Source organism: Agriterribacter sp. (assembly GCF_035497235.1).
Classification (GTDB): domain Bacteria; phylum Bacteroidota; class Bacteroidia; order Chitinophagales; family Chitinophagaceae; genus Agriterribacter.
On the sequence record NZ_DATJEB010000033.1, the window covers coordinates 115,344 to 173,014 of the forward strand.

A 57,671-nucleotide genomic window follows, 5' to 3' on the forward strand; every position below is an offset into this window, starting at 1 on the left:
ATAACCACATTAAAGTATGATAAGGCTTACTACATTGGCCCTGGCTTGCCTTTTTTTCAGCAATAGTATTGGCGCGCAATCCCGCCAGGAATGGACCGCTGTTTTTAAAAATATAAATGATGAAGTGTTGCAACGTTCCGCAGCTTATAACAACCTGCAAGCAGCTACCCAAAACATAGGACACAGGCTTACCGGCTCTGCCCGGGGTTCCAGGGCTGAAACCTACGCTTACGGGCTTTTAACAGCTTATGGATTAACTGTACACTATGCTCCCTTTGAAGCGGAAAGCTGGAGCAGGGGCACGCTCGCTGTTACCATCAACAACAAAAAATACAAATCGGTTTCGCTGGCGCATTCTCCTGTAAAGGCAAATGTTTCAGGCAGCATTGCCGATATGGGTAATGGGTTGGAAGCAGATTATCTCAATCATCCCGGCGCGGCGAAAGATAAAATTGTACTGGCTTCACTGGGCATACTGCCGGGATCAGTAAACGGGTTACGGAATTTGCACCGGTCGGAAAAAGCGGCTTTGGCTATCCGCTATGGCGCCAAAGGGATCATACTCATTAATTCCGCACCAGGTGATATTTTACTTACCGGCACCGCATCGGTAACCGGTAAGCTCATCAGTATCCCTGCTATTTGCATAGGTAATGAAGACGGCATGCAATTAAAAAAGCAACTGCAAACAGCGCCTGCCGCTGCCAGCATTGCTATGACTAATTTCTCGGGTACAATAAAAGCCCGGAATGTAATTGCAACGATCAGGGGTAAAACAAAACCCGGTGAAAAGATTGTGATTGGCGGGCACCTGGATAGCTGGGATTTGGCTACAGGCGCTATTGACAATGGCATTGGCGCTTTTTCGGTAATGGATATTGCCCGCACCTTTACAGCATTGAACCTGCAACCCGAACGTACGGTGGAATTTGTTTTGTTTATGGGAGAGGAGCAGGGGCTGCTGGGGTCAAAAGCGTATATGAACAATGTATTGCAGGATGGAACCGCGGAACAAATAAAATATATGCTCAACCTCGACATGTCGAACAACCCCAAAGGATATTCTGCTACTACCGGTGAAGATGAACCGCTTTTCCGGGCAATAGGCGGCATAGCAAAAACCATTGACACTTCTTTCTCAAATACATTCCACTCCGGCTTCGGCTTGCACAGCGACCATCAGCCCTTTATGCTCCAGGGTATTCCTGCCGGCAGCGTAGCCGGCAGCCTTAGCCGGGAAGCACTGAATTGTTACCATGCCGATTGCGATGCTTTTGACCTCGTGAATGAGCCGGAATTGAAGAATACCATACGGTTTAGCGCCATGTTGCTGTATGGACTGGCAGATGCGCCTGCGATACAGGCTAAACGCTTAACAGATGATGCGTTAAAAGCCGCGTTATTGCAAAGTCATCTCAAAGAAGCTTTACAGATATCAGGCGAATGGCGGTGGGAAGATTAAAAAGGGGCTGTCTCAAAAAAGCCGGTATAGAAGATATGCCACTAAGACACAAGCCTGCCGGCAGGCGGGGGCACAAAGTCCTGATCTTCAGGTTTTATTTTCTTCGTATTTTCTTGCCTGCACGTCCGGCTCAGGCGGGCCTTCGTGGCAAAATATTACTTTTGAGACAGCCCCTTCATGCTGCTATTTTAAACTATCGTACCTGAATATCGGATCAACCCTGCTGCCGGCTTTTAATTCCATAACAGGATTCAACAGCCCGTCTTTCAGTCCGTATACCCATCCGTGAAGATCGGGAGCTTTCTGTTCTTTCCATGCGTTTTGGATAATGGTTGTTTCCGATAATCTTACTACCTGTTCCATCACATTGAGCTCAGCCAGCCTGTCGCTCCTGGCATCTGTATCTTCAATGGCATCTAACGCTTCCCTGTTGTGGCGGTACACATCCTTAAGACCACGGAGCCACATATTTAATAATGCTTTATAGTCGTTATTAGTGATAGCCGCTTTTACCCCGCCGCAACCATAATGACCGCAAACCACTATATGTTTTACTTTTAAAAAATTCACCGCGTAATCCAGCACGCTCAACAGGTTTATATCCGTATGAATAACCATATTCGCTATATTTCGATGCACAAATATTTCGCCGGGCTGGGTGCCGGTAATTTCGTTGGCAGGCACGCGGCTGTCACTGCAGCCGATCCATAAAAATTCCGGTGTCTGAACTTCAGACAACCTGTTGAAATAATCGGGGTCCATTGTTTTTTTCTCGCTCGCCCATGCTTTATTTTCAAGCAATAATTTTTCATTCGCTTTCATTGTAATTTTTTTTAAGTGAATAATGCAGAGGAATTGCCCGGCATATTATCACGATGTCATTTCCGCTTTTTTGTTTTGGGAATGGTTTAAAAATTCAATATCAAATCCGTATGCACCGGCATTACCGGTTTTAAATTCCACTTTAATATTTTTTTTGTGCGACTCCCGGGTAAAAGCGCCTATCATTTCTACAATATCCCTGTCAATATAATCGGCGCGGGTTGCATCAATTAATACGCTTGAATGTTCAGGAACGGCATCCAGCTTGCTTTTTATACCCCTCTTATTTAAAATGGAAACATCTTTCCGCAAACGGATAAGGTAATTATTGTTATCGCTTACGATAAATACCGCTGTTTTAAAATTGCTGCGGGCAGAGAAAAATAATCCTATGGCTAAACCTGCCAGCACCCCCACGAGCAAATCGGTAAATAAAATAATAACAATGGTAGCCACAAACGGTAAAAACTGATCCCATCCTTTACGGTAAAAAGATTGGAAAAGCGAAGGTTTGGCTAACTTAAAACCGGTGTAAATAAGTATAGCTGCCAATGCCGATAAAGGAATGATGCCCAATATGCGTGGTATGAAAGCCACACTGAGCAGAATGAAAAATCCATGATAAATAGCAGACATCTTGGTTTTGGCGCCGGCATGTACATTTGCCGAAGAGCGAACAATGACGCTGGTTAACGGCAGTCCGCCTATCAGTCCGGATACAATATTGCCCACACCCTGCGCCTTTAATTCCCTGTTGGCAGGTGTTATTCTTTTTTGCGGATCTAGATTGTCTGTAGCTTCTATACCCAGCAGGGTTTCCAGGCTGGCAACCAGGGCCAGTGTAACACCGGTAATCCATACCTGTTTGTTGAATACAGTACTCCAGTCGGGAGAAGTAAAAAAAGAGAGAAACTCCTTAGCCGAAGATGCAACAGGAATATTAACCATTTGCTCCTGCCCCAGGGCATACATTGCGTTTTGCCACTTTATGAATTCATTAATACTTATGCCCAGCAATACTACCAGCAACGGAGCGGGAACGAGTTTTATCCAGCCACCTTTCTTTTCTGCCAGGCCGCCCCACAAAAACTGGAACACAAGGCAAACTATACCAATCAATACGGCTGCAGGTGTTATGGCGTTTAACGAATACCAGATTCCTGTGAAGGTATTTTCACCGTTGGGTTGCAAAAAAGCCTGGTCTCCTTCAAAATTATGGTCATATCCAATAAGGTGTGGTAGCTGCTTCAGTATTAAAATAATTCCAATAGCTGCCAGCATACCTTTTATCACGCTTTTTGGAATATAATCTCCTATAACGCCGGATTTGGCATACCCTAATATTAATTGAAAAGCGCCGCAAATAACTACCGACAGCAGGAATGCTTCAAATGAAGGAAGCATCACAATGGCTCCGGCCACAATAGCTGTAAGTCCGGCTGCAGGACCGCTCACACTTAACTGCGAACCGCTGAGTGCGCCTATTATAATACCTCCGGTAATACCCGCAATAATGCCACTGAATAAAGGCGCATTTGAGCCTAAGGCAATTCCCAGGCAAAGCGGCAAAGCCACTAAAAATACTACTATGGAAGCGCCCAGGTCGCCCGGAATGCTTCTTGTATATGTTGTAAAACGATTTTTCATAATTTATAACAATTAAATAACAGAAATCCAAACAGGATATTCCCGCGCTGCAACAAATGGTTTTGTTTTACCTGCAGGGGCCATGTTAACATCAGTGAACGCCCGCTTAATCGCGGAGTTAATGAAATAAAATACCAGCGGGCTTATCTTTCAATGGGTAGCATTATAAAATAATGCGGCAGTTAAAGACAAGCTTATGGTTGTAAGATTATAGAAATGAAAGGGGAAGCTTATGCCTCCGGAGGTGGGGAAATGAGTTCTCCGTAATAAGTAATATATATAACGGAACCAGCGTGGTTGCTGTGTTCAAGACCAGGTGTACGGATTTCAGCAAGGGTTAAAGCTTCATGCAAATATTCTGAAAAAGTATTCGAATTGCATTTTTCTTCATTGAGGCCCGAAAATGGGTTTGTATTTTCTTCTGCTGTTTGGTTAACAGCGCCGGATGATTTGCTGTTTAACTGTTGCTGAAAGTCCAGAATAAGCGGAGCGCTCACGGTAAGCCACAACAGCGTAAAGATCATAAGAACCGCTGATGCACGATGTTTTAGCTTATATGTTTTATTTGCAGGCATGAAGCCGCCAAAGATAATTGAAAGCATTAAAACTGTGCAATTATTTAAAAAACGTTAACGATTTGATACAATACCGTGGTATAAATTAAATTTGTTTTTTACCGGAGGCGTTTTATTGTAAAATGATCAGGCTGGCTGCCCTGTTTGAAGTGTTCGGAAAATCAGCTTTTTCCTGTAGGTTTGCGCTTAAACTATTGATAGTGAAATTTAAATCCGTTGTTTTTCTCACGTTAGCTATACTTGTAATTGACCAGGGATTTAAGATTTGGATAAAAACTAACTTTCATCTGGGCGAGGAGAAGTTTATTCTGGGTTCATGGTTCCGGCTCCATTTTATTGAAAACGAAGGCATGGCTTATGGCTGGAAGCTGGGAGGAGAATGGGGCAAGATTATCCTTACTTTATTCAGGCTTTTTGCAGTGGTTTTCGGCACTTATTATATCCGGCATATTATTAAAGAAGGGTATCACAAAGGCTTTATCATTTGTGCAACCTTAATTTATGCCGGCGCTATCGGCAACCTGATAGACAGCATGTTTTATGGGCTGATATTTGAAAACAGCGGAGATATATTTAACCCCTACCTCTCAGCAATTTTTCCTGAAAAAGGGTATGCCGGCTTCCTGCACGGAAGGGTTGTGGATATGTTGTATTTTCCCATTATTACCAATGCGCATTTCCCGCAATGGGTACCCTTTTGGGGAGGTGAAGATTTTGAATTCTTCAGGCCCGTTTTTAATATTGCCGATGCTTCCATTTCCACCGGCGTTATAACCATCCTGTTGTTCCAGAAACGCTTTTTTGAGCAAAAAAAGAAGGAGCTGCACCCAACGGTAGAAACCAAAACCACCGTAAATGATGAAGTGCAGGTATCGTAATACCTGTAAGCTGAATCAACCATATGCGGATACTCCAACTGTGTACTATTGTGGCGCTTTATATTTTTTTTGCATCCTGCAAAAAAGAATTGAGCCGGGAAAATACACCCGGGGGTATTCCTTCCCCGGGTAACGATTGTTCCATCGCCACTGTTACACCCTATGATTCATCTTCAGGCCGGGGATACGGCTCCTTTCATATTACAACCGGCGCTAATAATCTTACCAATAAAATAGAATGGTACGACAGTACTTCAGGAACGGTAAGTTATCATGCAGATTTTACCTATGTTAATGACACCATGCGGATTAATGAAAATGAATTTTTTATACTTGATGCTTCCGGGCGGATAAAGGAATTGAATACACTGGAAAATCCCCTGGATACAGGTTCTGAACGCTACAGGTATACTTATGCATATGATGCAGACGGACACCTGTACAGCAAGCAATTGTTTCTTACGGCACACAACCCCAACGTTCCATTTTTTACATACCAATATGAATGGGTGAATGAAAACCTTGTTAGACTGGAAGTTAAAGAAGGATCGGGCAGTAAGCGACTGGCATTAAGCGCTGAGCTTACCTATAATGATGCTAAAACGGTGAAGGATTTTTTATACTTTTTTCCAGATGCACATGAGCTGGCGCGCTATATATTTTCAGTAAATGCCGGTAAAAAATCAACAAAAATGCTGGAAAAAATCGTGGTAAAAATATACGATTCAGATGGTAATGAAATAAAAGCATATCATACGGTGTACAGGGATTATAAATTTTCTTCTGATGATTATGTTACGGAACTGTATGCCTCCGGTGATATTGTAGATGGATTACCTTTAGTGGAGGGACGTACAAAGTTTGAATATCATTGTAAATAACAAGGGTTACCGGATTATACTTTTATAAAAAAGCCCCCCTTTTGCAGGAGGGCTTTTTTGTTACAAAGTTGCCGGGAGGTTGTGAAATCAATCGGCAGGCTTTGTTATGGGTATGGATTAAGCGGCCGTGGAATTAACACAGCCATAGGGTACAATTAAGATGCAGGTTTTATAAAATCCTGCAGGTGATGATGGGTTAGGGAATAAGAATATAAACCTGTTTGTGATTGTCATACCTGAGCTACTTAAACGGAGCGCAGATCAAAATATTCTTTACCTTTTTTCTTTTCATTTCTTATTTTTTAATAAAAAAGATTGCGGTTCATTAAATGCTTCATTATGTTAATCTTGCAATCTGTTTTTACTTCCGGCAAGGCGCTTATCAAATGGTAATTTAATTTTTCTCCTTATTGCCACTTCACACAAAACAGCAGGGTATTGTGCGATTATAATTTACATCTATTATTTCCGGTATGTAAATACTAATCTTATCTAAAGTCCGTTTTAGGAATACTAACGGCTTCAAAAAATATTTAACACCGTCTTTTTTCTCATGTTGTAGTTGGTTTAAGCAAAAGGCATCCCCCATGTGGTGAGATGCCTTCTTGCTATAGCGGAAAGTAGTGAGTGGTGAGTGATTAGCCTGTTACCCCTTATTAATCATACCCACCATTTCGGCGGGTTGTACCCATTCGTCAAATTGTTCGGGTGTAACATAGCCCAGTTTAACCGCCATAGCTTTTAATGTAGCACCTTCTTTATGTGCTTTTTGCGCAATTTCGGCGGCTTTATAATAACCTATTTTTGTGTTTAACGCTGTTACCAGCATCAGTGAATTTTCTACATGTCTTTTTATATTAGCTTCAATAGGTTCAATGCCTGCGGCGCATCTGTCATTAAAGCTTACGCATCCGTCGCCGATCAGCCTGGCACTGTGTAAAAAATTATAGATCATTACCGGCTTAAAAACGTTCAGCTCAAAATGTCCCGTTGCGCCGCCTATACTAATGGCCACATCATTGCCCATTACCTGGGCCGCAATCATAGTTAAGGCCTCGCATTGCGTAGGGTTAACCTTACCGGGCATAATGGAAGAACCCGGTTCGTTATCGGGTATTAAAATTTCGCCTATACCACTCCGTGGCCCTGAAGAAAGCATACGGATATCATTGGCTATTTTCATTAAGCTTACCGCTACGGTTTTTAAAGCGCCGTGTGATTCTACAATAGCATCATGCGCGGCCAATGCTTCAAACTTATTTTCCGCGGTTATAAAGGGGTGTCCGGTTAAAGCCGCTATATGTTTGGCTACGTTTTCCGCATAGCCTTCCGGGGTATTTATTCCGGTTCCCACAGCGGTACCGCCAAGCGCCAGTTCGCTTAAATGCGGCAAGGTATTTTTTATGGCTTTCAATCCATGATCCAGTTGCGACACATACCCGCTGAATTCCTGCCCGAGTGTTAAGGGAGTGGCATCCATAAAATGCGTGCGGCCTATTTTTACCACCTGCATAAAGGCCCTGCTTTTTGCTGCCAGCGTATCCCTGAGTTTTTGTATTCCGGGAATAGTAATTCCGGTGAGCATTTTGTAAGCGGCAATATGCATTGCCGTTGGGAAGGTGTCGTTACTCGACTGTGATTTATTGACATCGTCATTAGGGTGTAATGTTTTTTCCTTGTCTTCCAGCTTACCGCCATTCAATACATGCCCCCGGTAGGCAATTACTTCATTAACATTCATGTTGCTTTGCGTGCCACTGCCGGTTTGCCATACCACCAGCGGAAAATAATCATCCAATTTTCCGGCTAATATTTCATCACATACCTTACCAATAAGCGTTGCTTTTTCCTGCGGCAGAACACCCGCTTCAAAGTTAGTAATAGCAGCGGCTTTTTTCAGGTAGGCAAATGCGCCAATGATTTCCTTCGGCATGCGGTTAATGTCCTGCGCGATCTTAAAATTGTCAATGCTTCTTTGTGTTTGTGCCCCATAATATGCGTGAGCGGGAACTTTCACTTCTCCCATTGTGTCTTTTTCTATCCTGTAATCCATAATAATGTATAGCTATTTTAAAGGAATTAAAAAATCGGTTATAGCGCGGTTCCGTTGGCCCGGATGCTGCAAAGCTACAAGTTTACGTTTTATTGATCCCGCTGCATTATTTTAGCGCTATAGTTTCTTTGGAAATTGTTGCAGAGTTAAAATCCCTTAAATACCGGCTGCCTTTTTTCAAGAAAAGCGGCAGCGCCTTCTTTCGCATCGGCGGTATCAAACAGCTCCCCGAAAATATTTATTTCCGTTTCGTAGCCATTTTTACTTTCGTCAAAAACCGCGTTGGCCGCTTTTATGCATCCTGCTATTGCCAATGGCGCTTTGGTATTGATGAGTTCGGCAACAGACAAGGCTTTATTCATCAGCTCTTCGGGAGGCACTACATAGTTTACCAGTCCATATTGCAGTGCGGTAGGGGCGTCAATCATACTGCCTGTCATCAGCAATTCCATAGCCCTTCCTTTACCGATGAGTAGTGTTAGCCGCTGGGTGCCACCGTAGCCCGGTATTAGCCCAAGGTTTACTTCGGGCTGGCCGAATTGGGCATTATTACCGGCAATACGAAAATGACAGGCCATAGCCAATTCGCAACCGCCACCTAAAGCAAACCCGTTTACGGCAGCTATAACAGGTTTAACGCAATGTTCTATTTTATTAAATACCTGCATCTGCCCTTTTTCGGCCATTGCTTTTCCGCCGTTGGCGTCAAGCGCGGCAAATTCACTAATGTCTGCGCCCGCAACAAAAGCCCTGGGGCCGCTTCCGGTAATGATCACAGATTTTATTTCCGTATTGTTGTATACATCATCCATTACGCTACTCAGCTCTTCTATCACTTTTTTGTTGAGCGCATTGAGCTTATCCGGACGGTTGATGGTGATGACAAGCGTATGATTGTGAAAAGATAAGGATAGCGTTTGCATAAACATTTATTTTAGCGGGTTATCAATTCTACGCAGGTAAAGGTAGGATGCTTTATTGGCAATCAGCGATCAGTAAGCAGGCGTCAGATGCATGTAACCACTACAACGCCTGAACGTCCCATCTTTTGTACTGTTCATGGCTTGATGCTGATTGCTGAAAGCCCCGTTGGATTACGCATTTCAATTTTACACCTTTCGTCTTTAATGAATCCTTTATAGAAATAACATTACAACAGGCCCGGCAACAGGTTGATGACTGGATAAAAGCAACAGGGGTGCGCTATTTTGGCGAACTCACCAACCTGGGCAGCTTGATGGAGGAAATAGGCGAACTATCCCGGTTGATGGTGCGTTTATACGGGGTGCAGTCGCTTAAAGAAAGCAATAAGGGCAAGGATCTGGGTAATGAGATGGCCGATGTATTATGGGTGCTGCTTTGCCTGGCCAACCAAACAGGAGCAGATTTAACCGCAGCCCTGAAAAAAATTTAGGAAAGAAAACGATCTGCGATGCACAAACACATCAACAAAATGACAAGCTGAAAGACAGAGGTTAATTAATATTCTGATGTACTACGTACGAAAATAATTGATTATAAGAATGTAAGCCTGTCTGCCCATCGTAACTCCGGAATCTATTCCGGTAATAAAGAATACTACATTGAGTTTTTTCTGTAACTTACGTGTAAGCAGCATATATACCGCGTATCTTGTCCATTAAGATATCATTATTACTTTGTCATATGTTGCTTAATTCAGAGGGTTGCTTTTATGGATAATGGTAGTGATATTGCAAGTGCATCTGCAAAGTTAATGCATCAGATCGCTGCCGGCAACGAGCAGTCATTTAGAGCATTATATGATTGCTATTATAATAAGCTATATCATTTTGCTTTCGCTATGGTAAAAACCAGGGAAGCGGCGGAAGAAATTGTAGAAGATGTTTTCATTAAAATATGGAATATACGGCACAGCCTGCCCGGTGTGCATAATATCAAAGTGTATTTGTATACGGCAACCAAAAATACTTCACTCAACTTCCTGGCTAAAAAAGTCAAAGAAAATCTTACACAGCCCTTTGATTGTATTCATATTGAGCTGGCGGAAACCAATTCCCCTGAAGAATTGATGATTACATCCGAGTTATATAAAAAAATTCAGCAAGCCATTGGTGCGCTCCCTCCCCGCTGCAAAATTATTTTTAAACTGGTACGGGAGGATAAGCTGAAATATAAAGAAGTAGCTGAGGTGCTTAATATTTCGGTAAATACGATTGACGCGCAAATGGCTATAGCAGTAAAAAAAATAATGTCTGCCCTTCGTTCAGATATGGATTATCCCCTCGTTCCGGCACGGGGGCTGAAATCTAAAGAATAGCTTCACCGGGAGCGCTTTTTCCTCTGCTCCCAGGGAATTTCTTTTCTTCAGTTAGTAGATATCTTTCTTTTGCCTGTCTTAATTACTAACAACAGATCATTTTCATGCAGCAGGATAACCGGTTATACCTATTAGTGGCCCGTAAATTGGCGGGAGAAGCGACAGATGAAGAATTGCGCGACCTGCAGGAATTGATGGGGGCAGACTTTGATAAGGAATACCTGTATGAAATGCTGTCCGCTTACTGGAAACGGGAACCAGATGCCTTATCCGCGGATGACGACAATGCGCAGGAGGTTTTTAATCGTATCATCCGTTCTGCTGTTCATACACAGGAAGGCATACCAGAAGCGCAGATACAACAGGAATATGATACTCCGGCCTTATTTATCCCGGTACAGCGTAAATCGTGGAAGCAATGGATGTATGCCGCCGCTGCGGTAATAATAGGGGGCGCTTTATGGATGTATGCCATCCCGGAAAAACATACTGCCGGCCTGAATGAACCCGTAGGGCAGCAGGTAAGCGAAGTGAGATCCCAGAAGGGCAGCAGGTCAACCCTGATCCTGCCGGACGGCTCAAAAGTATGGCTGAACGCCGATAGCAGGCTTACCTATCACAACAGTTTTAACAACAGTAAAAGGGAAGTGGAGCTTGAAGGGGAAGCTTTTTTTGACGTGGTGAAAGATGCCAGCCGGCCATTTATCGTGCATACCTCCGGAATTGATGTTAAGGTGCTGGGAACTTCCTTTAATGTAAAGTCCTATCCCGGCGATGGCACTATTGAAGCAACCCTCATCAGGGGTATGATCGAAGTGGTTCGTAAAAATAACCCTTCAGCGCCAAAGACGATCCTTCGTCCGCATGAAAAGCTGGTATTCAATAAAGAATTAAGTACTGGTAGCCGGCCTGCCATTGCCGGTAACGGAAGGGGAAAAAGAACCTATGCCGCGGAGCGGGATATAGCAATAGCTGCGTTGCCCAAAGGCAAGGCAGATAGCCTGATATCCGAAACTTCATGGAGGTATAACAAGCTCATTTTTGAGGGTGATACCTTCAGGCAACTGGCCGACAAGCTGGAAAGATGGTATGATGTAAAGATCAGTATCCGCGATGAAAAGTTATTGCACTACCGCTTCAAAGGAATTTTTGAAAATGAAACTATACAACAGGCGTTGCTTGCTTTGCAGCTTACCAATCATTTCAGGTATAAAATTAATGACAATGAAATAGAAATATTCAAATAAAAACTTTTAAACGAAGAACGGGAAATGCGCTAACATTCCCCGCCCGGTAATACAGAAACGCTTATACGCACTGGCATGTGGTAAGGTTTCTTATTTATTAACCTTAAAGTATAAATGTATGAAAAAAAACAGAGCTCCGCAAAGGGGTGCGGTTGTTCCTTACCTTATTAAATTCCTGATTGTTATGAAACTGTGTTTTTTGCTGATCATACTGAGTTTCGGCCATTTGCAGGCAAAAGTATACAGCCAGGGAAATATTACCCTTACACTTCAAAAAACAGAGATCGCCAGGGTAATTCACAAAATTGAAAAAGACAGCCGGTTCAGGTTCTTATATAATTATGACCTGGCAGACCTGAAGAAAAAGATTGATATTAAAGTCATTAATGCTCCCCTGCCGGAAGCATTGAGCGCATTATTTTCTAATACAGACCTTACTTACAAACTGTTGGATAATAACCTGGTAGTGGTATTGTCGGCCAGCATGCAAAACCAGGCTATACGGATCACCGGTAAGGTAACAGGAGCCAGTGGCGAAGCGTTGGCCGGGGTTACCGTGCAGGTTAAAAATACAACCACCGGAACGGCTACGGATAATAATGGCACCTATTCCATTACTGCCGAAGAAAATGCCGTATTGGTATTCTCGTATATAGGATATAATGATTTGGAAATGGAAATAAAGGGCAGGAATGTAGTAAATGTACAATTAACGCCATCGGAAAAACAATTAGACCAGATTATAGTGATAGGATATGGCAGCCAGAGCAGGAAAAATATAACAGGGGCGGTTTCTACGGTGTCTGCCAAAGATATTGCCGACCGTCCGGTTATAAATGCTGCCCAGGCCATACAGGGAAAAGCCGCGGGCGTGCAGGTGGTGCAGCCTTCAGGTAAACCCGGCGTGGGTATGACAGTTCGTATACGCGGCGCCAATTCTATTAGTGCCGGAAATGACCCGCTGTATGTAGTGGATGGTGTGCCTACTACGGATATCAGTTCCATCAACCCTACGGATATTGAAACGATGTCTATTTTGAAAGATGCTTCTTCCGCAGCTATATACGGTGCCAGGGCCGCAAACGGCGTGGTATTGATTACTACAAAAAAAGGGAGTGGTAAAAAAATGAAACTGGGATTGAATGCGTATGCTGGCTTTTCCAAACCTACTAATACATTGAACGTATTGAACGGAAAACAATACCAGGCACTGATCAATGAAGCGTATAACGATAATGTAATTACCGATGAAGTGGTGGCCGCAAATAACGTGAATTGGCCTGATGAAGTTTTTCGTACGGGCGTGGAACAAAACTATCAGCTATCTCTTTCAGGAGGCACAGATAAGTTCAGGCAATATTTTTCACTTGGTTATATGGATCAAACCGGTATGATCAAACCGGCGTATTTTAAACGTTTCACCGGGCGTGCTAATTTAACACACAAAACAACTTCGTGGTTAACGCTTTCCACCAACCTTAGTTTTTCCAACGCGGTAAGCAGGGATGTAACGGATAATGCCAGTTCATCACGGGGCGGAGTGGTATTATCAGCGCTTACCACGCCATTCACTGTTCCCAAATATGCTCCGGATGGTACCATCGGCATTAATCCTAATTCGGGTTGGGAAAACCCCCTCGGCACTATCGAAGGTTCGGAATCACGTGCCAGGAACAATCGCTTTCTCGGTAATTTCAGCGCCGAAATAAGGCTGATGCCGGGGCTTGTATTCAAATCATTGCTCGGGCTGGATTATACAGACGGATATAATTATAACATCCTTGATCCGTTCCTTACCATTTACGGCCGCCAGCAGGAAGGTACAGCCGGCCGTACCAAATCGAAGGAAACGGCATGGTTAACCGAGCAAACGCTTACCTATACCAAACGTGCAGGGGCGCATCATTTTTCGGCATTGGCCGGCTTTACCACCCAAACCTCCCGCTATGACCCTACCAGTATTAATACCGGCAAATTTGGCCGCGACACAGCAGCCAAAGGCATTGATTATATTTTATCGCATTCCCGCAACAAGCCCGATACTACAGGGTATGCAACAGAATGGGGATTGGTTTCGGGGATAGCGCGTATAACCTACGATTACAACAGCCGCTATCTTTTTACCGGTAATCTCCGTGCGGATGCTTCTTCAAAATTTCCCAAAGATAAAAGAACAGGGATATTCCCGTCATTCTCTGCCGGCTGGCGTATTTCTTCCGAGCATTTTTTTGAAAACATAAGCAATATCCAGGAGTTAAAATTACGTGCGGGATGGGGTATGAATGGTAACCAGGAAGGCATTGGTAATTACGATTACATGAAACGGTATTATAAGAACCCGGTTACCGGCGATCTTACCCTCGTTAATTTTGCTAATCCCAGCCTTACCTGGGAAAAAACCACTTCCGTAAATATAGGACTGGACATAACATTCTTAGATTCCCGTATAGCGGTTACAGCAGACTGGTACCAGAAGAAAACCAAAGACGTGCTGGTGCGGATGCCTATACCCAATACTTCAGGGCTGGATTATATTTCACTGAACGTGGGCGATATGGAGAATAAAGGGTTTGAGTTCAATATTTCTACCCAAAACATAAAAAGTAACGACTGGAACTGGAATACAGACTTTAATATGGGCTTTAACCGTAATAAGGTGCTGAACCTGGGTGATGATCCGAACGTACAAATACCCTCGGGTAATATTTATCAGCGGGGTAATGCTTCTTTAGTGAAAGCAGGTTACCCGTTAGGATCTTTCTACGGGTATGTGGCAAAGGGTATTGATCCGCAAACAGGCAATGTGATGTATGAAGACCGGGATAAGAATGAAGAGATAAACCCGGGCGACCGTACTTTTATCGGTAATGCGCAACCTGATTTTATTTATGGCATGACCAATACGGTAACTTTCAAGAATTTTGATCTTTCTGTTTTCTTCCAGGGATCACAGGGCAACCAGATATTCAATGGCGCAAGAATAGAAACGGAGGGCATGTACGATTCCCGCAATCAAACCACTACCGTATTAAACAGGTGGAAAAACCCCGGCGACATTACAGCTGTTCCTAAAGCCATCCGTAATGATGTTGCTAACACGTATATCTCCAGCCGGTTCTTAGAAGATGGATCTTACCTGCGGCTGAAAGCCATTACGTTTTCTTATCATTTCAACAGCAACTTTCTGAGCCGGATGGCGATCAGCAATGCCGCTTTATATGTAACAGGCCAGAATGTTTTGACTTTCACCAAATACACCGGCTTTGATCCTGAAGTAAGCACTTATGGAAATGATGGCAACAGCAATGTAAAAAATATTGCACAGGGTATTGATTATGGTGCATATCCGCAGTCTAAGGCGTTTATTATCGGACTGAATGTAACATTTTAGAATCGTGATCCTATTCTCTAATAATAATTGTTCGCAGCAATTATTTAAAAAAATAACGATGAAAAAGAAATTAATAAATTGTAGCTGCCTGCTGGTGATAATCACTTTGTCCATTGCCGGTTGCAGTAAAGTACTTGATAAAAAACCTATTGGCGAAATTGACGCCGCTACTATTGATGATCCTAATGCAGGAGAAAGCATTACCGCCACAGAAGCGGAGCAGTTGTTAAGCGGAGCGTACAATGATATGTACTGGGACGGTGAAGAATACTGGGCCTTTGACCGCACAACCAACGGGGATGCTATGGCTGATAATTGCTACGCAGGCAGCGATAATCCTGCTAATCATGCAATAGACTTGTTTACTACCAATTCTTTAAATGGTAATGTGGAAAGAAACTGGTCGCGGCTTTACACTTCCATAGGAAAAATAAATGAAACAATAGATAAGGTTTCAAAAGCAACTGACCCGGCGTTAACGGCGGAAAGAAAAAACCGGATATTGGGAGAAGCCCGTGCGTTAAGAGCCGCCAACTACTTTGAACTGGTACGTTTGTGGGGCGATGTTCCTTTAATACTGCAGCCTATTGTTACCACCGATACCAAAACTATCTTTGAGTCCGTAGCCGTGCCGCGCAGCGCTGCTGCGGCAGTATATGACAGCATTATTGCTGACCTTGAATTTGCGGTAGCCAATGTACGCACAGCAAGCCAGGCTGCTTCCAAGCAAATCATGAATACCGGAATTGTAAATACCATGCTGGCTAAAGTATATGCCACCGTGGAACCGCACGACTGGAATAAAGTGAATCAGTATTGCGATGCGGTAATTGCGGATGGCTATACCTTACTGCCTGATTATGATTTTTTATTTGATGGACAGCATAAAAGTTCGTCAGAATCAATATGGGAAATTACGTATGAAGGATGGGGAAGCGGAACGTATGGTTTATGGATCAGGGATATGTATATCGGTGGTGGCTGGCCGAAGTTCAACACGCCTTCACACGACCTCGTGCGTGCTTTTGAAGCCGAAGGTGATAATGTGCGGCTTAACAGTTCTATACAGTGGGTAGATTATTCGGGGCAATGGGTTGACCCTTATTGGCCAATGAATAACCTTCCATTGATCAATAAGGTACGTGGCGGGGATGTAAGCAGTTTTATTATTTACCGTTTTGCCGACATCCTTTTACTGAAAGCGGAGGCATTAACCGAACTCAACCAGTTGGATGATGGTTCCGGCGCGCAATTTTACCTGAATAAAATCAGGAACAGGGTGGGGTTAGCCAATACAACTGCCACTACGCAGGCAGCACTCCGGCTGGCCATTGAAAAGGAGCGGCAATTAGAGCTGGCATTTGAGGGATACCGCTGGTTTGATCTGCAACGCACCGGCCGCACGCTTGAAGTAATGCGAAACGCGAAAAAAGCAAATAATGAGCCGCTCAATTACCCGATTCAGGAATTCCGGTTGTTATTCCCTGTACCCCAGAACGAAATGGACCGTAATCCCAGGCTTACACAAAACCCCGGCTACTAACCTGCCAGGTCTGCAGCAAGGCCCGCACCTGGCAGACCTGCCAGGTTTTAAAATGGCAAATGGTATAAGGTTCATTTAAAATCTAAAGGCTGCTTAAAAGATACACACATGTTCAAACCTCTTCCGTCTTGTTTGTTGTTATTACTAATGGCTTCAGGCTGTAAAACAAATCCCAAAGAGCACAACAGGGATAATGGAGATTCGGTAAAGAATAAAGCGGCTGTATGGCTTACCGACCCGGATGGGGGCATTCTTTTTAAAGAACCGCCAACGCCTTTGGCATTTGCAGATGCCGCATCGGATATAAGTGCGGTTATTAATGTGGATGAGTCTCAAATCTTTCAAACCATTGACGGTTTCGGTTATACCTTAACAGGAGGAAGCGCCATGCATCTCCATAATATGGATGCTACAAGCCGGGCTGCCTTATTAAAGGAGTTATTTGCTACTGACGGAAACCATATTGGCGTTAGTTACCTGCGTGTAAGCATTGGTGCTTCCGATTTAGATGACAGGGTATTTTCCTATAATGACCTGCCCGCAGGACAAACGGATGAACAGATGGAGAAATTCAGCATAGCGCCAGACAAAGTGCATCTCATCCCGGTATTAAAAGAAATACTGGCAATTAATCCTGCTGTTAAAATATTGGGTTCTCCCTGGTCGCCACCCGTATGGATGAAAACCAATAATAGTTCTGTTGGCGGGAGCCTGAAACCGGCGTATTATAATGCCTACGCAAAATATTTTGTGAAATATATAGAGGCAATGAAGGCAGAGGGTATAACCATTGATGCTGTTACGGTGCAGAACGAGCCGTTGCATCCGGGTAATAACCCCAGTTTACTGATGCAGGCAGAAGAGCAGGCTGCTTTTATAAAACAAAGCCTTGGCCCTGCATTTAAAGCGGCTCATATTAATGCCAAAATCATTGTGTACGACCACAATGCCGACAGGCCCGGTTACCCGGTTACTATTTATAAGGATGCAGATGCTGCGCAATATGTGGATGGCGCCGCCTTTCATTTGTATGGAGGCAATATTGATACTTTAGCGCAGTTGCATAATACGTACCCGGATAAGCACCTTTACTTTACGGAACAGTGGATAGGCGCGCCCGGTAATTTAAAAGGCGACCTCAACTGGCATATTAAGAATGTAATTATCGGTTCCATGCGCAATTGGTGCAGGGTGGCGCTGGAATGGAACCTGGCTGCCGATACTAATCTTGAACCACACACACCCGGCGGTTGTACCCAGTGTTTGGGAGCACTTACCATAGAAGGCAATACCGTTACGCGCAATCCTGCTTATTATATTATTGCGCATACGTCAAAATTTGTTCGCCCGGGCGCTGTACGTATCGCTTCCAATAATCTTATTGCATTGCCTAACGTAGCTTTCAAAAATGCAGACGGGAAAATAGTGCTGATTGTATTGAATGAAGCAGACCAGCCTCAATCGTTTGCTATAAAATACAATAACAAACACAAACGGATTTCTGCTACACTAAACGGCGGCGCGGTGGCAACGTACGTTTGGTAACATTCGTTAAGCGGTTTGCTACTGTATAAAAAATGGCTGTCTAAAAAGTTAGACAGCCATTTTTTTTGATTAGCCAAATATAAAATTAAAAATTCGGACCACCGGTATCCCACCACAAACGGGTAGCGATATCATCTTTAGCTCCAGGTCCCATTTTAGTTACCGCATCAGCAATGGCGGCAGCGTTACCGGTTCTTTCACCATTAACGAAAGGCATCCTTTTGATCCACTGATTTACAGGAATAACACCCCAGTCATCATTGCTGTCGTTTTTAGCAACATGGGGTATTTTAGGATAACCTGTTCTCCTGAAATCTACCCATGCTTCCAGCGTTTGAGTAAACGCAGCAAGATATTTTTGCGTAAGGATCTTTTCCAGCTTCAACTCATTGTTATCGGCGTTGTTCCAGGCTACCGTAATGGTGGAAACAGCCGTAAAGCTATTACGGGAGTCAATAGGGTCTACATAATTAATAGGCTTGCCTGTACTGTTCGCCAGGTAAGCATCTACACCACCGGCACCCCAGTCAGCAAAGGATTGCTTTATTCCATTCTCATAATTTTCCTGGGGGTCGCCGGCACCGGCCCAACCTCTTAAACCGGCTTCAGCCTTAAGAAACAACACTTCTGCAGCCGTAATGTCCCTCCTGGTCTGAACCTTGTTAAAATCATCAGACACTTTGGAGAAAGGAACATGATCCGCTTTTGCGTTAATGTAAGCACCATTGCGGACCCCTTTATAAGGGACCAGCGGATGATCAGTAACCAACGAAGCATCGGTTACGGGAGCATAGTATTTTGATATCCTGCCATCACCTAAACCAACCATAAACGATTCCATCACTCCCCCCATACGGGTATCATCCCACTGGTAGCAGATCTGGGCTACCGGCATAATCTGCCCTAAAAGTGAATTCGTAAAGTTGTCTCCATTACTCTCTATTAAACCAGCAGGGTCACTCAAGGCCTTTTCGCCTTCTGTTTTTGCCATATCAGGATCTACTTTTGATATCCGCATAGCCAGCCTTAACCTAAGCGAATTAACCACCTTCATCCATTTAGGGATGCTTCCCGCATATAAGGTAGGATCAAATTTTTTAAAACCCGGGTAATCCTGGTTAGCTGCAAAATCGGTTTGTATAGTATCTAATTGCTTAAAGAGCAAAGGATACAGGTCTGATTCTTTATCGTAAAGAATAGAAGCCGCTGTGCTACCATAGTTAGTATAAATGACCGGGCCGTGAATGGCTGTCAGCTTAGATATCCCCAGAATACGGACAAGGTTAGCCCATGTTGCAAAAAGCGGCAGATTATTCTCGTTTGCCAGTTGAATAACCTGTTTTGCAGGTGACATGATGCTGCCATATATACGCCCCCAATAGGAGTTCCATCGTATATAATAAGTAGTATTATTCACATTACCCACAAAATCCGTAGGGGTGCCCATAAAACCCATCCAGTTATCATAACACAGGTCTTCTTCAATCTGGTGACCGTTCAGGTTGAAGATCATTCCCGAAAAAGGAGACCCTACCAGGTTGAAATCCTGTTTCAGGAATTCATCTGATATTTGGTTCGGGTTCTGATTGATGCTTTCAAAATTTTTAGTACACGAACTGAATGTAATCAGGCATGCTATTCCAATAACTAAATATTTCATATTGATTAGTTTAACCATTTTAAAATGTAAATTTCACATTAAAACCAAGCTGTCTCGTTGCGGGCAAACTAAATACATCATTTGATTGCATAGAGTTGTTTGTACTCATAGCCTGCTCAGGATCATACGGAGCCTTTTTATAGAAGAAAAACAAATTTCTTCCGATCAAAGAAACAGAAGCGTCTTTGAAAACAGGGTTGGCATTTTTAGACCGGAAGGTATAGCCCAATACCAATTGACCTAAGCGCACATTCGTTCTTGAATATATGTAAGGCTCCATAATTTTATTTCTGTCGCCAATAGCAGAATAATATGTTGCCGGATCAAGTTTTGTTACTGCGGTTGATCCCATAACAGCCTGGATGGGTATATACCCCATATCTCTTGCCCCCGCGCTTCTTTCGCTTACACCGTAAGAGTCGAAAAATGCTTCTGTTTTAGAGAAAGCGACTCCGCCAAATTTTCCATTGATCAATACGCTGGCAAAGAAATTATGGAATGTAAAATTGTTGTTCCATCCCAGCAGGAAATCAGGGTTTACATTACCCACTTTTTCCTGTTTAGCGGCTTTTGTTGGAACTGGGGCTGCGTCCTCCTTATCGGTCAGTATAATCCGACCTTTATCATCTCTTGCAAATTTGTAAATGTACACATCGTTGAATGAACCACCGGCTTTGATAATAGACGCAAAGCCTTCGTCATCGCCACCTACCTGGTAATCGGGGTTAGAAGCGATCAGCTCAACGATTTTATTCTTATTTTTTGAGCTGTTGACAGAAGTGTTCCAACTGAAATGTGTTCCGCGAACGGGTTCCGCGTTCACCGAAAGTTCAAATCCACGATTGACGATCTTTCCTGCATTGATATAATAGATTGTGTACCCTGAGCCTGAAGGTGCTGCCAACGTCAGGAACTGGTTGGTGCTGACATCCTTATAAAGCGTAAAATCCAATCCGAGCCTGTTATTCAGGAAGCGTATTTCGGTACCATATTCGCTACCTACAATTTTTTCAGGTTTCAGGTTGGTAAAAGGCACCTGCGTATTCCTGTTGATACTTCCTACGCCGGTTGACAGATTGCCTGTTCCACCAATTGAATTCCAGGGATTTACCACGTTAAAAGGTACTTCATTCGCTGTCTGGCTAAGGGAAGCCCGCACTTTAAAGAAAGAGACCGCTTTGGGTAGATTAACCATCTGGCTGATTATAGCGCTCGCTCCTATAGAAGGATACAGGTAGGATTCATTACCGGTAAGCGCCAGCGTAGAAGCCCAATCGTTGCGGGCGGCAAGGTCAAGAAATACAAAATCTTTAAACCCTATAGTTGCGTTTGCGAATGCACCCTGTTTGGTTGTCCGACTGATCGTTTTATTAAACATAACATTATTGGGAATGTTGGCAAACGTGAAAAAGTTGGGATATTGTAATGGGTTTGTACCATTACCCACATTCATACCATTATTGAATGTGTTCTTCTGGTAAGCTAAGCCTGCTAATGCGACAAGGCTGATGTTGCCGAAGTTTTTATTATAGGTCAGGATACCATCGGTATAAATAGACTGGTCTGTATATTTGGTATAAGACCAGGTGCCATTAGGACTTACACTTACCGAGTTGCCGGCTGCGGCGTAGCGGTAATCTCTTTCAATAGCATTGTAATCAATGTTTCCCCTGACTTCAAACTTAAGATCATCAGCGATTTGATAGGATAGCTTCAGGCTGGCAATAGCACGTTTGGAAGTAGCAACTTTGGGGTCATTATTGAGCTCCCAAAAGGGGTTGTTTTGTTTTTCTTCGGTAGAATACCAGTTCATTTTATACAGGTTCCTGGTACTGTCAAATACCTGGTAGTTGTTTTTGTAGTAGTTGAAGTCCCGGTCTCTTCCAAATAAGAACAAGCCGGTAAGTGGATTGTTATAATACCCTGCACCCGGGCGATTCTTTGATTTTTCTGAAGAGAGCATTACGTTTGAACTTATGACCAGCTTATCGTTCAATAATTTTGTGCTTTGATTAAACGCAAAATTATTCTTCATATAAGTATTTGTTGGCATTACACCGGCTGCTGCGGTATTGGCATACGAGAAATATACTGTTGTTTTATCAGTGCCACCGTGTATAGCTACTGAATTGGTATAGGTGCCGCCCACCCGGAAGAAATCATTAATATAGTCCTTTTGATAACTATTTGATGTAATATTTTGAACCGGCGATTTTGACATATTGATCAGATCTGTATTAACGAATCCAGGTTCGGTGGCAGTTTTCATTTTTGGATACACCCAGCTATAGTCCCCGCCTGTTGTTCCATAACGAAATTGAAAGTCGGGAAGGTTTGCTACTTTATCGAAAATAGTGCTGGAGTTAAAGTCTACCGATACCTTTCCTGCCTTCCCCTTTTTTGTTGTGATCAGGATTACACCATTGGCGCCCAGGCTGCCGTAAAGGATAGCGGCATTGGCGCCACGTAATATGCTGATGCTTTCAATGTCTGCCGGGTTGACTGCAGAAAGACCATCACCACCATCAGTGCCGCCATAAGAACCGGGCTGGTCAGTTTTATTGTTGACCATGGGAATACCGTCAATTACATAAAGCGCTTCACTTAAGCCGAGCAGAGATTTGTTTCCTCTCAGCACGGCTTTGGTAGAACCTCCGGGTCCTGAAGTATTGATCTTAATATCAAGACCTGCCGCCTTGCCGCTAAGGGCATCTACAAAGTTTGTATTAGCTGCCTTTCGCAGTTCATCACCATCAACTGTTTGTGCCGCATAGGTCAGTGCTTTTTTCTCCCGCCTGATACCCAATGCTGTTACTACTACTTCTTCCAATCCGCCAACAGCTTGCTTTAAGCTGATATTTACAACAGAGCCATTACCTGTTGCCTGCTCGGCCGTTTCATAGCCAATAGAGCTGAATACCAAAATGGCATTGGATTTGGTAAGCGTAATGGAGAAGTTTCCTTCCTCATTGGTAAGCACAACCTGCTTAGCTCCTTTTTCAGCCACAGTTACATTGGAAATAGGAACGCCAACATTATCTGTAACCTTTCCGGTAACTACCCGGGTCTGTGAAAACGATTGAGGCGAAATAGAATAAATGAATAAAAGTGTAAAAAAGATTTTTTTGGTAGCTTGCCAAGCCCCCTTGCGTATGGCTTCTTGCCATCCCATTAAGCAGGATACATTCATAAAGCAGTAGTTTTAGTAAAAAAATAATGGTGCGTAATTGCACATATAAAGTTATTATAAAGGCCTAATAGTTTATAAAAAATTGTTAAAATTATTGAAAAACATATGTTAATGGCTTGGCACATCCTGTATTTTACATCAAACCTCAGCGCAATAATGCTTTAAAAGAAAAAGATAATTCAGTAAGAAAGCATAGTTTTGAATTAGTTGCATAACTAACTATATGTCCGGAAACCAATTCAAAAGAGGCGAACTATACAGTTTTATTACAGGCGTGGCTTCCACGGCTATAGCAAGGCGGCTGCAAAAGAATTTTAAACAGCAGGGCATAGATATTACTATTGAACAATGGAGCGTTCTATATCATTTATGGAAGCAGGACGGACTCAGCCAGCAGGAATTATGCAGCGCCACGTTCAGGGATAAGCCCAGTATTACCCGGCTGGTAGATAATTTGGAAAAGCAGCAATTGGTAAAGCGGGTTGCTTCGCTGGAAGACCGGCGTATCAATCTTATTTATTTAAGTGAAACCGCCGCTGTACTCAGGGATCAAACCATGGATATGGCCAATCAAACCCTTAATGAAGCGCTGAGCGGTGTATCTGCCGAAGAAATAGCCGTGTGCAAATCCGTTTTGCAAAGAGTGTACAACAACCTGAAATAAATAGGATATACCTGATTATTGCTTAACATAAAAACTATAACAATATGAACACTGTAGCAACAGCCCCTGCTGTATTAAAAGGCGGCGAATGGATCATCAGGGAAAGCCAGCCGGGAGACATCTTTACACCTGAAGATTTTACTGAGGAGCAGAAGATGATCATGGAAATGTGTACCGCTTTTGTTTCCACCGAAGTGCTTCCCATTATTGAGCGTATTGATAACCTGGAGCCGGGCTTAATGCCTTCCCTGTTAAACAAAGCAGGTGAACAGGGGTTGCTGGGCGTATCCATACCCGAAGCCTACGGCGGACTGGGTAAAGACTTTGTTACCTCCACCCTCGTTAACGAAGGATTGGGCAGCGGCTTTTCGTTTTCTGTGGCTATAGCCGCGCATACAGGTATCGGCACCTTACCGATATTATATTTTGGAACACCCGAACAAAAAGAAAAATACATACCCAAGCTAACAAGCGGCGAATGGAAAGGATCGTACGGACTAACGGAGCCCAATAGCGGCAGCGATGCGCTTAGCGCCAAAACTTCGGCCAAACTGAGCAGCGATGGTAAATATTATTTACTGAACGGGCAAAAATGCTGGATCACCAACGGCGGGTTTGCCGATGTGTATACCGTATTTGCTAAAGTGGATGGCGAAAAATTTACGGCGTTTATAGTAGACCGTAATACAGAAGGATTTACGCAGGGGCCCGAAGAGCATAAAATGGGTATCAAAGGTTCTTCTACTGTTCAGCTTTATTTCCAGGATGCGAAAGTGCCGGTGGAAAATGTATTGGGCGAAATTGGCAAGGGGCATATCATTGCTTTTAATATCCTGAATATCGGCCGCCTAAAACTATGCGCCGCAGCCCTGGGCGGGGCAAAAGGGGCCGCAACTACCGCTATACAATACGCTAATACCCGCGAGCAGTTTAAGCAGCCTATAGCACAATTTGGCGCCATGAAGCACAAGATGGCGGAAATGGCCATACGCATATGGGTAGCCGAAAGCGCATTATACAGAACGGCAAAATGGATTAACGATAAGGAACGGGAATTAGTGCAGGAAGGAAAAGCTTCCAGCGAAGCCCTGCTGGCGGGTGCAGAGGAGTATGCCATTGAATGCGCGATACTTAAAGTGTTTGGCAGTGAAGTGCTGGATTTTGTAGTAGATGAAGGCGTTCAGATACATGGCGGTAACGGGTTCAGCGCAGAATACATTATATCAAGGGCTTACCGCGACAGTCGCATCAACCGCATTTTTGAAGGCACAAATGAAATTAACCGATTACTAACGGTAGACATGGTTTTAAAACGCGCCATGAAAGGAAGGCTCGATTTAATGGGCCCCGCTACAGCCGTACAAAAGGAGCTGATGAGCATCCCTGATTTTGGCAGTGGCGATGAAGGCGCTTTTGCAAAGGAACTGAAGCTGATAGCCAGTATGAAAAAAGCGATTTTGATGGTAGCCGGCGCTGCCGTGCAAAAACTGATGATGAAAATTGAAAGCGAGCAGGAAATACTGATGCATATTGCCGATATGGCTATTAACGTTTTTCATGCAGAGAGCGCTTTACTAAGAGCAATTAAAATAGCGGGTAGGCAGGGCGAGTCTGCTGCCGCGTTATTCGCTGATATTGCCCGTACCTATTTGTATGATACCGCCGACCGGGTAAATAAAAGTGGCCGCGATGCCATTAATGCTTTTGCCCAGGGAGATGAACAGCGCATGATGCTGCTGGGCATAAAACGCTTTACCAAAGCCGAACCTTTTAACAGCAAAGACGCCAGGAGACGCATAGCAGATAAGCTGATTACTGATAACAGGTATTCATTTTAAAAGTATAAAAACAAAATCAATAAGGTTTACCGGACAAACCTTATTGATTTATATTATTAAAGAACACACAGGATACCCTCTTTTCCCAACCTGGCACGAGAGGAATGATATAAAAAGCTAACCGGGAAAATAATATCTACGTTTTTATCCCGGTAAATATTACCGTTTTCGACAATGAATTTTTTGAATAGAGAAAAAGTAGCATACTTACTAAAATCGCCGGTAACATATTTTGAGAATATAGGAAGAAAGTCTATTCGTTTTTGTACGTGGCCGCCAAAGAAAACAAGAATATAAAGCCCACCAGGATAGTGTGCTTTTTTAATGCTCAGGATTTCTGTTTTCTTTTTATTTTTTGTTTTACTATTTCGCAATCTACTCTTTTGTGATATATGAATACCTGATTCTATTTCTCAATTCATTTGTATTCCGTGGTTGGTGTTCTTTGGAAGAATTTAGTTAAACTTGTTGCAATCCATTCCTGAAACCTTGACTCCTTTGGAGTCGAACAAAACTTCTCAGTTCTTGATATAAAGCTTATATCCTTTCAGGATAGAAAAAAGGCCTATTTCAAACAGCGGTCTGACCCTCCTGCATCGGGTGCCGACCGCTTTATGTGCGTTGTTTTAAATGATTTGTATTGAGCCTGAAGGGGTCGGTACGTTTATAACCTACAGAATGGAAAAGTATTACGACCCGGAAAGGGTCGAACAATTTCCATGAGTGGTTCGTGTTCAGCCGGCAGGCTAATCTTCTTCAAAATAATCCGAATCCACTCTCTTGATTTCATAGATATTTTGAATGGAAACGCCAAGATTATAATCTATCATAAACTGAGAAAGTTTAGCACCATCTATCAAAACAATCTTAGTTTCATTTTTTGGCGTATATAATTCTGCTTCCTTAGTGAAAGAAGAAGTTGTGATAAATATACCTTTCTTGGCGCCTTGTCCTGCCAGAGCACCAACAAACTTGTGTAGTTCGGGGCGCCCTACAACGCCTTCCCATCTTTTAGCCTGAACATAAATGACATCTAATCCAAGTTTATCTTCTTTGATAATACCATCTATTCCTTCATCTCCGCTTTTGCCAATTGCTTTGCCTGCATCCTGGATAGAGCCACCATAACCCATTTTTACAAGTAGTTCCACAACAATTCTTTCAAAAAAAGAAGGATGGACAGCTTTAAGTCTGGAAAGTATTTCACTTTGCAAAGAAGTCCGGATTTTTTGATACCCGGATTCAATTAATTCTTCAGGTGTTTCTTTTATATTTTCTTCTGTTTCATCATTGGAGCCTGAGAGTGGGCTTTCTTCCTTTTTCCTGTACCGAAACCCGTTTATTTTTTCCTCATAATCAGGAAATAAACTCATTAAGTATTTTACATTCAGTGATGATGGCTTTTTTTCAAGTATTAATTTGCCCCTGTTTGTTATTTTAAAATGCCCTTTACTTGTGTTTTCAATGGCTCCCGACATTTTTAAATGTGCTTTCGCCCAGTGAACCCGGTTATGAAAAGTTTTTTGTTTTTTACTGGGTAGCCAATCATTTAATTCTTCTTCTGATAAATTGAACTGTCCCGATAATTGCTCTACAGCATTCTGGGTAGTGTGTATTTCGCCATCACTAATAAATTTAAGCAATGGCAGCATCAGGGTTTGATAAGCTGGTATGGGCATTGAGTACAAAATATAGGTAACCTGTAAGATTTGTCTTGCTGCAAGCCTTAAAAACGCCTGCAATTCAATTCCAAATGTACGTTTGGCATTGCCGCAGATGCGCAGATTCAATCTGCGCATCTGCGGCAAATGTATCTTAGCTTACAACTTCCCTTCCTTAATGCCGTCCACAACTGCAGGGTCAAGCAGGGTGGAAATATCCCCTACTTTATCCGGCTCACCTTCTGCTATTTTCCGTAAAATACGGCGCATGATCTTACCGCTGCGTGTTTTGGGCAAACCGGTTACAAATTGTATTTTATCGGGTTTGGCAATGGGGCCAATAATACGGGAAACGGTTTGTGCAATATCTTTCCTGGTTTGTTCCTCATCTCCATGAAGGGAAGTTACAATTACGTATGCATAAATACCCAGTCCTTTTATATTGTGGGGGTAACCCACCACCGCGCTTTCCACCACACTGGCGTGCATATTAATGGCATTCTCAATTTCAGCAGTGCCAATACGGTGGCCGCTAACATTCAGCACATCATCCACCCTGCCGGTTATACGATAATTGCCTTCTTCATCTTTTAAAGCCCCGTCTCCTGTAAAATATAAATTATTGTAAGCAGCAAAATAAGTGGTGCGGCAGCGTTCGTGGTCGCCATAGGTTGTTCGCAGCATTCCCGGCCAGGGCGCTTTCATGCATAAATTTCCTTTATAAAAACCTTCTTCATTTTTTTCTGTTACTTCTTTTCCATTCTCATCAACCAGCACGGGCTGCACTCCTGGCAATGGCAGGGTTGCCCAGGTTGGCCGGGCCGGTGTTATACCAGCAATAGTAGTAATTAATATGCCGCCGTTTTCGGTTTGCCACCAGGTATCTACAATGGGGCAGCGCTTTTTACCTACATGCTCATTATACCAGTTCCAGGCTTCTTCATTAATAGGTTCGCCAACCGATCCTAATACTTTTAATGAAGAAAGGTCTTTATCTTTTAACGGGTCTAACCCATAGCCCATTAAACTACGAATAGCCGTAGGCGCGGTATACAAAATATCTACCTTGTATTTATCAACAATATCCCAAAACCTGCCGGCATCGGGCCAGGTGGGTATGCCTTCAAACATTACACTGGTAGCCCCTGCGCTTAGTGGTCCATAAAGAATATAGCTATGCCCGGTAATCCAGCCGATATCCGCCGTACAAAAATGCACCTGTCCGGGCTGGTACTGAAACGTGTTTACAAAAGTATAGTTGGTCCATATCATGTAACCCGCGGTAGTATGCACCACGCCTTTGGGTTTGCCGGTGCTGCCGGAAGTATACAAAATAAACAGGGGGTCTTCGGCATCCATCTCCTCCGCTTCACCAAAGCTTTCAACAGGCAGGGTATCGGTAACCTTAAGCATTTCATCTTCCCACCATACATCGCGGCCTTTGATCATACTAACCGGAATCCTGGTACGGGTATATACAATTACTTTTTTTACGAGGTTATTTCCTACCAGCGCGTCATCAATCACGCTTTTTAGCGGTATATCTTTTCCGCCCCGGTAAGCGCCATCGCAGGTAACGATACATTCGGCTTTAGTGTCTTCCAGCCTGTCGGCAATGCTTCGGGCAGAAAAGCCGCCGAAGATTACGCTATGAATAGCGCCGATCCTTGCACAGGCCAGCACTGCATAAGCCAGCTCGGGTATCATACCCATGTAAATACAAACCCGGTCGCCTTTTTTTATTCCATTGTTTTTGAGTACCTGGGCAAACTGGCATACCCTTTTATGTAACCGCTCATAAGTAACAATTCTTGTTCTTTCTTCAGGATCATTAGGCTCCCATATAATAGCGGGCTTATCGCCCAGAGTTTTCAAATGCCTGTCTAAACAATTTTCGGTAATGTTCAGTTTGCCGCCGGCAAACCATTCTATTTTTGGCGCTGTAAAATTCCAGTTCAGTACTTTATCCCACTTTTTTCTCCATGTAAAATGTTCAGCAATTTCCGCCCAGAAAGTTTCCGGGTTTTCCACGCTTTTTTTGTAGGCAGTTCTGTACGCGTCAATACTTTTTAACTGATAGGGGTAAGACATATAGCATTGCAATTTTGTTTCGTATTGGAAAGGCTAAATTAGCCACATTCGGTGGAATATAAATGGCCGGCAGGAAATTTTCTACCCTGCTGCCCTGCTGCCGGAGCTACAGCAGTACGTTTCCCCGCAAAATTTGTTCATTATAGGGCAGCCGTTACCGGTAGTGCGGTAACCCGTTAAGCGCAACAGCGTTTCCCTGCTTAATGCAGGTAACAACCGTTAGTAAATGCCTTCACTTCATTTTCCTTTTGTCCGCAACTTCAGGTTTAGTATATTCATCCCCTAATTTGCTTGCGTACAATGTCAACATCTCCCAAAGGTATCTGGAAAGTTATAGGCGCCTCTTCGGTTGGAACGCTCATTGAATGGTACGATTTCTATATTTTTGGCAGCCTGGCTACAGTAATTGCCTCGCAATTTTTTCCTCAAACCAATCCAACGGCTGCGTTACTGGCTACCCTGGCTACTTTTGCGGCTGGTTTTATTGTGCGGCCTTTCGGCGCTTTGGTATTCGGGCGGCTGGGCGACCTGGTTGGACGCAAATACACTTTTTTGCTTACGCTTATCATTATGGGTGGTTCTACTTTTGCCATAGGGCTGGTACCCTCTTATGAAAGCATTGGTTTCGCCGCGCCGGTTATTGTGCTGTTGCTTCGCCTGCTGCAGGGCCTGGCACTGGGCGGCGAATATGGCGGCGCTGCCACTTACGTTGCCGAACACGCGCCACCGGGCAAAAGGGGATATTATACTTCATGGATACAAACCACGGCTACATTAGGACTCTTTGTTTCGCTGGGTGTAATATTACTGGTTCGGCATGGGTTAGACAGCGATATCAATGTTTCCATTCAAAAATTTAATGACTGGGGCTGGCGTATACCATTCCTGGTTTCCATCATTCTCGTGGGTGTTTCCATTTATATCCGTTTAAAGATGAATGAATCGCCTTTGTTCTCCCGGCTTAAATCGGAAGGCAAGGTGTCGGTTAATCCGCTTAAGGAAAGTTTTGGACACAAAACCAATCTTAAAATGGTTTTACTGGCTTTGTTTGGCGCCACCATGGGACAGGGTGTGGTGTGGTATACCGGCCAGTTTTATGCGCAAAGTTTTATTGAAACCGTTTGTAAGGTAGATTTTGAGCAATCGCGAACGATGCTGATATGGGCTATCCTTTTTGCTACTCCGTTTTTTGTGGTGTTTGGCTCATGGAGCGATAAAGTGGGAAGAAAATGGATCATGATGGCCGGCATGTTTCTGGCCATTATCTTTTACCGGCCCATCTACCAGCAATTCCTTGATCTTTCAGATACTACCATGTATCAAACACAAACGCCTGCAAGCACAAGCCAGCCTGTTATTCATACCGATGAGATCAACGAACAAACCATTACTACTACCAGCATAGTAAAAACATTTGCTGACGGTTTCGCTTACACGCAAAAAAGCAGGGATACGGTTTTTGCAGGCATATCAAAGCCTGTGGCGGATGCCACGCCTGTTTACACGGATAAGAAACTGCCGGCAACCGTTTACTGGAAATTTGTGTTCCTGATATTTGTGCAGGTTATTTTTGTTACAATGGTATACGGACCCATAGCCGCATTTTTAGTGGAGATGTTTCCCACGCGCATCCGCTATACCTCTATGTCGCTGCCTTATCATATAGGTAATGGGGTATTTGGCGGACTAACGCCTTTCATTGCTTTATTATTAACCACAATAAACACGGGAGATAAGCTGGTAGGATTAATGTATCCCATCATTATTTCTTTTGTATGCCTTATTATCGGCATGGTGTATATCAGTAATAAAGTGGACCCTGATGTAAGTGATTAAATAATAAAAACATTATGATGAACCAGTTACGGAAGTGGATGGGGCTTATATGGATGCTGCTCGCCCCGCTATCCATGTTTTATCTTATTAAAACGGCCCTGCATCAAATTGCCCTGCATCCTGTAACCGATACCAAAATACAGTGGGGCGTATTTGTTATTGTATTTATACCTATTGCTATCGGCTTATGCATATTTGGCTGGTATGCCTGGAAAGAAGAGTATAAAAGACAAATGTAAAAAGGAGTGCTTATTTTTGTTGCATGTCTATCCGCGTAAAAAATTTGCATAAAGTTTACGGCGAGCAAAAGGCGGTAAACGATATCTCGTTTTCTGTAAACAAGGGAGAGATCGTTGGCTTTTTAGGACCTAACGGAGCGGGTAAGTCTACCACTATGAAAATTTTGACCGGCTACCTTAAGCCCACCTCCGGCGAAGCTATGGTATGCGATTTGAATGTGGCCAGCCATCCCTTAGCAATAAAAAAGAAGATCGGGTACCTCCCCGAATCGAATCCCTTATATTATGATATGTATGTGAGAGAATACCTTGGATTCATTGCCGGGGTACACGGGCTTGCCAATAAAAAAACGGCTGTTAGCCATGCTATTGAAATGGTGGGGTTAGGCCCCGAGCAGCAAAAAAAAATAGGGCAGCTTTCCAAAGGGTATAAGCAAAGAGTTGGATTAGCCGCCGCGCTGATCTATGATCCGGAAGTACTTATCCTTGATGAACCTACCACCGGCCTCGACCCGAATCAGATTGTGGAAATAAGGGAAGTAATACGCCGGCAGGGGGAAAATAAAACCGTTCTTTTTTCATCACATATATTACAGGAAGTAGAAGCCGTATGCAACAGGGTTATTATTATTAACAAAGGAGAACTGGTGGCAGACGATACGGTGGCCAGCCTGCAGGCGGGCAAAGGAAATATGCAGCGTATACAGGTTGAGTTTGCCCATAATGTACAACCCGGATTATTTATTCCCACCTTTGAGCCGGCACAGGTGCAAATGCTGTCGGGTACAAAATACCGGTTCTCGGCAAACAATCCCGAACTCCTTCGCAGGCAGTTAAGAGAATTGGCTATGCAGCACGACCTTGATATCATTGCTATGCAAAGCGAAAGCCAAAGCTTAGAAACGGTATTTAAGGAATTAACTGGCAAAAATGAACAATAACTGCACTTTGTTTTGCAAGCAAAACTGAAAACCGTTTCTTTGCAAAAAAACAACCACACGTAAATCATTTTCTATGTCTTTCATATCAGATATTCATGCCCGACAAATTTTAGACAGCCGCGGAAACCCTACTGTTGAAGTAGATGTAATTACTGAAAATGGCTTGGTAGGAAGGGCCGCCGTTCCCTCGGGCGCTTCTACCGGGAAGCACGAAGCGGTAGAGCTGAGAGATGGCGATAAAAGCATATACCAGGGTAAAGGGGTTTTGAAAGCCATAAAAAATGTAAATGATATTATAGCCGATCAGTTAATTGGAATTGACGTAACCAAACAGGCGCATATTGACGGCCTTTTAATAAAAATTGACGGCACGGAAAATAAAGCACGGTTAGGCGCTAATGCCTCCCTTGCCGTTTCAATGGCCGTTGCCAAAGCAGCGGCGCAGGAATGCGGTTTGCCCTTATACCGCTACCTGGGAGGTGTAAATGCCGCGGTATTACCCGTGCCTTTAATGAATATTCTGAATGGTGGCGCACATGCCGATAATAAAATAGACTTCCAGGAATTTATGATCGTTCCGGTAGGAGCAGCTTCCTTTAGTGAAGGATTGCGTTGGGGAGTGGAAGTATTTCACAACCTTAAATCGGTATTGAAGAAAAAAGGATACAGTACCAATGTGGGAGATGAAGGCGGCTTTGCACCCGATATTCAAAGTAATGATGAAGCTATTGAAACCGTATTGCAGGCTATTGAAGCAGCCGGTTATAAGGCTGGCGATCAAATAGCCATTGCTATGGACGCGGCCAGTACCGAAATGTTTGATGAAGGCAGCCAATCCTATAAATTTTACAAAAGCAGCGGCAAAACCATCAGCAGCGATGAAATGGTAGCCTACTGGAGCAACTGGGTTAAAAAATATCCTATCGTATCTATTGAAGATGGTATGGCGGAAGATGACTGGGCCGGATGGAAAAAACTGACGAACGAAATTGGCGGCAAATGCCAGTTGGTGGGTGATGATTTGTTTGTAACCAATGTTAAGCGTTTGCAGGAAGGCATTGATAAAGGCATTGCTAACAGCATATTGATTAAGGTTAACCAGATAGGCACGATCACCGAAACCATAAATGCCGTGCAACTGGCCCAGGCAAGCGGGTATACCACCATTATGAGCCACAGGAGCGGGGAAACGGAGGATACCACCATTGCCGACCTGGCCGTTGCTTTGAATTGCGGGCAAATTAAAACGGGCAGCGCCTCCAGAACCGACCGGCTGGCTAAATACAATCAATTAATAAGGATTGAAGAAGCTTTGGCAGAGAATGCGGTTTACCCGAACGGAAAGATTATTTTCAGGAAATAAGGTGAGGTATTCCAGGAACCTGATACGTGATACCTAATACCTGACACCTCTTACAATCATGAAGCTCATCAAACAAATACCTGCCTGGTTAAAAAACAAATACAGCCTTACGCTGCTGGTTTTTGTGGTATGGCTGGTTTTTTTTGACCACAATGATCTGTTTGTGCAGATGGAAAGAACGGGGGAGCTCAGGCAGTTAGAAAAGGGGAAGGCTTATTATACAGAGCAGATTGAGGCCATGCGAAAGGAACTTGCTGAGCTGGATAATGACCCTGCCTCTTTAGAAAAAGCGGCAAGAGAAAAATATTTGATGAAAAGAGACAGCGAAGACGTGTTTATTATAGATGAAAAATAATATTTGCTAAACTTTTGTGCTTTTTCACAATATCTTTTCTCCTGCCCCGTTTAATAGAAGCACCTTTATTCCCACCCGTTGACAAACACCTGAGAACACCATTAATCCGTATTGTTATCTGAATATCCTAAGAACCGTATACTTGAGATTATTGTGAATTCAAAAATGAATGGCGCATGGATATTTATACACCTGAAAACATGATACGATTCCTTTACAAAGAAACCTCAGCCGAAGAAAATGCTGCTATGCAGCTTGCTTTGGAGACAGACTGGACTTTGCGTGAGAAGTTTGAGATTCTTAAAAGGGCTATAGAGGGCCTTAATACGATCCATCAATCTCCCCGTCCCTCTGTAATACAATCTTTATTGCGTTACGCCGGTATAAGTAAAGAAGTTGAGCAACATTAATTTGTTTTTCAGCCACTTACCTTATTTTTGGGTTATCAGGAAAATTTCCAATGACACAAAAAGAAAGGTATGCTTATACGCTGAACTGGTTCGGCCAGCATACACCCAATGCAGAAACAGAATTGATATATGATAATCCTTACCAGCTTTTGGTAGCGGTTATCTTATCTGCCCAGTGTACCGATAAAAGGGTTAACCTTACTACTCCCGCTCTTTTTGAAAAATACCCGGGCCCCCAACAGCTTGCAAACGCAGGTTTTGATGAGCTTTTTCCTTACATCAAAAGCATTTCTTATCCCAGCAACAAATCCAGGCACCTTATTGGCATGGCCAATATGCTAATGGAAAAATATGCCGGTAAAGTGCCGCTAACGGTTGATGAACTGATGCAGTTACCCGGCGTTGGAAGAAAAACCGCCAATGTAATTACTTCCGTTATAGATCAGCAGCCCAATATGGCGGTAGATACGCATGTTTTTCGTGTTGCCGCCCGGATAGGGCTAACGCATAATGCAAAAACGCCGCTGGCAGCCGAAAAACAACTTGTTAAAAATATTCCAGCAGCAATGATCCATAAAGCGCATCACTGGCTGATACTGCATGGCCGGTATATTTGCGTTGCCCGCAATCCCAAATGCGGCATATGCGGACTGCAACAGGCTTGTAAGTATTATCAAAAAAACATAGCACCAAAGTCTGCAACCGAAAAGGAGCACTAAGTGCCGGGTTAGAAATCCGAAGCCGGAAAAACTATAAATTCTAAAAAATACAAAGGCATACAATAAAATATAAGTTAAAAACTAAAACGGATGATGACCTGCTACCAGCAGTTCAACTAAATTATCGCTCTATATATAATATTTATATCTTTGCGCCGAAGTCAGACCGCGTCTGACTTTTTTAAATTGTATCAGCGTGTCGCAACTGGATAAAATTGATAAGCATCAGCTCCCGCTACATATTGCCATTATTATGGATGGTAATGGAAGATGGGCGCAGGAAAAGGGAGAAGACCGCCTTTTTGGACATTACCAGGGGGTTGAAAGCGTACGCAAAATTGTAGAGGGTTGCGCTGAGCTGGGCATTGCATATCTTACTTTATACGCTTTTAGCACCGAAAACTGGGATCGCCCTGAAACGGAGATAACCGGGCTTATGGAATTGCTGGCGCAAACCATCCGCCAGGAAGTTTCAACATTAAATGATAATAATATTAAGCTGCAACTGATCGGTAATATTGAAATGCTGCCCGAATATGCCCGCCAGGCATTGCAGGAAGCCATTGATCTTACCCATGCAAACAGCGGTTTAACTTTAATCATTGCCTTAAGCTACAGTTCCCGCTGGGAACTGGTACAGGCGGTAAAAGCTATTGCAGCAGATGTACAGGCGGGTGACATATCGCCGGATCAGATTAACCAGGACACGCTCCGGAATTACCTTACTACCAGCGCCTTTCCAGACCCTGAATTGATGATCCGGACCAGTGGTGAATACAGAATAAGCAATTTTTTGCTATACCAGTTGGCATACGCAGAATTATATTTTACGGATACCCGGTGGCCTGATTTTGGGAAAGAGCATCTATATGAAGCCATCCTGAACTTTCAGCAAAGACAAAGACGATTTGGCAAAACCGGCGAGCAGATTCAACGGGAATCCGCTACAGATACGCATTAGATAAAGTTAAACCGTTATTCTTTTAACAAACCATTTCAATTAATCCCGTTAATTTGCCGGGCGAAACTTATAAAACGGATGCAAAGAATCTGCACGATTTTTACGATTTTACTTGGATTAAGTTTTTTTTCAACCAAAACTAACGCTCAGGTAACCGATACGCTGCCCACAACTTCTGTGGATCCCGCTCTATTGGGGCTGTTCCATCAACCTATTCCAAAAAAATATACCATTGCCGAAATAAAAGTAACCGGCGCCCAGTATTTTGATCCCAACTTAGTTACGTCTATTTCGGGACTGAATGTAGGCGATGAGGTAAGAATACCCGGGGGAGATAATTTTGCCAAAGCAATAGAAAAACTTTGGGGGCAAAACCTGTTTGCCGACATTGAAGTATATATTACAAAAGTAGAAGGAGACAGGATATGGGTAGAGATAGCGGCGGTAGAACGTCCACGCTTATCCAAACTTATTTTCCGGGGTATCAAAAAATCGGAAGCAACCGATTTAAAAGAAAAAGTGGGTATAACAGCCAGCCAGGTAGTAACCGAAGCCCGCAAACAAAACGCTATTGAAGCCATCCAGAAATTTTATACCGAAAAAGGTTTCCAGGGTGCAAAAATAACCGTGCAGGAACGGCCCGATACCGCCTATACCAACGGGGAAGACCTGATTTTTATTATTGAAAAAGGCGGTAAAGTAAGGGTAAATGATGTAATGATTTTTGGTAATGAAAAAATCAACGAGCTGAAACTTAAAAAACAATTGAAAGGCACAAAAGAAAAAAGCAGGTTTACTTTATTTGCCGATAAAAATACAAGTCCCTACGGCGAAAAGGAACCCGTTTCCTTTAAAGAATATGTAAAAAATTATGGCTTCCTTTCCCCAACCAAAACATTAGATTACTTAGATCCTTATTTCCGTTTCAAAGTATTTAGTTCCGCCAAGTTTAATGAAAAGAAATACAGGGAAGACAAAACCAAAATCATTGAATATTATAACGCCAATGGTTACCGCGATGCCGTTATAGAAAAAGATACGGTATATTATAATGCAAAAGGGAACCTGAATGTTGCCATAAAAATTAGCGAAGGGCATAAATATTATTTCGGCGATGTTACCTGGAGAGGTAATACCAAATATTCTGATTCCATCCTGAATGTAATACTGGGCATTAAAAAAGGTGATGTATACAATTTAGAAACACTCAATAAAAGAGTAGGTAAGGAACTTACGCAGGAAGGCGGTGATATCAGCGCGTTGTATGCCGATAACGGGTATCTCTTTTTCCGCGTTGATCCTGTTGAAACTTCTGTATACAACGATACCATTGATCATGAAATACGGATTACGGAAGGACCACAGGCTACTATAAAAAGAGTAACCATTGCGGGTAACGACAAAACCAAGGAGCATGTAATACGCAGGGAACTGAGAACGCTGCCCGGCGAAAAATTCAGCCGCCAGGAATTGATCCGCTCCCAGCGTGAAATAGCGAACCTGGGTTATTTTAACCAGGAAAAAATAGGTATCAATCCTGTACCTAACCCGGATGACGGTACAGTGGATATCAACTATACCGTGGAAGAAAAATCGTCTGACCAGTTAGAGCTTAGCGCAGGCTGGGGCGGTGGCATTGGGCTAACCGGAACCGTGGGCGTGGTGTTCAATAATTTTTCGTTGCGCAATATTTTTAAAAGATCTTCATGGAGTCCGCTTCCCTCGGGCGACGGGCAAAAGCTCAGCCTTCGTTTCCAGAGTAACGGCCGGTATTTCCGTTCCACCAATTTTTCATTTACCGAACCCTGGCTGGGTGGTAAAAAACGCAACTCATTTACCCTAAGTTTATATAGTTCCAAATACGCCAATGCATATGATCCCTACACAGGCAGGTATACCAACGCCCGGGCCGATTCGTCTTATCTCAAGGCTATGGGCGCCACCATCTCCCTGGGCAAGCAGTTGAAATGGCCGGATGATTACTTTACGCTTATTTACGCGTTGAACTATACACAGTATAAATTAAAAAACTACCCCGGATTTTTCCAGGGTTTATCAGACGCCACATCTAATATCCTTAACCTGAAACTTACGCTGGCAAGGTCATCGGTTAACCAGCCGATTTTTCCAACGGGAGGATCAAGTTTTATGATCAGCGGCGCCTTTACACCTCCTTATTCCGCCTTTAAGAATCCTAATTCCATTAAGTCGGCAGACAAGTACAAATTAGTGGAATATCATAAATGGCGGGTAAACGGCGAATGGTATGTGCCATTGGGCAAGCCGGCCGGGGAAGAGAAAAACCGGCAGTTTGTATTGAAAGTGGCTGCCAAATACGGCTTCATTGGAAGGTATAATAAAGATCTTGAAATATCACCGTTTGAACGTTTCCAGGTGGGTGACGCGGGATTAACCAATAACTTTGGTATACTCGGTTATGATATTATTGCACACAGGGGTTACCCGGTATATGATAATTCAGATCCTACGATCAATCCCGACCAGCAGTCTACTACCAAGTTCTTTACCATTTTTAATAAGTATACGATGGAGTTGCGGTATCCGTTTTCAACCAATCCCAGCAGCACCATTTACGGACTGGCCTTTTTTGAAGCCGCCAACGGCTGGTACGATTTCAAAAACTGGAATCCGTTCCAGCTTCGCCGGTCAGTTGGTTTGGGTGCAAGATTCTTCCTGCCGATGTTCGGTTTGCTTGGTTTTGATTATGGGTTAGGATTAGACAGGTTATCTGCTCCGGGAGCTACATTTAAAGATGCAACCCGGTTTACCTTTATGCTTGGCTTTGAACCGGAATAGGGAGGAGTGAGTGGTGAGTATGTAGTGAATGGCTTGTTGTTAGTATACTTTAGCTGAAAGTTGACGGCATATCCGGGTACTTCAGAAAGCTTATGTAACTTTAAATAAAAAGCGATGAAACGAAGCATGATACTTATTTTCTGATATAAAATAATGTATACGCGGAGTTACATCAGTCCATTAGAAAATAAAAATATACCTGATGAAACGAATATTGTTTATTGCGGGCTTTTTGTGCCTCGCGTTTTTTAGCGCGGATGCGCAGCGGTATGCTATTTTAGATACTAAATTCATTCTTGACAGGTTACCTGAATATAAGGATGCACAAAAGCAACTGGATCAGTTCAGCAACGCCTGGCAAAAGGAGCTGGATGGTTTACAAACCGCATTAGATAAAATGTACCGCGATTTTGAAGCCGAGCAGGTAATGCTGAGTAATGAATTGAAAAAAAAGAGAGAGGATGAACTGTTTAACAGGGAAAAGGAGTTGAGGGATTTACAGCGCCAGCGCTTTGGTTATGAAGGCGATTTGTTTAAAAAACGGCAGGAGCTCATAAAACCCGTGCAGGATAAGGTATATAATGCCGTAGAAAAATTAGCGGTGGAGAAAGGATATGATTTTATTTTGGATAAAAGTGAGGGAATTACCGTTATCTTTGCCGACCCCAAATTAGACCGGAGTGAGGATATTTTAAAAATGCTGGGGGTTAATAAATAATTGTTAAAGCCTCCGGGCAATCAAACTAACGCAACCATATTCTCATCATTTAACTCATAAAAACAGAAACATTGACTTATATGAAAAAGGTTTTTACTTTAGTAGCGGTAGTTGTAATGCTGGTAGCAGCGGGTAATACAGCAGTAGCACAAAACAAATTCGGACATGCAGATATTGAACGGGTAGTTGGTCTTATGCCTGATATCAATAAGGCTGATTCAATTTTGCAGAAATTCAAAAAAGACTCTCTTGATAATGCCCTTCCTTTTTATATAAATGAATATAAGAGGAAAGATTCCATAGCCAAATTACCCAGTACTCCGCAGGCTATCAAACAAACGGCACAACAGGAAGCTGCCGGGTATCTTCAATATATCCAAAACTGGGATCAATTCATGCAGTCTGAAATGCAGCGCAAACAGGCTGAAGTGTTTAACCCTTATTTCATGAAAGCGTTCGATTTGATCAATGCCGTAGCAAAAGAAAATGGTTATACATGGGTTTTTAAGCAGGATGCTTTGTGGGTGGCTCCGCAAACAGACGATCTGCTGCCATTGGTAGCTAAAAAATTAGGCGTTAAGCTACCCGCCGGTGCAACTGGTCTGGATCACCCGGGCGAGCCCGCGAAGCCGGCAACAGGCGGCAAAAAGCAATAAGCATAAACATTTTATCGGTATACAGCCGCTTCCATTTTGGGAGCGGCTTTTTTAATGCAATTACAGCAACACGGTTATCTTTGTTTTATGAAACAGCAGCCTATTGGTGTTTTTGATTCGGGTTACGGGGGATTAACCATTTTAAAGGAATTTATTCATACGCTTCCGCAGTACGATTATTTCTATTTGGGCGATAATGCCCGCGCTCCCTATGGCCCGCGCTCTTTTGAAACCGTTTACCGCTACACCCTGCAATGCGTTCAATGGTTGTTTGCCCGGGGTTGTCCTTTGGTTATTGTAGCCTGCAACACCGCTTCGGCCAAGGCCCTGCGTACTATACAGCAAAATGATCTTCCCCGTATCAATCCGCAAAACCGTGTATTGGGTGTAATACGGCCTACTACCGAAATGATCGGAACCTTTACCCGGTCTAACGAGGTAGGTATACTGGCTACCGCGGGTACGGTGTTATCGGAATCTTATGTTATTGAAACAAAGAAATTTTATCCCCATGTAAAAGTATACCAGGAGGCCTGCCCCATGTGGGTACCGCTGGTAGAGAATAACGAATATAAAGGCCCGGGGGCTGATTATTTTGTAGAGAAAAATGTGAAGAACCTGCTTGGGAAAGGAAAACTTATAGATACGGTACTTTTGGCCTGTACACATTATCCGTTGCTGAAAGATAAAATCAGGGCCTACCTGCCCGATCATATTAGCCTGCTTTCGCAGGGTGAAATTGTAGCTAAAAGCCTGGAGCATTATTTTGAACGGCACCCTGAAATGGAAAGCCGTTGCAGCAAACAGGGCACGGTACAATTTTACACCACCGATTCAACAGAAGATTTTGATGCGCATGCAGCTACTTTCTTTGGGAAAAGCATTCATTCTGAACATGTTAACATCGAATAAGCCACGATTTGTAAAAGCTTCCTTATAAAGGTATTTTTATGAATAGTCTTTCGCCGCAGATTCGCAGATAGGGAGTAGCAATTTTTTTTAGATTTTAGATATGCAGTCTTAAAAAATCTTTGTATGCTTTATCTTCGCTGCTACGGAGCTGTCTAAAAAGTAATATTTTGCCACAAAGTTCCGCCTGAACCGGACGGGCAGGCACTAAAGCACGAAGAAAATAAAACCTGAAGGTCAGGACTTTGTGTCTTTGAGTCTTAGTGGCATATCTTCTATACCGGGTCTTTTGAGACAGCCTCATTTATATGCTCTTCCGGGGCTCTGTACCGCATTAAAAAACCCAATGTGGTTGAGGATAATGTACCTGAAAAAAAAGGCCGGAAATTAATTTTGAACACTTACCTTTGCCGTCCTTTCATCCAGCCTTAACAGAAAGGGCGTGGTGGCCCGTCTGGAAAAGGTAAATGATTTTGAAACCCGGTTCGCTTCTCCCGAACTTTTATTTCAAAAAAGTGAAAAAGTAAAAAATAATGAAACGTACATTTCAGCCGCATAAACGTCGTCGTAAATCAGTTCATGGCTTTCGCAAACGCATGCAAACCGCAAACGGGCGCAAGGTTTTAGCCAGCCGTCGTAAAAAAGGACGTAAGAAACTGACTGTTTCCGATGAGAAAATAGCGAAATAATACCGGCTATGCCATGTGCATAGATCGTTAAATAATTGCATAGCCCCGTTTCGGGGCTATTTTTGTAATTTAATTACGGAACCTGAAAATAACCTTTACTTTAAATAAGCAGGAGCGGCTCAAAAGCCGTAAGCACATTGAACAGTTGTTCAAAGAAGGGAAAAGTGTTTCCGCTTTCCCCTTCCGGGTACTGTATTTGCCGGTTGTTGCTGCTAATACCCTGTTGCCCATACCCTTACAGGCTGGCGTGGCGGTAAGCAGCAAGCATTTCAAAAAAGCGGTGCATCGCAACAAAATCAAAAGACTTACCCGGGAAGCCTATCGTTTGCAAAAAAACAGCCTGCAGCAAAAGCTAACGGAAACCGGTAAACAGTTGATGCTCTTTTTTATTTATACGGGCAGGGAGTTACCGGATTTTTTGCTGGTAAAAGAAAAAGTACAGGTAATTTTGGATAAACTTATCCGGGTTGTTGATGAAAACCGTTCGCCGCATACTTAGTCTTCCGTTCATAGGGCTGATCAGGCTCTATCAAATATTTATTTCACCCATACTCGGCCCTAAGTGCCGGTTTACGCCTACCTGTTCGCAGTATGCCTTAGAAGCACTTAAAAAATATGGTATATTTAAAGGCATATGGCTGGCGGCAAAGCGTATTGCCCGTTGCCATCCCTGGGGGGGACATGGGTACGACCCCGTACCGTAATATTTGAGATTTGAAATTTAAGATTTGAAATGGAGATACCCCACATCTCACACCTTATACCTCATCCTCAAACAAAAAAGCTGCCCGGAAACCCGGACAGCCCCTGATCTTATTATTGAAGAGCTTATGCTTTTTCAAATTTCTCTTCTACTTTTTTCCAGTTCACCACATTCCATATGGCTGCCAGGTAATCGGGACGTTTGTTTTGGTATTTAAGATAATAGGCATGTTCCCATACATCTACGCCCAGGATAGGTGTGCCTTTTACTTCGGCTACGTCCATCAGCGGATTGTCCTGATTGGGGGTGCTGGTTACTTCTAATTTACCATCCTTTACGATCAGCCATGCCCAGCCGCTTCCAAAGCGCGTGGCGCCGGCCGCGCTGAATTTTGTTTTAAACTCATCGAAGCTGCCGAATGCGGTGTCAATAGCTGCCGCTAGTTTTCCTGAAGGTTTTCCTCCCGCATTAGGCGCCAGGATTTCCCAGAAAAAACTATGGTTCCAGTGACCGCCACCGTTGTTGCGTACCGCCGGGCTAATTGTTCCGGCTGCTTTAACCAGTTCCTCTAAGGATTTATTTTCGTTGGGTGTACCCGCTATTGCTTTGTTAAGGTTGTCAACATAAGCCTGGTGATGCTTACCATGGTGTATTTGCATCGTTAAAGTGTCAATATGAGGTTCCAATGCGTTGTGCGCATACGGCAGTGCCGGTAATGTAAAAGCCATAATACTATAGTTTAAATTTGAAAATTAATTTTTCACTTATGGTGTTTTCATCAATATCTGCATTTTATCGCTGGCCGGATCATTTATTTTCCAACCGGCAAAAATGTATATCTCGGGGCAGGGCAGAAAAAATGGAAAAAGGATGCTGTGATAACCAATTTACAAATTTACTGCTTAAGTTGATACGGAATTTATTTTATAGATATGTTCGTTATTTATTAATAATGCCATATAAATAAGCCCACATCACATTTCAATTTGAGCCGTAAAAACATTTGTAAAATTGTTTGCAGAATCATATCAAAAAACCTATTTTTGCCGCCCCGAAAGGGGTGGTGCGTTGTAAAGGCGTTTAACTAAAAACGATAAACAACAAACTATAAATAAAGAAATTCCTCCTTAGCTCAGTTGGTTAGAGCATCTGACTGTTAATCAGAGGGTCTCAGGTTCAAGTCCTGAAGGGGGAGCTTAAGAATCAACAACTTACAAAGGTCGCCATGGGCGACTTTTTTATTTTTGCCAGTAATTTGCCAGTAACTAAGGCAATTTTGAAACAAAGAGCGATTACGCTATAAAGTTACTTCAATTTATGCTGACTTATCTTTTCTTCCCGGAATAGTACCGGAGAATGTAGGTACGGCGCCTCCTGCAATCCCTACATCATCAGCATATTTCATCTTTTATTTTGTTCCTTTAATATCCTGGCAAAATTTTCCTTACATTCCTTTGAACAAAAGCCGTAAACTTTCCTGTCTAACACGAGTGTATCTGCGGCTGTTTCATTAGTTACGGGCATGTGGCAAATTGTATCTCTTTTAGACGCAAACCGGATGCCTTCAAATCCTCTTTTGGAAGTTTCAGCCGGCATTTGCATCACATGGTTTTCCTTGTTATGGATATTCCCTTTATCGCCTGCATTACAGGCTGTAAATATTATTAATACGATAGTATATATTATTTTAGTTCTCCTGTTCATTGTTTTTCCTTTTATTTACCTAAATCAGTTTATTTATTATTGAACATCTTGCCATTGAGCAAGAAAATATTTTAGAGCCGTTAATTACTTTCCAACAAATGAGCTGTCACTCAAGGTTTTCATAAAGGCGATAAGGTCTTCTTTTTCCTGTTCCGTTAGCGGTATCCTGTTACCGTTCTCTTTTAAAACCGGGTCAAGATTATCGGCATCCAAAACGCCATGATTGAAATAATCCAACACCGATCTCAAAGTAGGGAACTGACCGAAGCTGCCGTAAGGTGCTGTGTATTCAATGTTTCTTAAAGAGGGAACCCGGAAGCTCATATAGTCCGCAAGAATCCCTGTTACCCTGGCACGCCCTGCCTCCTCGGTGTTAGGATTTAAAGGGAATCCAACATTTCTGAAGCTCTGGTCGGTAAACAATGCTGTGCTGTGACAGCTCCCGCATTTATGCTGAAAAGTCTGATAACCCCTTGCTTCGCTTTCCGTGAATACTTCGCCTTCGTTTCGTTGTACTTTGTCATACCTGCTATCAACGGAGATGAGTGTATACTCATATTGCGCAATGCTTTTATATATCCTTTCCGGACTTATATTTTCATCACCAAATGCTTTTCTGAACAATTCTTTGTATTCCTGATCGTCATTTATTTTACCAATGACTTCCAAAATAGAAGAATTCATTTCTTCGTGAGTGATGATGGGAACCAACGGTTGTTTTTCCAACTGGAGGATCTTGCCATCCCAATTGTAGAATCGCATGAACGCCATGTTTTGAATGGGTGGCGTATTGCGAAGTCCCAACCTGCCGTAAATTCCTGTTGCCAGGGCGTTGTTATCAGCAAAAGCATTTGATTTATGGTGACAACCGGCACAAGAAATAGTGTTATCTGCGCTGAATCTTTTTTCGTTAAAAAGCCTTTCGCCTAATTCAACTCCATATTTTGTAGGCTTATTTGCATTTACAGAACTGTTCAGCGCAGGAAAATCCGGGGGAATATTCAGCGAAAGTTCCGGGTTGTGATAAGGTACCGGCTGAACAATATCATCCCTGTTGCAGGATAGCAACAGAAAAAGGATTGATATGATGCCGAATATTTTTTTCATTCCAAAATGCTCCTACATAAAAAAATTGAAAAGAGCCGCCGCGTCCGTGAACTTCAGGCGGCTCTTAGCAGTATACTAATTCTCTACATTATCTACAGAAAACATCCCGGTAATATCACTTGACCCGTCTCCGCCAAGGTTGTCAACAAACTTTGTCATTTGAACGGCGGTATGAATATTGGGTGTGGCATTGTCGTTCATTCCCGTTCCTGATGTCAGTTTGATCGTATTGGTCTTTCCGCTCAGCAATTTGTCAAAATCTGCTTTGATGGTAATTTTAGGAGCATTGCGGCCTACCACAGCATTGCTGGTAAGATTCAAAGTAATATCCCTGTAAGCATCAACGCCTTGTGTATATGCTCCTTCTTCTCCCTCTACGGTGCTTCCGGTGTGGATGGACATTTCTTTATTGTCGTTGTCATAAAACCCTTCCAGCTTTGTAAAACGGTATCCGGTTCCCCATTCCCACATCATTTCAGTTGCATTAGCGCCGGCAGTTGCATAAAACGTTGGAAACTTTGCCTGGTCTAACGTGTTCAATTCCTGCTTAACGCCTAAGCCGAATTTTATTTGTTTGTATTCGCCTGAAGGTATATTGCTCAGGGTATAATCCAAAGTTTCTGTCTTTGCCTGGTTTACAACCGTTGCGCCCTTATCCAGGTCGTTGATATTGTAAGGGATTTCAGTGCCGTCTGCTTTTATAAGCCGGATATTGCTTATCACATATTTCAATTCTGAAAAGTGATGCACCTGTCCTTCGGCAGAAGTGTTTGTTGTGGCGGTCGTGGAAGCGGCATCTCCAAGCACGATGGTATTGCTTTTAAAAGTGTTGTTGAAATGCAGTGTTATATTGTTGGCAACAGGATCCTTATCATCTTTACTACAGGATATCAATGCAGATAAAATAAGGGATACTAATAAATATTTTTTTAAATTTTTCATTGCTGTTTTTTTAAGTATTTGAAAATTTATCACCTGATAAACATTTTGACTAAGCCATGATATAAAGTCAACCGATAGGAGGTGGTACAAATATTTTCCTGTAAGGCGATGTATAAAGGGTTTCTTTATGAATGGATGTTTTACTCTGTATATCAATTATTGGATTTGTTACTTCCAACGCCGTGAATGAGACAGGGAATATGTCAATCTTTGGATAAATACTAATTGCAGATGACCCGGAGTTTTCCGTTTCCTGCAATTCTTTTTTTAAATGACATGTTCCGTGGCATTGCAACTCGGGCTTGTTTTTATTGATGCAATATCTTTGCTCTATCGCATCCCGGTTCAGCTTAAAGTGCATGATAATTATCGCCTGCTGAAAACCTATCAGCAAAGACAACATCATTAATAAAACACTATAAACGATTTTCATTTTCTAAAAGCTGAATTTTAAAGAAGTGAAAATATTACGTCCCATCCTGGGGATATTGCCCCAGTCTGCATAAGTGCTGTAGTATTCATTCAATACGTTTTCCGCACCTGCCTGCAATACGGTTTTACAGTTTTTGATGTTAAAGCTGTAGTTCGCAGAGACATTCAGGATCATATAAGCAGGCGTTTGATCTTCGCCATATTCCGGGCTGTAATTGCTTTGTGTAAGATCTCCATTCAGCGAGGTCTGGAAACCGAACTTTTTATACATAAAATGAAGGGAGGTTTGATAGCTCAGCGGGCGAATGAACGGCAGATTTCCATCCTTATCATCTGTTGCCCGTGCATAAGTGAGCATACCCTTCCAGTGTAAATGCTGCAGGATATTATAGCGGGCATTCAACGCTATATTGAAAATCCTGGCATGGTTCAGCGAAGTGTACCCCTTCACCCCAACCGATTGGTAATTCATCGGGCTTCCCAGGCTCAAAATTCTTCCGATGATATAGTTTTGGATATAGAAATAATTTACTTTGGCTTCTATACCCGTTTTTTCATTTTTAAACCCGGCGCTTGCATTGGCTTCGTAAGAAATTTCGTTTTTGAGATCGGGATTGCCAATGTAATCGTAGCGGTCAAAACTGTTGTATATATAATACCCGTACCCTTCAGAAACAGAAGGCGCTCTATGTCCATACCCGGTTCCTGCAGAAAAGCTGAATTGCTTAACCTGCAACTCGTAGCTGGCATGCAAACCCGGCAATATCCTGCTTTTTTCCTGTGGTGTTCCGGGATGGAAGATCCAGTTGAACTCCACATATTTGGAACGGCTGTAGTTATAGCCCAGCGAGCCGCCGAAGTTCACCCGGCTGTTCTCCGAAATGTCCCATGAATTATTCATGGCAAGGCTTGTAAATTTTGTTGTGACCCAAGGCCAACTGTATGCAAACATGGTACGCTTGCTCCGGTCTTGCGGGTACATGCGCATTTCTGCAATGGAGAGGTTGTTGTACGCGTTCAGTTGAACTTCAGCGCTGTAATCGCTACGCTTCAGGTTGGCCCGGGAAACCAGTCCGTAAGTAGTGCTCCATCCCGGCATATCCATGTGCACCAGGTTCTCCGGGCGTTTGGTATCGTCCATATAATGTTCTACCGCATTGTAGTATACCTTGGTATCCCACACTCTTATCAGCCCGTGCTGAAATAATTGCTTGTAGGAAGCCGATGTAATGAGCGCCCGGGAAAGCCACAGATCCATAGGGAGCGCGGGGAAGCCTACATTCTTCGCCTTATCAAAGATAGCGTCTACCCTTACTGCGGAGAACGGACTTGTTTTATATGCCAGCCCTACGGAGGTATTGAATTTATTGTACTGCGAGTGGTTTACTTCATCGTTATTCCCGTCATAATAATTACCTGCTTTCCGAAAGGAAATGCTTCCGTCTGCCACGAATTTATTGCTCGAATAAGAGAGGTTTCCCAGGTTGAAAAACTGTTTGTTATTGAACTCAAAACCGGTTTGGTAAGCGCCGCTGTATTTCTTTTCGGGGGTAAATGGCGTGGTCTTCCTTTTCAGGTCAATGCTTCCCGCAACGGTTGCCCCGTGCAGGCTTCCTTCCTGGCCGGATTTAATATCAATGGTAGAAAGATTGTTGCTTTCCACATAGGAAGTGATCGGGTCCATTTTATCCGTACATGCACCAAAAACATGCATGCCGTCAATCGTAATGGTGGAGCGCTCTGTGCTCATGTTATTGAGCAGGGGCTCCCACGCATAAGCGCCTCGTTTTATAAAGCTGATATTGTCGGAAGATGCTAAAAACTCATCTACCGAAACCGCCATTTTCATTTCAGTCTGGATCTTCTTCCTGGCAAGGGCAATTACTTTTACTTCTTCAAGCACTTTGGCAGTGTCGTTCTGTGCTTGCGGATTTTGAGCATTTGCATTCATTCCAAGAAAAAGAACCCCCAAAACAATACTTAATTTCTTCATAAACCTTAGAATAAAATATCAATATATAGTTCACTTTTCACGCCTTCCACGCCCGGTGTAAAATCAGTGGGCACTTCGGTTCCTTTAAGGATCTTCCCGTTCTGGTTCAGCATAATGAAATTCAGTGTCCAGTTTCCCGTCATGGTGTAGTTAACCACTCCGTGATACAAACCATCGCTTTGCCGGGTCAGATCTTTATTGTTGATTGAAGAATGATTGCCCATTGAAGGCTCGGGCATCCGCGGATCTAACTGCAATGTATAATCGCTGACTTCCGCGTAGGAAAACTGCGAAGGATCAGGAAAGCTCCCGGATGGAGGAGTTGTGGGTTTGTTGAATTTGTAGATGCCGGCAACCAGTTCGTTTTCGGCAACTTTCGGCTTTTGTGGAGCTACTAACGCGATGAAGTATTGCTCACCATCTTTTCCTGTAAAAGTTGTCATGTTCAGGTTTTTATTGGTTTGCTCCTGAACGGTAATGCTTTGCTTAACCGAATGGATTTGATTGTTAATGGTGAAGTTGATATATAGTTCCCAGGTTTCGTTTGTACTGCTTTCATTGGTAAATACCGCGTATCCCGGAAAATATTTATCATCGGCGTTGTAAACCAGGTCGTAGCGGTGAGGGCAGGAAACCCTACTGCCATCGGCACCCGTCATAACCGGTAAAAAAGTTACTGCAGATACATTTTCATTGGTATGATCGCCTGAAATCTTCAACCGGATCTCATTATACCCTTTATAAAAAGTTCCGTTCAGCGCTTCAATGCTGATATGATAGCCATCACTATTGATGGCAGCCGCTTCTTTAAACTCATAATGTTCCGTCACTACCGTATTTATCTCCGCTTCATAATCCGCTTTTTCTTTGGTACACGACATCACCGATAAGCACAGGGTAGTGAAAAAAAATATCTCTTTTTTCATTATTGACGAAAGTCTGGTGAAAAATAACTGACAGGCAGCAGGTCACTGCAAGCGCAGGCGCTCCTTAGACATATCAAATTATATATAGGAAAACTGGTAAGCAGAAAGAAAACAGTGTCATCAGAATATATGAATATGTTGATCATGCATGCAAGGCAACCCTTACACACTATAGTACACAAAAGTTTTCACCGCTTAAAAACAAGATGATATTAGCTATATTGCTAACCGAGTAATGTTGCCGGTGGCTTTGTCAGCTTAGCAGTAAACAGGAATGAATACAGTTGATTGTGGTAGGAAGGAAATTGTATTTTATTGGTCATTAAAAAGCGATCATCGTCTATTTGCGACATTGATACCGGAGAAAAATAAACGATTTCAGACTGTAATTGCTTCAGGATATTGTCCGCATTTTCTTCGTTTTCCTCCCGCTGCATTTGGGACAATTTGCAATGACCACTACATTTTAATTGCGGGCGATCTTTATTCACACAAAACAATTCAATAAAGAACGCCTTGTCATACTCATAAACAGTATAAAGAATAGAGGTTTTCATTATGCTTAAAAGCATAATGAACATTACAAAAACACTTGCTATTTTGGATAACTGTTTCAAGCAAATAATACTTACGAGCTGTAATTTTTTGCAAAGGTATAAAAAACTGCTTTCATTACCCTGCCGGAAAAACAATATATTCTGCGGGTTAATACCACAGCTTCAAAAGCAAAAGCAAAAATAAACATACACTATATGAAACAATATGACAAACGACAATGATGGAGATGACATAAATAAGGTTTTGGGCATGCGCCATCACCTTAGCATCCGAAGCAACAGTCCGAGTTGCTTTTTATGCTGCAGCATTTATTTTATAGCTGTTAGTATTTTATCCATCCCAGTCGTATGGCATTGGGGAGATAAGAATATTTTGACTACGGTTAAATAGCTGTTTTTTAGATGAAATATACAAATGGAGTATTGCTGAATATGGAAATTTAACCACTTGTACCGTACGATCATACATCTCAAAAGATAGATACCGGAACTATTTACACCTTTGTTTTGAAAGCGACCGTGGCGTGATGAATCTTATTTTTATAGTCATAGCCTCAAAATTCTATAGATGTGTAATAGAAGAACATGGAGCTCAATAATAAAAACAAACAAGATGCTTTCTGGTTTTAAAAAACTACTGCAATTGCTTTACTGCCATTTATATTGGGGAGTTGTTACTCATATAGGCAAATAAAGCGGCAGGAGCATACTACTGCCCTGCATAATGATCAGAACGCATCGAAACTAACAGTGTATGTGATCAATTCGGGGGAATTGCCTTATGAATATGGCATTCTTAACAAATCCGGTCTTTTCGTGTTTACTTCCGACAGTTTATGTGATTGGAAAATTCGGTTATTACCGTTAGAAGCACACCGTGGAGTGGGTCTTGCTAAGACAGAAGCTTTACCCGTAATGGTATTGACGCTTGGGCAACTGCCAATGCGATTTGAAGAGAAGTATGGTTTTCATTACCACCTTATGAATGATAGTATTACTATGAAAAAGGAATATGAATTAGGCATTGATAAAAGGGTTTGGTTTTGGGATATGTTCACTTTCAATAAAAGCAGGCGTAATGCTTCGTTTCGTAATTATATGCTTTTATATATAATTTAATGTTTCTACTATTTAATTGCCGGTATCATTCCCCGTATTCCCATATCCACCACCGGCTCCCCTTTCAGCGGATCCCATTTACCATTGTTTACCACTTCCTTCCATTCAAAACTTTTATTGGTGGAAAGAGATACCTCTACTATAATATTTTCTGTTTCTTTTCCGGTAATCACCAGTTTGCCGGGTGTAAATGCCGCTGTTACCACGCAGGAACCTGCGGGTACCGGCGAGGTATTAAAAATAGGATTTACCACGGTTGTGCCGCCCTCCGGTGATTGGCCCGAAGTGGTATATGTTTCACTAAATCCTTCTCCGCTAATAGTAGTTTCAAATCCCCAATATCCCTGCTTCCGGTTGCCATCAACCGAAAGCGACTGGCTTTTGATAAGGTAAGATTTGATATAGGTATTAAACCCGATAAATGAAGCGATCGTTCCTGTAAGATCCTGGTCAATTACTACGGTATGGGAAGTAGTATCGGTAGCTATAGTAATGGTAGTATCCATATGGTATTGCACCGTATAATTCTGGTAAGCCAGCGAAAGCCGCAACCATTCATATTCTCCGGCAGGTATATCTTTGAGCGGTATGGCATAAAACACTTCATTGTTACCCGCAGCAACGGATCGTTCAAAGTCAATAGCGGTTTCGCCTCCGGCATCTGTTTCAGGCGCTTTATAAAGTACTGCTCCTTTACCTAACGGTGTAGAAGCATCCGCTGTTAATTCAATATAGTGTGCACTCATACTATGGAAAACCGGGCTTTGCGCGGCATTACCACCGGTAATCAAAGCAGGCTGACCTATATTATTCAGTCTTTCCTGTGTTGAATCGAACCGGTACCTGAAAACCAGCTTTGCTTCCGTAACCTCACCATTGTCAACTTTAGTACATGACACGGTACAAATGCATAGCAACAGGCAGGCAGCCCAATAATGTTTCATATGATCATTTTATTGCTAACGCCGTGCATTCAAACAAAATTGCGGCTGATGATCAAAACCCGGATCAGTTATTTAATTTAACAAAACCACCGTCAATCGGGTAATCGCAGCCGGTAATAAAAGAAGCTTCATCTGAGCACAAATATAACGCCAGGTGCGCTATTTCAATAGGCTTGGCCATCCGGCCGATAGGCTGGGTTTTGGATAATTTTTCAAACATTTCTTTTTCTTTGCCCGCGTAATTTTTTGCCAGGAAGCCGTCTACAAAAGGCGTGTGTACTCTTGCCGGGGAAATACAATTGCAGCGGATATTATAACTTAAATAGTCTTTAGCTACCGATAAGGTCATGGCACCCACCGCCCCTTTAGCGGCCGAATACACAAAACGGTCGGGTATACCCACCAGTGCAGCTATGGAAGCCATGTTCAAAATTGAACCTCCCTTTTGTTTCATAAAGGGAATGGTTTCATGCAGGCAATTGTATACGCCTTTGATATTAACCGCCACTACACGGTCAAAATCTTCTTCTGCCGTGTTATCGGCTTGTCCAATATGGGCTATGCCTGCATTGTTTACGAGTATATCTATTGTTGCATGCTTTTGGGTGATCTGCGCTATTACTGTTTTTACTTCCTGCTGGTTAGCGATATTGCATTTAAAGAAACTACCTTTTCCGCCTTCCGCAATAATTTCATCAACCGTTGCCGCGGCACTCTTTTCATCCATTTCAAGAATATGCACTATAGCGCCCTGCTTTGCAAAGGTTGTGCTGATGGCTTTGCCTATTCCGCTTCCGCCGCCCGTAATAACAACTACTTTATTATCTAATCTGAACATGAGAACAATTTGAGATTTTAAATTTTAAATTTGAAATGCAATCCCGGTTAACAATGTTTTTTATGGTACCCGCTGCAGCAACACAGATTGATCGTTCCCTGCGATGCTCCGTTCATCTGCATATCATTGTGGGTATTTTGTGATACTCATCCTTTCCCTGCTCTTTCTTTTCAACTTCTCACTTACCACTTTACAAAGACACCCCTCTTTTCCACGGAATGAAATCATCCTGGTTCAGTTGTACCGCCTTGGGTATTACTTCACCGCTGGCGGCTTTAATACAATACTCCAATATTTCTTCCCCCATTTCCTCAATTGTTTTTTCACCTTCAATAATGGGGCCGGTATCAATGTCTATAATGTCTTTCATACGTTTTGCCAGCGCTGAGTTGGTAGCCACTTTTATGGTAGGACAAACCGGGTTGCCCGTAGGTGTACCCAGGCCGGTAGTAAATAAAATAAGGGTTGAGCCCGATGCGGTTTTACCTGTAGTGGCTTCCACATCATTGCCCGGCGTACAAACTAAGCTCAAGCCGGGCTTACTTACTTTTTCTGTATAGTCCAGCACATCCACTACCGGTGAAGTACCGCCTTTTTTTGCGGCGCCTGTAGATTTTATGGCATCCGTAATCAGCCCGTCTTTGATATTGCCTGGCGATGGGTTCATATGAAATCCTGAACCTACCTTATGCGCCATTTCATCATAGGTTCTCATTAAATGCATGAACTTGCGGGCTGTAGGTTCATCAACCGCCCTGTCTATCAGTTCCTGTTCGGCGCCGCACAGTTCGGGAAATTCGGCCAGCAAAATTTTACCGCCCAGTGCTACTACAAGATCGGCACAATAGCCCACGGCTGGATTAGCGGATATACCGCTGAAACCATCGCTGCCCCCGCATTTTACGCCAATGCATAATTCTGAAAGCGGAGCAGGTTTTCTTTCCGCTTTATTCGCCTCCGTTAATCCCGCAAAAGTTTTTCGGATCGCCTCCGCTACTAATTGTTCTTCACTCTGTGACTGCTGCTGTTCAAAAATGTACAGGGGTTTATCGAAAGCGGGATTACGTTCTTTCAGGTAGCCCAGATAATCCTGCACCTGTAAGTTCTGGCAACCCAAACTTAAAACGGTTACGCCTGCCACATTGGGGTGGTCGGAATAGGCGGCCAAAAGCCTGCCCAGCGTAGCCGCGTCCTGGCGCGTGCCGCCGCAGCCACCCTGGTGATTAAGGAATTTTATACCGTCAATATTTTTGAATACCCTGCGCTGGATCGGGTCAGGTGCCATATCAGCAATCTGAAGCGCGTTGATGTCTGCTCCATTCCTATACGCATCCACAAGGTATTTGGTATACGACTTATACTTATCCGTTACCGCGTACCCCAGCTCATTATGCAATGCTTCCCGGATCACATCCAAGTTGCGGTTTTCGCAAAAAACCGTGGGAAGAAACAGCCAGTAATTAGCCGTGCCTACCCGGCCATCGCTGCGGTGATAGCCGTTAAATGTTCTGTTTTTAAATGTAGACACATCCGGCGCATGCCACTCGTATTGTACGCCGCGGTAATCGTAAGGATCGGCGGCATGTTTGGTATTATCGGTTGTCATGCGTCCGCCTTTGGGCACATCAAACTGTATTTTGCCCACCAGCACGCCGTACATATATACCGGGTCACCGGCTTTCATATCTCCAATAAAAAACTTGTGCTTGGCATCTGCATCGTCAACCAGCGTATAGGTTTCGCCGTTATGCTCAATGCTTTCGCCTTTCTTTAAATTAGTAAGGGCCACCAGTACATTATCCTTCTGGTGAATTTTTAACACTCTTGCTTTCATCTTTCTAAAAATTGTTCCAGGTAATGGAGTATTCATTTTAACAACAAACGGAAAGCGAAATTATTGAAATGAGCGTTGATAATAAAAATTGAATTCAGGCGAAGGAAGTGAGTATGCCTTGCATTAACCTGTCTCCCGGCATTTTTTGCTGCACTATGCAACAACTTAAAGACAATATACTTGCCTGTTTGCAGGAGTTAAGAAAAGCTGCCTTACTAAACAATACCCGGCAAGCGGATTAAAGAAACACATGTTCAGCCCCGGCCTTAAAAATATATTTTTTGTGCCTGTACACGTATGTTCCTGCAACGGGTACTGTTTATTTATATGAGTACATACCAAATATAGCTTATATTACAGGTAATGCGAACAAGTTATGAAAGCCCGGCAAAAAAGAAAGGCGCCGCTTTTAAAAAATATACCGCTCCGGTAATTAACGATACGCTTCCCCGGCTTGCGTTTGATAATTCCTTACAGGCAAACATCCTTTCAACGGCCAGCAATGGAAAAATAATAATGGTAAACAGCGCAGCGTGCAAACTCCTGGGTTATTCTAAAAAGGAATTGCTAGCCAAAACCTGGTCAGCAATTTTTAACATACATGAAAGCAGCTTTAAAAACCTTCTCAAACAACAAAAAGCCGAAGGATATGCTAAAGGTTCGGTGATGTCCATAAAAAAAAACGGTAAGCAGATCCCATGCGAAATAACTTCCGCAGTTTTTTCAGGTAAAAACCAGATTGAAAAAACGATTACTACTATTGTGGATATGAGTCAGCACATTCTCAGGCAGGAAAAAACAGACAAGAAAAAAGAAAAAATAGTATCCGGCAATATTGCCGTAGCCAAATTAAAGCAGCAGGCTATTGACCTTAGAAGCGAAAAGCTTGTGGCTGAAAATATTAAGATAGCGCAGGCAAAATCAGATACCAGTGAGAAAGAAAATAAAGAATGGATTAAACATATCAGCATCACATCTTATGATATTATGTGGGACTGGGATGTGGTGAAGGGGCAAATTTATGTAGGTAACAGCATCGAAGAAGTGTTAGGCTACAAGGTGCAAAACAATACCATAAGCTTTGCAGATTTTAAACGGTGTCTTTCTGCAGAAGAAAAAAATGCCGTTGAAGCAAAATTATCTAAAACACTTGCTTCCGGCAATAAAAAATGGAATGATTCCTTTATGCTCAAACGCCTCAATGGCACTGTAGCTTCTGTTGTTGGCCGGGCTATCATTACCAGAGATGAGCAGCAAAAACCTTTACATTTAATAGGTGCTATAAAAGTAATCAATGATCCCCGCAAGCTGGAAAGTAAAACCCAAAAAAAACTGCCAGGTAAAGAAGACAAAGCACCCGCCCTCTCTACGCTTTCCTTTGAGGTAATATGGGATTTGAATTTACTGACCAGTGAGCTGATCATGGGTGAAGGGTTTGAAGAATTGTTTGGCTATACTTTAAAAAACTATAAAGGAAATATTACAGACTGGAGTGAACATCTTTACCACGATGATAAAGAAATGGTTAAAAAGGGAATGCAGGCAGCTATTGCCTCACCTGCCAGCCATTGGGAGCATGCCTACCGTTTTAACAGGGCCGATGGCTCCGTTGCCAGGGTATTTGATAAGGCTACTATCATCAGGCATACCGATGGAAAAGCCTACCGCATGATAGGGGTTATGCAGGACATTAGCCGGCAAAGGGAATCGGAAGAAAGACCGGATCTCCGCGCAGCTATTTCAGCTAAAATAATTGCAGAATATACTGATAGCCTTAACCTTGTATTTAATTCATCATCCGATATATTATTTGACTATGACTTGGTTTCAAATAAAGTGTTGTTAAGTGATGGCTATGAAAAAGTATTCGGCCATAAAACAACCGGTAATATGTCGCCCGAAGATGCCTGGATCATCCATTTACATCCCGATGATGCGCAAGCGCTAACGTTGGATTTTATGAGAGTACTCCGATCAGATGAAATGGAGTGGAAACACAGCTATCGTTTTTTAAAGGCTGATGGCCTTGTGGCAAATGTATTGAACAGCGCCGTTATCCTGAGGGATGCTAACGGAAAAGCATACCGGATGATAGGCTCTATGCAGGATATCAGCAAACAAACGGTGCTGGAAGAAAGGCTGGAGCAGGAAATCAAGCTAAAAGAAAAGCAGATCGCAGAAGCCACAGAGGATGCGAAGGATACCGAGCGGTCGGACCTGGGAAAAGAACTGCACGACAATGTAAACCAGCTACTGGGCGCTTCCAGGATGTACCTTCAAATGGCAAAAAACGGAGGAAAGAACAGTGAAATGTATTTAAGCCGGGCTTCTGAATATACCCTTACCGCTATTGAAGAAATCAGGAAATTATCTAAAGGACTTACAACCGATATCATTAAAAACCTTGGACTATCCCACGCCATTCAAAATATTGTTCATGATACGATGGAAGTAAATCCTGTAAAAATATATTGTAATGTAGCGCATTTTGCAGAAAATAGCATGACTAACA

General features: G+C 42.9%; 48 protein-coding genes and 1 tRNA gene (1 of these 49 only partly in view). 29 read left to right on the top strand and 20 right to left on the bottom strand.

Annotated features, from left to right (window positions below):
- The first annotated feature begins 16 nt into the window (after positions 1 to 16).
- A complete protein-coding gene (locus VL121_RS10205; protein WP_325404846.1) occupies positions 17 to 1,462 on the top strand; it encodes a M28 family peptidase in 1,446 nt (481 codons plus the stop codon).
- Positions 1,463 to 1,645: 183 nt separating this feature from the next.
- On the opposite strand, the gene VL121_RS10210 is transcribed toward VL121_RS10205, so the two are convergent.
- The 3 genes from VL121_RS10210 to VL121_RS10220 all read right to left on the bottom strand — a co-directional run bounded on the left by VL121_RS10210 (position 1,646) and on the right by VL121_RS10220 (position 4,533).
- Entirely contained in the window at positions 1,646 to 2,284 is a 639-nt protein-coding gene (locus VL121_RS10210) for a carbonic anhydrase (RefSeq protein ID WP_325404848.1), read from the bottom strand.
- 48 nt (positions 2,285 to 2,332) lie between these two features.
- Positions 2,333 to 3,931, bottom strand: coding sequence for a SulP family inorganic anion transporter (locus VL121_RS10215; protein WP_325404850.1), 1,599 nt, complete (start codon positions 3,929 to 3,931; stop codon positions 2,333 to 2,335).
- 230 nt (positions 3,932 to 4,161) lie between these two features.
- Positions 4,162 to 4,533, bottom strand: coding sequence for a hypothetical protein (locus VL121_RS10220; protein WP_325404852.1), 372 nt, complete (start codon positions 4,531 to 4,533; stop codon positions 4,162 to 4,164).
- A gap of 173 nt (positions 4,534 to 4,706) precedes the next feature.
- On the opposite strand from VL121_RS10220, the gene VL121_RS10225 reads away from it, so the two are divergent.
- A complete protein-coding gene (locus tag VL121_RS10225) occupies positions 4,707 to 5,384 on the top strand; it encodes a lipoprotein signal peptidase (RefSeq protein ID WP_325404854.1) in 678 nt (225 codons plus the stop codon).
- Between the two features lie 23 nt (positions 5,385 to 5,407).
- Positions 5,408 to 6,265, top strand: coding sequence for a hypothetical protein (locus tag VL121_RS10230; protein ID WP_325404856.1), 858 nt, complete (start codon positions 5,408 to 5,410; stop codon positions 6,263 to 6,265).
- A 646-nt stretch (positions 6,266 to 6,911) separates the two neighbouring features.
- Here the strand turns inward: VL121_RS10230 and fumC are convergent.
- Together fumC and VL121_RS10240 are read right to left on the bottom strand one after the other, a co-directional pair.
- Positions 6,912 to 8,318 carry a class II fumarate hydratase gene (gene fumC, locus VL121_RS10235; RefSeq protein WP_325404858.1) on the bottom strand — a complete coding sequence of 469 codons (1,407 nt, stop codon included), beginning with the start codon at positions 8,316 to 8,318 and terminating at the stop codon, positions 6,912 to 6,914.
- 146 nt (positions 8,319 to 8,464) lie between these two features.
- Positions 8,465 to 9,241: an enoyl-CoA hydratase/isomerase family protein gene (locus VL121_RS10240; protein ID WP_325404860.1), complete on the bottom strand. Its 777-nt coding sequence runs from the start codon at positions 9,239 to 9,241 to the stop codon at positions 8,465 to 8,467.
- A 275-nt stretch (positions 9,242 to 9,516) separates the two neighbouring features.
- On the opposite strand from VL121_RS10240, the gene VL121_RS10245 reads away from it, so the two are divergent.
- From VL121_RS10245 to VL121_RS10270, 6 genes are all read left to right on the top strand, one after another.
- Positions 9,517 to 9,732: a MazG nucleotide pyrophosphohydrolase domain-containing protein gene (locus tag VL121_RS10245; RefSeq protein ID WP_325404862.1), complete on the top strand. Its 216-nt coding sequence runs from the start codon at positions 9,517 to 9,519 to the stop codon at positions 9,730 to 9,732.
- A 279-nt stretch (positions 9,733 to 10,011) separates the two neighbouring features.
- The gene (locus VL121_RS10250; protein ID WP_325404864.1) at positions 10,012 to 10,617 is read left to right on the top strand and encodes an RNA polymerase sigma-70 factor; all 606 of its coding nucleotides are present in this window, start codon (positions 10,012 to 10,014) and stop codon (positions 10,615 to 10,617) included.
- A 104-nt stretch (positions 10,618 to 10,721) separates the two neighbouring features.
- Entirely contained in the window at positions 10,722 to 11,864 is a 1,143-nt protein-coding gene (locus VL121_RS10255; RefSeq protein ID WP_325404866.1) for a FecR family protein, read from the top strand.
- Positions 11,865 to 11,982: 118 nt separating this feature from the next.
- Complete coding sequence (locus tag VL121_RS10260) at positions 11,983 to 15,255, top strand: TonB-dependent receptor (protein ID WP_325404868.1); 3,273 nt, start codon at positions 11,983 to 11,985, stop codon at positions 15,253 to 15,255.
- 58 nt (positions 15,256 to 15,313) lie between these two features.
- Positions 15,314 to 16,798 (top strand): RagB/SusD family nutrient uptake outer membrane protein, encoded by a 1,485-nt coding sequence (locus VL121_RS10265; RefSeq protein WP_325404870.1) that lies wholly within the window; start codon positions 15,314 to 15,316, stop codon positions 16,796 to 16,798.
- A 108-nt stretch (positions 16,799 to 16,906) separates the two neighbouring features.
- Positions 16,907 to 18,343: a glycoside hydrolase family 30 protein gene (locus tag VL121_RS10270; RefSeq protein ID WP_325404872.1), complete on the top strand. Its 1,437-nt coding sequence runs from the start codon at positions 16,907 to 16,909 to the stop codon at positions 18,341 to 18,343.
- A gap of 85 nt (positions 18,344 to 18,428) precedes the next feature.
- On the opposite strand, the gene VL121_RS10275 is transcribed toward VL121_RS10270, so the two are convergent.
- Together VL121_RS10275 and VL121_RS10280 are read right to left on the bottom strand one after the other, a co-directional pair.
- Complete coding sequence (locus VL121_RS10275; protein ID WP_325404875.1) at positions 18,429 to 20,003, bottom strand: SusD/RagB family nutrient-binding outer membrane lipoprotein; 1,575 nt, start codon at positions 20,001 to 20,003, stop codon at positions 18,429 to 18,431.
- A 19-nt stretch (positions 20,004 to 20,022) separates the two neighbouring features.
- Positions 20,023 to 23,193, bottom strand: coding sequence for a SusC/RagA family TonB-linked outer membrane protein (locus VL121_RS10280; RefSeq protein WP_325404877.1), 3,171 nt, complete (start codon positions 23,191 to 23,193; stop codon positions 20,023 to 20,025).
- Positions 23,194 to 23,416: 223 nt separating this feature from the next.
- Here VL121_RS10280 and VL121_RS10285 point away from each other — a divergent pair, with 223 nt between their 5' ends.
- Both VL121_RS10285 and VL121_RS10290 read left to right on the top strand, forming a co-directional pair.
- Positions 23,417 to 23,857: a MarR family winged helix-turn-helix transcriptional regulator gene (locus VL121_RS10285; RefSeq protein ID WP_325404879.1), complete on the top strand. Its 441-nt coding sequence runs from the start codon at positions 23,417 to 23,419 to the stop codon at positions 23,855 to 23,857.
- Positions 23,858 to 23,901: 44 nt separating this feature from the next.
- Complete coding sequence (locus VL121_RS10290; protein WP_325404881.1) at positions 23,902 to 25,695, top strand: acyl-CoA dehydrogenase family protein; 1,794 nt, start codon at positions 23,902 to 23,904, stop codon at positions 25,693 to 25,695.
- Positions 25,696 to 26,441: 746 nt separating this feature from the next.
- Here VL121_RS10290 and VL121_RS10295 read toward each other — a convergent pair.
- Both VL121_RS10295 and acs read right to left on the bottom strand, forming a co-directional pair.
- Entirely contained in the window at positions 26,442 to 27,485 is a 1,044-nt protein-coding gene (locus VL121_RS10295) for a restriction endonuclease (RefSeq protein WP_325404883.1), read from the bottom strand.
- 30 nt (positions 27,486 to 27,515) lie between these two features.
- The gene (gene acs, locus VL121_RS10300) at positions 27,516 to 29,447 is read right to left on the bottom strand and encodes an acetate--CoA ligase (RefSeq protein WP_325404885.1); all 1,932 of its coding nucleotides are present in this window, start codon (positions 29,445 to 29,447) and stop codon (positions 27,516 to 27,518) included.
- Positions 29,448 to 29,747: 300 nt separating this feature from the next.
- Here acs and VL121_RS10305 point away from each other — a divergent pair, with 300 nt between their 5' ends.
- The 15 genes from VL121_RS10305 to yidD all read left to right on the top strand — a co-directional run bounded on the left by VL121_RS10305 (position 29,748) and on the right by yidD (position 42,764).
- The gene (locus VL121_RS10305) at positions 29,748 to 31,283 is read left to right on the top strand and encodes an MFS transporter (RefSeq protein WP_325404887.1); all 1,536 of its coding nucleotides are present in this window, start codon (positions 29,748 to 29,750) and stop codon (positions 31,281 to 31,283) included.
- A 14-nt stretch (positions 31,284 to 31,297) separates the two neighbouring features.
- Positions 31,298 to 31,522, top strand: coding sequence for a DUF6814 family protein (locus tag VL121_RS10310; protein WP_325404889.1), 225 nt, complete (start codon positions 31,298 to 31,300; stop codon positions 31,520 to 31,522).
- Between the two features lie 23 nt (positions 31,523 to 31,545).
- Positions 31,546 to 32,463 (top strand): gliding motility-associated ABC transporter ATP-binding subunit GldA, encoded by a 918-nt coding sequence (gene gldA, locus VL121_RS10315; protein WP_325404891.1) that lies wholly within the window; start codon positions 31,546 to 31,548, stop codon positions 32,461 to 32,463.
- A gap of 73 nt (positions 32,464 to 32,536) precedes the next feature.
- Positions 32,537 to 33,826, top strand: coding sequence for a phosphopyruvate hydratase (eno, locus tag VL121_RS10320; protein ID WP_325404893.1), 1,290 nt, complete (start codon positions 32,537 to 32,539; stop codon positions 33,824 to 33,826).
- Positions 33,827 to 33,884: 58 nt separating this feature from the next.
- Positions 33,885 to 34,181 (top strand): FtsB family cell division protein, encoded by a 297-nt coding sequence (locus tag VL121_RS10325; RefSeq protein ID WP_325404895.1) that lies wholly within the window; start codon positions 33,885 to 33,887, stop codon positions 34,179 to 34,181.
- 176 nt (positions 34,182 to 34,357) lie between these two features.
- On the top strand, positions 34,358 to 34,591 hold the full coding sequence (locus VL121_RS10330; RefSeq protein ID WP_325404897.1) for a hypothetical protein: 234 nt from the start codon (positions 34,358 to 34,360) through the stop codon (positions 34,589 to 34,591).
- 50 nt (positions 34,592 to 34,641) lie between these two features.
- Positions 34,642 to 35,310, top strand: coding sequence for an endonuclease III (gene nth / locus VL121_RS10335; protein WP_325404899.1), 669 nt, complete (start codon positions 34,642 to 34,644; stop codon positions 35,308 to 35,310).
- Positions 35,311 to 35,506: 196 nt separating this feature from the next.
- Positions 35,507 to 36,271 carry an isoprenyl transferase gene (locus VL121_RS10340; protein WP_325404901.1) on the top strand — a complete coding sequence of 255 codons (765 nt, stop codon included), beginning with the start codon at positions 35,507 to 35,509 and terminating at the stop codon, positions 36,269 to 36,271.
- A gap of 78 nt (positions 36,272 to 36,349) precedes the next feature.
- Complete coding sequence (locus VL121_RS10345; RefSeq protein ID WP_325404903.1) at positions 36,350 to 39,088, top strand: BamA/OMP85 family outer membrane protein; 2,739 nt, start codon at positions 36,350 to 36,352, stop codon at positions 39,086 to 39,088.
- Positions 39,089 to 39,290: 202 nt separating this feature from the next.
- Positions 39,291 to 39,806, top strand: a complete 516-nt coding sequence (locus VL121_RS10350) for an OmpH/Skp family outer membrane protein (protein WP_325404905.1) — start codon at positions 39,291 to 39,293, stop codon at positions 39,804 to 39,806.
- 80 nt (positions 39,807 to 39,886) lie between these two features.
- Positions 39,887 to 40,462 (top strand): OmpH/Skp family outer membrane protein, encoded by a 576-nt coding sequence (locus VL121_RS10355; protein WP_325404907.1) that lies wholly within the window; start codon positions 39,887 to 39,889, stop codon positions 40,460 to 40,462.
- Positions 40,463 to 40,549: 87 nt separating this feature from the next.
- The gene (murI, locus tag VL121_RS10360) at positions 40,550 to 41,374 is read left to right on the top strand and encodes a glutamate racemase (protein ID WP_325404909.1); all 825 of its coding nucleotides are present in this window, start codon (positions 40,550 to 40,552) and stop codon (positions 41,372 to 41,374) included.
- Positions 41,375 to 41,904: 530 nt separating this feature from the next.
- Positions 41,905 to 42,060 carry a 50S ribosomal protein L34 gene (gene rpmH, locus VL121_RS10365; protein ID WP_152267789.1) on the top strand — a complete coding sequence of 52 codons (156 nt, stop codon included), beginning with the start codon at positions 41,905 to 41,907 and terminating at the stop codon, positions 42,058 to 42,060.
- 88 nt (positions 42,061 to 42,148) lie between these two features.
- On the top strand, positions 42,149 to 42,559 hold the full coding sequence (gene rnpA / locus VL121_RS10370; RefSeq protein ID WP_325405173.1) for a ribonuclease P protein component: 411 nt from the start codon (positions 42,149 to 42,151) through the stop codon (positions 42,557 to 42,559).
- Positions 42,534 to 42,764, top strand: a complete 231-nt coding sequence (yidD, locus tag VL121_RS10375; RefSeq protein ID WP_324553797.1) for a membrane protein insertion efficiency factor YidD — start codon at positions 42,534 to 42,536, stop codon at positions 42,762 to 42,764. The genes rnpA and yidD overlap by 26 nt, the downstream gene beginning before the upstream one ends.
- Positions 42,765 to 42,888: 124 nt before the next feature.
- Here the strand turns inward: yidD and VL121_RS10380 are convergent, their stop codons facing one another.
- Complete coding sequence (locus VL121_RS10380; protein ID WP_325404912.1) at positions 42,889 to 43,491, bottom strand: superoxide dismutase; 603 nt, start codon at positions 43,489 to 43,491, stop codon at positions 42,889 to 42,891.
- 393 nt (positions 43,492 to 43,884) lie between these two features.
- On the opposite strand from VL121_RS10380, the gene VL121_RS10385 reads away from it, so the two are divergent.
- A tRNA-Asn gene (locus VL121_RS10385) sits at positions 43,885 to 43,958 on the top strand.
- 206 nt (positions 43,959 to 44,164) lie between these two features.
- Here VL121_RS10385 and VL121_RS10390 read toward each other — a convergent pair.
- The 7 genes from VL121_RS10390 to VL121_RS10420 all read right to left on the bottom strand — a co-directional run bounded on the left by VL121_RS10390 (position 44,165) and on the right by VL121_RS10420 (position 50,304).
- On the bottom strand, positions 44,165 to 44,467 hold the full coding sequence (locus tag VL121_RS10390; protein ID WP_325404914.1) for a hypothetical protein: 303 nt from the start codon (positions 44,465 to 44,467) through the stop codon (positions 44,165 to 44,167).
- An 84-nt stretch (positions 44,468 to 44,551) separates the two neighbouring features.
- A complete protein-coding gene (locus VL121_RS10395) occupies positions 44,552 to 45,574 on the bottom strand; it encodes a cytochrome-c peroxidase (protein ID WP_325404916.1) in 1,023 nt (340 codons plus the stop codon).
- A 75-nt stretch (positions 45,575 to 45,649) separates the two neighbouring features.
- The gene (locus VL121_RS10400; protein ID WP_325404918.1) at positions 45,650 to 46,516 is read right to left on the bottom strand and encodes an MbnP family protein; all 867 of its coding nucleotides are present in this window, start codon (positions 46,514 to 46,516) and stop codon (positions 45,650 to 45,652) included.
- Positions 46,517 to 46,583: 67 nt separating this feature from the next.
- Positions 46,584 to 46,949 carry a hypothetical protein gene (locus VL121_RS10405; RefSeq protein ID WP_325404920.1) on the bottom strand — a complete coding sequence of 122 codons (366 nt, stop codon included), beginning with the start codon at positions 46,947 to 46,949 and terminating at the stop codon, positions 46,584 to 46,586.
- A 3-nt stretch (positions 46,950 to 46,952) separates the two neighbouring features.
- Positions 46,953 to 48,941 carry a TonB-dependent receptor plug domain-containing protein gene (locus tag VL121_RS10410; protein WP_325404922.1) on the bottom strand — a complete coding sequence of 663 codons (1,989 nt, stop codon included), beginning with the start codon at positions 48,939 to 48,941 and terminating at the stop codon, positions 46,953 to 46,955.
- A 5-nt stretch (positions 48,942 to 48,946) separates the two neighbouring features.
- Positions 48,947 to 49,867 (bottom strand): hypothetical protein, encoded by a 921-nt coding sequence (locus VL121_RS10415; protein ID WP_325404924.1) that lies wholly within the window; start codon positions 49,865 to 49,867, stop codon positions 48,947 to 48,949.
- Positions 49,868 to 50,091: 224 nt separating this feature from the next.
- A complete protein-coding gene (locus VL121_RS10420; protein WP_325404926.1) occupies positions 50,092 to 50,304 on the bottom strand; it encodes a hypothetical protein in 213 nt (70 codons plus the stop codon).
- 894 nt (positions 50,305 to 51,198) lie between these two features.
- Between VL121_RS10420 and VL121_RS10425 the strand changes: the two genes are divergently transcribed.
- Positions 51,199 to 51,543 (top strand): hypothetical protein, encoded by a 345-nt coding sequence (locus VL121_RS10425; RefSeq protein ID WP_325404928.1) that lies wholly within the window; start codon positions 51,199 to 51,201, stop codon positions 51,541 to 51,543.
- Between the two features lie 8 nt (positions 51,544 to 51,551).
- Here the strand turns inward: VL121_RS10425 and VL121_RS10430 are convergent, their stop codons facing one another.
- The 3 genes from VL121_RS10430 to VL121_RS10440 all read right to left on the bottom strand — a co-directional run bounded on the left by VL121_RS10430 (position 51,552) and on the right by VL121_RS10440 (position 55,159).
- Positions 51,552 to 52,487, bottom strand: coding sequence for a hypothetical protein (locus VL121_RS10430; protein ID WP_325404930.1), 936 nt, complete (start codon positions 52,485 to 52,487; stop codon positions 51,552 to 51,554).
- A gap of 64 nt (positions 52,488 to 52,551) precedes the next feature.
- Entirely contained in the window at positions 52,552 to 53,325 is a 774-nt protein-coding gene (locus VL121_RS10435; protein WP_325404932.1) for an SDR family NAD(P)-dependent oxidoreductase, read from the bottom strand.
- 190 nt (positions 53,326 to 53,515) lie between these two features.
- A complete protein-coding gene (locus tag VL121_RS10440; RefSeq protein WP_325404934.1) occupies positions 53,516 to 55,159 on the bottom strand; it encodes a UxaA family hydrolase in 1,644 nt (547 codons plus the stop codon).
- Between the two features lie 363 nt (positions 55,160 to 55,522).
- On the opposite strand from VL121_RS10440, the gene VL121_RS10445 reads away from it, so the two are divergent.
- Positions 55,523 to 57,671, top strand: partial view of a sensor histidine kinase gene (locus tag VL121_RS10445; RefSeq protein ID WP_325404936.1) — the 5' portion only. It continues 299 nt past the right edge of the window; the window shows 2,149 of its 2,448 coding nt (coding positions 1-2,149); its start codon is at positions 55,523 to 55,525; its stop codon lies off the right edge, out of view.

Bases quoted from the DNA above. Each gene is read 5' to 3' on its own strand.
- yidD (WP_324553797.1), top strand. From the start codon at position 42,534: ATGAAAACCGTTCGCCGCATACTTAGTCTTCCGTTCATAGGGCTGATC.
- gldA (WP_325404891.1), top strand. From the start codon at position 31,546: ATGTCTATCCGCGTAAAAAATTTGCATAAAGTTTACGGCGAGCAAAAG.
- VL121_RS10390 (WP_325404914.1), bottom strand. From the start codon at position 44,467: ATGAACAGGAGAACTAAAATAATATATACTATCGTATTAATAATATTT.
- VL121_RS10440 (WP_325404934.1), bottom strand. From the start codon at position 55,159: ATGAAAGCAAGAGTGTTAAAAATTCACCAGAAGGATAATGTACTGGTG.
- VL121_RS10395 (WP_325404916.1), bottom strand. From the start codon at position 45,574: ATGAAAAAAATATTCGGCATCATATCAATCCTTTTTCTGTTGCTATCC.
- VL121_RS10430 (WP_325404930.1), bottom strand. From the start codon at position 52,487: ATGAAACATTATTGGGCTGCCTGCCTGTTGCTATGCATTTGTACCGTG.
- VL121_RS10270 (WP_325404872.1), top strand. From the start codon at position 16,907: ATGTTCAAACCTCTTCCGTCTTGTTTGTTGTTATTACTAATGGCTTCA.
- VL121_RS10250 (WP_325404864.1), top strand. From the start codon at position 10,012: ATGGATAATGGTAGTGATATTGCAAGTGCATCTGCAAAGTTAATGCAT.
- eno (WP_325404893.1), top strand. From the start codon at position 32,537: ATGTCTTTCATATCAGATATTCATGCCCGACAAATTTTAGACAGCCGC.
- VL121_RS10305 (WP_325404887.1), top strand. From the start codon at position 29,748: ATGTCAACATCTCCCAAAGGTATCTGGAAAGTTATAGGCGCCTCTTCG.
- nth (WP_325404899.1), top strand. From the start codon at position 34,642: ATGACACAAAAAGAAAGGTATGCTTATACGCTGAACTGGTTCGGCCAG.
- VL121_RS10345 (WP_325404903.1), top strand. From the start codon at position 36,350: ATGCAAAGAATCTGCACGATTTTTACGATTTTACTTGGATTAAGTTTT.
- VL121_RS10410 (WP_325404922.1), bottom strand. From the start codon at position 48,941: ATGAAGAAATTAAGTATTGTTTTGGGGGTTCTTTTTCTTGGAATGAAT.
- acs (WP_325404885.1), bottom strand. From the start codon at position 29,447: ATGTCTTACCCCTATCAGTTAAAAAGTATTGACGCGTACAGAACTGCC.
- VL121_RS10210 (WP_325404848.1), bottom strand. From the start codon at position 2,284: ATGAAAGCGAATGAAAAATTATTGCTTGAAAATAAAGCATGGGCGAGC.
- VL121_RS10280 (WP_325404877.1), bottom strand. From the start codon at position 23,193: ATGAATGTATCCTGCTTAATGGGATGGCAAGAAGCCATACGCAAGGGG.
- VL121_RS10255 (WP_325404866.1), top strand. From the start codon at position 10,722: ATGCAGCAGGATAACCGGTTATACCTATTAGTGGCCCGTAAATTGGCG.
- VL121_RS10405 (WP_325404920.1), bottom strand. From the start codon at position 46,949: ATGAAAATCGTTTATAGTGTTTTATTAATGATGTTGTCTTTGCTGATA.
- VL121_RS10350 (WP_325404905.1), top strand. From the start codon at position 39,291: ATGAAACGAATATTGTTTATTGCGGGCTTTTTGTGCCTCGCGTTTTTT.
- VL121_RS10310 (WP_325404889.1), top strand. From the start codon at position 31,298: ATGATGAACCAGTTACGGAAGTGGATGGGGCTTATATGGATGCTGCTC.
- fumC (WP_325404858.1), bottom strand. From the start codon at position 8,318: ATGGATTACAGGATAGAAAAAGACACAATGGGAGAAGTGAAAGTTCCC.
- VL121_RS10420 (WP_325404926.1), bottom strand. From the start codon at position 50,304: ATGCAGCGGGAGGAAAACGAAGAAAATGCGGACAATATCCTGAAGCAA.
- VL121_RS10215 (WP_325404850.1), bottom strand. From the start codon at position 3,931: ATGAAAAATCGTTTTACAACATATACAAGAAGCATTCCGGGCGACCTG.
- VL121_RS10330 (WP_325404897.1), top strand. From the start codon at position 34,358: ATGGATATTTATACACCTGAAAACATGATACGATTCCTTTACAAAGAA.
- VL121_RS10400 (WP_325404918.1), bottom strand. From the start codon at position 46,516: ATGAAAAATTTAAAAAAATATTTATTAGTATCCCTTATTTTATCTGCA.
- VL121_RS10435 (WP_325404932.1), bottom strand. From the start codon at position 53,325: ATGTTCAGATTAGATAATAAAGTAGTTGTTATTACGGGCGGCGGAAGC.
- VL121_RS10275 (WP_325404875.1), bottom strand. From the start codon at position 20,003: ATGAAATATTTAGTTATTGGAATAGCATGCCTGATTACATTCAGTTCG.
- VL121_RS10230 (WP_325404856.1), top strand. From the start codon at position 5,408: ATGCGGATACTCCAACTGTGTACTATTGTGGCGCTTTATATTTTTTTT.
- VL121_RS10380 (WP_325404912.1), bottom strand. From the start codon at position 43,491: ATGGCTTTTACATTACCGGCACTGCCGTATGCGCACAACGCATTGGAA.
- VL121_RS10240 (WP_325404860.1), bottom strand. From the start codon at position 9,241: ATGCAAACGCTATCCTTATCTTTTCACAATCATACGCTTGTCATCACC.
- VL121_RS10355 (WP_325404907.1), top strand. From the start codon at position 39,887: ATGAAAAAGGTTTTTACTTTAGTAGCGGTAGTTGTAATGCTGGTAGCA.
- VL121_RS10285 (WP_325404879.1), top strand. From the start codon at position 23,417: ATGTCCGGAAACCAATTCAAAAGAGGCGAACTATACAGTTTTATTACA.
- VL121_RS10265 (WP_325404870.1), top strand. From the start codon at position 15,314: ATGAAAAAGAAATTAATAAATTGTAGCTGCCTGCTGGTGATAATCACT.
- VL121_RS10205 (WP_325404846.1), top strand. From the start codon at position 17: ATGATAAGGCTTACTACATTGGCCCTGGCTTGCCTTTTTTTCAGCAAT.
- VL121_RS10290 (WP_325404881.1), top strand. From the start codon at position 23,902: ATGAACACTGTAGCAACAGCCCCTGCTGTATTAAAAGGCGGCGAATGG.
- VL121_RS10415 (WP_325404924.1), bottom strand. From the start codon at position 49,867: ATGAAAAAAGAGATATTTTTTTTCACTACCCTGTGCTTATCGGTGATG.
- VL121_RS10325 (WP_325404895.1), top strand. From the start codon at position 33,885: ATGAAGCTCATCAAACAAATACCTGCCTGGTTAAAAAACAAATACAGC.
- rpmH (WP_152267789.1), top strand. From the start codon at position 41,905: ATGAAACGTACATTTCAGCCGCATAAACGTCGTCGTAAATCAGTTCAT.
- murI (WP_325404909.1), top strand. From the start codon at position 40,550: ATGAAACAGCAGCCTATTGGTGTTTTTGATTCGGGTTACGGGGGATTA.
- VL121_RS10220 (WP_325404852.1), bottom strand. From the start codon at position 4,533: ATGCTTTCAATTATCTTTGGCGGCTTCATGCCTGCAAATAAAACATAT.
- VL121_RS10260 (WP_325404868.1), top strand. From the start codon at position 11,983: ATGAAAAAAAACAGAGCTCCGCAAAGGGGTGCGGTTGTTCCTTACCTT.